At 66.1% G+C, this 47,553-nt stretch carries 39 protein-coding genes and 1 pseudogene; 14 read left to right on the forward strand and 26 right to left on the reverse strand.

Going from position 1 to position 47,553, the window contains the following annotated elements; translation table 11 throughout:
- From ATB1_RS18385 to ATB1_RS18400, 4 genes and pseudogenes are all read right to left on the reverse strand, one after another.
- Positions 1-855, reverse strand: an 855-nt coding sequence (locus tag ATB1_RS18385) for a MoxR family ATPase (RefSeq protein ID WP_042666335.1), incomplete at its 3' end; no start/stop codon positions are given.
- 73 nt (positions 856-928) lie between these two features.
- Positions 929-1,833 (reverse strand): annotated as a pseudogene (locus tag ATB1_RS18390) (DUF4350 domain-containing protein).
- Positions 1,834-2,109 (reverse strand): hypothetical protein, encoded by a 276-nt coding sequence (locus tag ATB1_RS18395; RefSeq protein WP_004042058.1) that lies wholly within the window; start codon positions 2,107-2,109, stop codon positions 1,834-1,836.
- A 114-nt stretch (positions 2,110-2,223) separates the two neighbouring features.
- The gene (locus ATB1_RS18400) at positions 2,224-3,063 is read right to left on the reverse strand and encodes a hypothetical protein (RefSeq protein WP_042666337.1); all 840 of its coding nucleotides are present in this window, start codon (positions 3,061-3,063) and stop codon (positions 2,224-2,226) included.
- 241 nt (positions 3,064-3,304) lie between these two features.
- Between ATB1_RS18400 and ATB1_RS23600 the strand changes: the two genes are divergently transcribed.
- Positions 3,305-4,390, forward strand: coding sequence for a S8 family serine peptidase (locus ATB1_RS23600; RefSeq protein WP_241768349.1), 1,086 nt, complete (start codon positions 3,305-3,307; stop codon positions 4,388-4,390).
- The gene (locus ATB1_RS23605; RefSeq protein ID WP_277813247.1) at positions 4,299-5,552 is read left to right on the forward strand and encodes a S8 family serine peptidase; all 1,254 of its coding nucleotides are present in this window, start codon (positions 4,299-4,301) and stop codon (positions 5,550-5,552) included. The genes ATB1_RS23600 and ATB1_RS23605 overlap by 92 nt, the downstream gene beginning before the upstream one ends.
- Positions 5,553-5,562: 10 nt before the next feature.
- Here the strand turns inward: ATB1_RS23605 and ATB1_RS18410 are convergent, their stop codons facing one another.
- Entirely contained in the window at positions 5,563-6,597 is a 1,035-nt protein-coding gene (locus ATB1_RS18410; protein WP_042666312.1) for a DUF1616 domain-containing protein, read from the reverse strand.
- A gap of 104 nt (positions 6,598-6,701) precedes the next feature.
- Complete coding sequence (locus ATB1_RS18415) at positions 6,702-7,226, reverse strand: hypothetical protein (protein ID WP_241768350.1); 525 nt, start codon at positions 7,224-7,226, stop codon at positions 6,702-6,704.
- Positions 7,227-7,362: 136 nt separating this feature from the next.
- On the opposite strand from ATB1_RS18415, the gene ATB1_RS23610 reads away from it, so the two are divergent.
- The 6 genes from ATB1_RS23610 (at position 7,363) to ATB1_RS18430 (ending at position 15,395) form a co-directional block, all read left to right on the forward strand.
- Positions 7,363-8,085: a hypothetical protein gene (locus ATB1_RS23610; protein WP_241768351.1), complete on the forward strand. Its 723-nt coding sequence runs from the start codon at positions 7,363-7,365 to the stop codon at positions 8,083-8,085.
- A gap of 1,078 nt (positions 8,086-9,163) precedes the next feature.
- Entirely contained in the window at positions 9,164-10,687 is a 1,524-nt protein-coding gene (locus ATB1_RS23615) for a CARDB domain-containing protein (RefSeq protein WP_241768363.1), read from the forward strand.
- Positions 10,684-12,084, forward strand: coding sequence for a hypothetical protein (locus ATB1_RS23620; protein ID WP_241768352.1), 1,401 nt, complete (start codon positions 10,684-10,686; stop codon positions 12,082-12,084). Before ATB1_RS23615 ends, ATB1_RS23620 begins: the two co-directional genes overlap by 4 nt.
- Positions 12,060-12,968: a prenyltransferase/squalene oxidase repeat-containing protein gene (locus ATB1_RS23625; protein ID WP_241768353.1), complete on the forward strand. Its 909-nt coding sequence runs from the start codon at positions 12,060-12,062 to the stop codon at positions 12,966-12,968. Before ATB1_RS23620 ends, ATB1_RS23625 begins: the two co-directional genes overlap by 25 nt.
- A gap of 51 nt (positions 12,969-13,019) precedes the next feature.
- Positions 13,020-14,177 (forward strand): dockerin type I domain-containing protein, encoded by a 1,158-nt coding sequence (locus tag ATB1_RS18425; RefSeq protein WP_241768354.1) that lies wholly within the window; start codon positions 13,020-13,022, stop codon positions 14,175-14,177.
- 3 nt (positions 14,178-14,180) lie between these two features.
- Positions 14,181-15,395 carry a PGF-pre-PGF domain-containing protein gene (locus ATB1_RS18430; protein ID WP_277813248.1) on the forward strand — a complete coding sequence of 405 codons (1,215 nt, stop codon included), beginning with the start codon at positions 14,181-14,183 and terminating at the stop codon, positions 15,393-15,395.
- A gap of 367 nt (positions 15,396-15,762) precedes the next feature.
- Here the strand turns inward: ATB1_RS18430 and ATB1_RS18435 are convergent, their stop codons facing one another.
- The 16 genes from ATB1_RS18435 to ATB1_RS18500 form a co-directional block, all read right to left on the reverse strand.
- Positions 15,763-16,872 carry a hypothetical protein gene (locus ATB1_RS18435; protein WP_042666315.1) on the reverse strand — a complete coding sequence of 370 codons (1,110 nt, stop codon included), beginning with the start codon at positions 16,870-16,872 and terminating at the stop codon, positions 15,763-15,765.
- 55 nt (positions 16,873-16,927) lie between these two features.
- Positions 16,928-19,921 (reverse strand): FtsX-like permease family protein, encoded by a 2,994-nt coding sequence (locus ATB1_RS18440; protein ID WP_042666317.1) that lies wholly within the window; start codon positions 19,919-19,921, stop codon positions 16,928-16,930.
- A gap of 15 nt (positions 19,922-19,936) precedes the next feature.
- A complete protein-coding gene (locus tag ATB1_RS18445) occupies positions 19,937-20,617 on the reverse strand; it encodes an ABC transporter ATP-binding protein (protein ID WP_042666319.1) in 681 nt (226 codons plus the stop codon).
- Positions 20,618-20,666: 49 nt separating this feature from the next.
- The gene (locus tag ATB1_RS18450; RefSeq protein ID WP_241768355.1) at positions 20,667-22,016 is read right to left on the reverse strand and encodes a hypothetical protein; all 1,350 of its coding nucleotides are present in this window, start codon (positions 22,014-22,016) and stop codon (positions 20,667-20,669) included.
- Entirely contained in the window at positions 21,962-22,330 is a 369-nt protein-coding gene (locus ATB1_RS23635; RefSeq protein ID WP_241768356.1) for a hypothetical protein, read from the reverse strand. Before ATB1_RS23635 ends, ATB1_RS18450 begins: the two co-directional genes overlap by 55 nt.
- Entirely contained in the window at positions 22,323-25,295 is a 2,973-nt protein-coding gene (locus tag ATB1_RS18455) for an FtsX-like permease family protein (RefSeq protein WP_042666320.1), read from the reverse strand. Before ATB1_RS18455 ends, ATB1_RS23635 begins: the two co-directional genes overlap by 8 nt.
- A gap of 192 nt (positions 25,296-25,487) precedes the next feature.
- On the reverse strand, positions 25,488-26,468 hold the full coding sequence (locus tag ATB1_RS18460; protein WP_042666343.1) for a CARDB domain-containing protein: 981 nt from the start codon (positions 26,466-26,468) through the stop codon (positions 25,488-25,490).
- Positions 26,469-26,798: 330 nt separating this feature from the next.
- Positions 26,799-27,176, reverse strand: coding sequence for a hypothetical protein (locus ATB1_RS18465; protein WP_241768357.1), 378 nt, complete (start codon positions 27,174-27,176; stop codon positions 26,799-26,801).
- A gap of 124 nt (positions 27,177-27,300) precedes the next feature.
- Positions 27,301-30,201 (reverse strand): right-handed parallel beta-helix repeat-containing protein, encoded by a 2,901-nt coding sequence (locus tag ATB1_RS18470; protein ID WP_042666322.1) that lies wholly within the window; start codon positions 30,199-30,201, stop codon positions 27,301-27,303.
- Positions 30,202-30,375: 174 nt separating this feature from the next.
- Positions 30,376-31,179, reverse strand: a complete 804-nt coding sequence (locus ATB1_RS18475; protein WP_042666346.1) for a DUF502 domain-containing protein — start codon at positions 31,177-31,179, stop codon at positions 30,376-30,378.
- Positions 31,180-31,437: 258 nt separating this feature from the next.
- Positions 31,438-31,638: a hypothetical protein gene (locus tag ATB1_RS18480; RefSeq protein ID WP_004041906.1), complete on the reverse strand. Its 201-nt coding sequence runs from the start codon at positions 31,636-31,638 to the stop codon at positions 31,438-31,440.
- A gap of 276 nt (positions 31,639-31,914) precedes the next feature.
- Positions 31,915-32,520 carry a hypothetical protein gene (locus ATB1_RS18485; protein ID WP_042666324.1) on the reverse strand — a complete coding sequence of 202 codons (606 nt, stop codon included), beginning with the start codon at positions 32,518-32,520 and terminating at the stop codon, positions 31,915-31,917.
- A 64-nt stretch (positions 32,521-32,584) separates the two neighbouring features.
- Positions 32,585-33,508, reverse strand: coding sequence for a hypothetical protein (locus ATB1_RS18490; protein ID WP_042666326.1), 924 nt, complete (start codon positions 33,506-33,508; stop codon positions 32,585-32,587).
- Positions 33,501-35,285, reverse strand: coding sequence for a 5'-nucleotidase C-terminal domain-containing protein (locus ATB1_RS23640; protein ID WP_241768358.1), 1,785 nt, complete (start codon positions 35,283-35,285; stop codon positions 33,501-33,503). The genes ATB1_RS18490 and ATB1_RS23640 overlap by 8 nt, the downstream gene beginning before the upstream one ends.
- A complete protein-coding gene (locus ATB1_RS23645; protein ID WP_241768359.1) occupies positions 35,282-36,766 on the reverse strand; it encodes a hypothetical protein in 1,485 nt (494 codons plus the stop codon). The genes ATB1_RS23640 and ATB1_RS23645 overlap by 4 nt, the downstream gene beginning before the upstream one ends.
- A 587-nt stretch (positions 36,767-37,353) precedes the next feature.
- A complete protein-coding gene (locus tag ATB1_RS18500) occupies positions 37,354-38,316 on the reverse strand; it encodes an MSCRAMM family adhesin SdrC (protein ID WP_241768360.1) in 963 nt (320 codons plus the stop codon).
- Positions 38,317-38,951: 635 nt separating this feature from the next.
- On the opposite strand from ATB1_RS18500, the gene ATB1_RS18505 reads away from it, so the two are divergent.
- The 3 genes from ATB1_RS18505 (at position 38,952) to ATB1_RS18510 (ending at position 40,770) form a co-directional block, all read left to right on the forward strand.
- On the forward strand, positions 38,952-40,154 hold the full coding sequence (locus ATB1_RS18505) for a PAS domain-containing protein (protein WP_042666327.1): 1,203 nt from the start codon (positions 38,952-38,954) through the stop codon (positions 40,152-40,154).
- Between the two features lie 97 nt (positions 40,155-40,251).
- Positions 40,252-40,428, forward strand: coding sequence for a hypothetical protein (locus ATB1_RS22630; RefSeq protein ID WP_198526154.1), 177 nt, complete (start codon positions 40,252-40,254; stop codon positions 40,426-40,428).
- A gap of 162 nt (positions 40,429-40,590) precedes the next feature.
- A complete protein-coding gene (locus tag ATB1_RS18510; RefSeq protein WP_042666349.1) occupies positions 40,591-40,770 on the forward strand; it encodes a hypothetical protein in 180 nt (59 codons plus the stop codon).
- Positions 40,771-40,806: 36 nt separating this feature from the next.
- Here the strand turns inward: ATB1_RS18510 and ATB1_RS18515 are convergent, their stop codons facing one another.
- Complete coding sequence (locus tag ATB1_RS18515) at positions 40,807-41,199, reverse strand: DoxX family membrane protein (protein WP_042666328.1); 393 nt, start codon at positions 41,197-41,199, stop codon at positions 40,807-40,809.
- A gap of 351 nt (positions 41,200-41,550) precedes the next feature.
- Between ATB1_RS18515 and ATB1_RS18520 the strand changes: the two genes are divergently transcribed.
- Together ATB1_RS18520 and ATB1_RS18525 are read left to right on the forward strand one after the other, a co-directional pair.
- On the forward strand, positions 41,551-42,252 hold the full coding sequence (locus ATB1_RS18520; protein ID WP_082256489.1) for a hypothetical protein: 702 nt from the start codon (positions 41,551-41,553) through the stop codon (positions 42,250-42,252).
- A gap of 75 nt (positions 42,253-42,327) precedes the next feature.
- Positions 42,328-44,481 (forward strand): PAS domain S-box protein, encoded by a 2,154-nt coding sequence (locus tag ATB1_RS18525; protein ID WP_042666331.1) that lies wholly within the window; start codon positions 42,328-42,330, stop codon positions 44,479-44,481.
- Positions 44,482-44,484: 3 nt separating this feature from the next.
- Here ATB1_RS18525 and lrp read toward each other — a convergent pair whose 3' ends face one another.
- Positions 44,485-44,946: an HTH-type transcriptional regulator Lrp gene (lrp, locus tag ATB1_RS18530; protein ID WP_008095972.1), complete on the reverse strand. Its 462-nt coding sequence runs from the start codon at positions 44,944-44,946 to the stop codon at positions 44,485-44,487.
- Between the two features lie 206 nt (positions 44,947-45,152).
- On the reverse strand, positions 45,153-45,563 hold the full coding sequence (locus tag ATB1_RS18535) for a hypothetical protein (protein WP_241768361.1): 411 nt from the start codon (positions 45,561-45,563) through the stop codon (positions 45,153-45,155).
- A gap of 313 nt (positions 45,564-45,876) precedes the next feature.
- On the opposite strand from ATB1_RS18535, the gene ATB1_RS18540 reads away from it, so the two are divergent.
- Complete coding sequence (locus tag ATB1_RS18540; protein ID WP_042666333.1) at positions 45,877-46,200, forward strand: hypothetical protein; 324 nt, start codon at positions 45,877-45,879, stop codon at positions 46,198-46,200.
- A 39-nt stretch (positions 46,201-46,239) separates the two neighbouring features.
- Here the strand turns inward: ATB1_RS18540 and ATB1_RS18545 are convergent.
- Positions 46,240-47,553: NAD(P)/FAD-dependent oxidoreductase (locus ATB1_RS18545; protein ID WP_042666354.1), on the reverse strand; the 1,314-nt coding region annotated here is incomplete at its 5' end.

The following is a 47,553-nucleotide window of genomic DNA, read 5'->3' on the forward strand; positions in this document are numbered from 1 at the left end:
CAGTCGCTTCACGTCGTCCGGAATCACGTAGTCGCGGCCGCGAATCGCCGCGGCGGCCTTGCCGGCCCGCAGGAAGGCCAGCGAGGCGCGGGGCGACGCGCCGAAATCGACCGCGCGGGGCGACGCGCCGAAGTCGACCGCGGCGTGCGTCCGGGTCGCGCCGACGAGGTCGAGGATGTAATCGAACACCTTGTCGTCGACGTGTACGTCCGTGACGACCTGTCGGGCCTTCCCGATGTCGGCGTCGTTGATGACGTTCGAGATGTCCGAGGGCTTGAGCGACGGCGAGCGGTCGAAGCGTTCGAGAATCTCCCGCTCGTCGGCCCGCTCCGGGATTTCGACGACGACCTTGAACTGGAAGCGGTCGCGCTGGGCCTCCGGGAGGTTGAACGTCCCCTCGTACTCGATGGGGTTCTGGGTGGCGACGACCATGAACGGGTAGGGGAGTTTGAGCGTCTCGCCCTCGATGGTCACCTGTCCTTCTTCCATCGCTTCGAGGAGCGCGGACTGCGTCTTCGGCGTCGCCCGGTTGATCTCGTCGGCGAGGACGACGTTCGAGAAGATCGGCCCCCGCTGGAGTTCGAACTCGCCGAGGTTCTCGCGGTAGATGTGGGTGCCCGTGATGTCCGCCGGCAGCACGTCGGGCGTCATCTGAATCCGTTGGTAGTCAAGATTCGCGGCGTGGGCGAACAGGTTGGCGATCGTCGTCTTGGCCACACCAGGAACCCCTTCGAGGAGGACGTGCCCGTTCGTCAGCAACGCGATGGTGAGCGCCTCTATCGCGTCTTCGTTCCCGACGAGGAGTTGCGACGTCTCGTCAAGGATGGCCTCGTAGACCTCTTCGGGAGCACTCATATACGAGACACTCGGGACGGCGACCACATATAACTGCGGTCTTAGCGTCCCGACGAGACGACCGTTCGACCGGCTACGAGAACCGCCCGCGCCGGGCGACGAGCGCGACCGCGCCGACGACGACCCCGCCGAACAGGAGTTGGAGCCCGCCGGAGCCCCGGAGCGCCCGGAGCGCGACTTGAAGCGGCGGGCGCTCTTCGGCGTGCGAGAAGTCCAACACGACGGTCGCCCGGTCGGCGACGAGCGCCTCGGCGAACGCCCGGTTGTCCGGCCGTTCGAGCATCGCGTTGATGAACACGCTCGGGTCGCTCACGACGACCACGTCGCCCGCGCCGAGGCGCTCTGTGGTCGCGACCGGGTGCGATTGGAGCGTCTCGCTCTCGTCGAGTTCGCCGTCGTCGTCGCGGTCGAGATACGAGAAGTTCGACGAGCGGACGAGAACGGTGCTTTCGTTTTCGGTCACCGTCGCCGGGTGGTTCAGCGTGAGTTGGCTCACGTCGCGGGTCAGCGGGTCCGCGGCGACGCGCGTCGCCACCGGGAGCGCGCCGGACTTGTACTGGTGGCGGTCGTCGCGGAGCGGCGTCTGGTTGATGCGCGCCGACGCGCCCAGTCGGGCGAGCAAGTCGTTGCCGTGCGGCCTGAAGTCGTCGGCGACGACGACGGTGCCGCCGGCCCGAACGAACGCTTCGATGCGGTCGGCCTCGGCGTCGGTGTAGCCCCGCTCGGGCGAGATGACGAACGCGACCGTGCCCGCCGGGTCGACCTCGCTGTACTCGGTGGTGTTGTAGACGACCTCGGTTTCGGCACCCGCGTCCGATGCGACCCCGCGGATTCCGGAGCCGCCGTCCCACGCGGCGTTGAACGCGCCGTAAGTAGACGAGGAGGTGCCCGCGCCGACGCCGACGCGAGGAGCATCGTGGCGAGGAGCGCCGCGGCCAAGAGGTGCGGATAGCCGACCTCGCGGGAGCCGACGCGCACTCAGAACACCCCCGGCGGGAGGATGTCGAGGATGCGTCTGACCACGATGTAGCCGAAGGCGACGAGGCCGCCGCCGATGAGCCACAGGAGCCGTCGCCGCCACGCGGGCGTCACCGCGACCGGCGCGGTGAGTTCGACGACGACGAGGAACCCGATGAGGGACACGACGAAGACCAGCTCGTACGAAAGCGAGTCGAGGAGGACTAAGACGAGCGTCGCGCCGAGCATCCAAGCGAGCTGGGCGCGGATGAATCGCTCGCGTCGTGCCGTTGCCATGCACGGTGGTGGACGGTGCGGGATAACTAAACTATCGCTTGCGGGAACGGTCGCGGGCGGTGTCGGGTCCGACGCGTCGGCGGCGTGGTGCGTCGTGACGAGGAGCGCCGCAGTTCAGCGGGACGCGACCAGAACGTACGCGACGACGGCGAGGAGGGAACAGACGGTGAGGAGTACCGACAGACCGGGGGCGCTCGTCTCCGTCCGCGACGGTGAGGACCGGGTCGCGGTCTCGCTCGCGGTTGCGGTTCCCGCGGTACCGACCTGTCCGTCCGTCGCGTTCTCCGCCGACGAGGATGTCGAGGAAGGAGAACTCGCGGTAACCCCGCCCGTCCCGTTTTCGCCCATAGCGGAGACGGTCAACTCGCCGGCGGTCTCTTCAGAGGCGGACCCCGAGTCGTCGTCCTGCGACGACGACCCGTCCTCGGAGGCGCGTTCGGTGGTGTTCGAACCCGCCTCGCCGACGGCGAGACTCCCGTTCTCGACGGCGTCGATTCGATAGCTGACGCCACCTTCGCTCCCGACATCGGCGACGTTCACGACGAGTGGTGACGTTCCGTTCGCGGTCCCCTCGACCGTGACCGTCGCGATAGTGACGGAGCCGGACTGCGACGTATCGATGAGTGCCGCGTAGAGGCGAACTCTCGACCGGCCGTCGCCGTACGTGACCTCGCTCAGCCCGGGGTCGGGGACGAACGACGCGTTCGAGACGGTCGCGACGGAACCGTCAACACTGAGAGTCACGTCGACGGCCCCGACGCCACCGCCACTGACGCCTTCGACGACGAGGTCGTACGTCGTCGTGGAGCCGACGTCCGTCTCTTGCGAGGCGGGCGACACGACGACCGAGACGCCGTCTTGTGCTGCGTTCGCCTCGGCGGGAACCGCGACGAGACCACAGCTGACGAGAACGAACAGCCCGAGGGAGACGACCAGAGCCTGTCGAATTGACATGCGAGTCGATACCGACGTGTTGAGAGTCGGACTACTTTTCTGTTCCGGGAGCGGCGGCGAGCGGAACGCGGCGGGGCACCCGTCGGCATATGGTGTGATGTTCATATGCGTGTTTTACCACGGCGTCGACGAGTCGGCACGACCGATGGGTGTTTTAGTCCTGTAGTCGTGACTGTCACTACCGACCGAGTAAGATGCTCGCCGCCACAGCCGTGTTCCCGTCCAGACGAGTCTCGAAGAGATGATTCGAACGCAACGAGGGACACGGGTCGTCGTCGGCATCGTGTGTTGTCTCCTCTTGAGCGCGACGCTCGCACCGGTTTCGGAAGCGGCGCGCCCTCCAGACGCCGAAGGAATGGCGTCCGAGCGTAGTGCGGTCGCGGCGACCGTCTCCGACCCCGCGAACAACACGACCGCACTCGACAACAACACGACTGCGCCCGACAACAGCACGACCGCATTCGATAACGACACGACTGGGAGCGACGTTCTCTCGGGCGCGGCCGCGTATCAACTGTCGCGTGCGGCGTCCGACGAACTGGTTCCGGTACTCCTCGTCTTCGACGGCCCGGCGCGCGAGTCACGCGACGGGGACGGTCGAAGCGACGCGGCGGCGCGCGCGCAACTCAGAGCAACGACCAACCGGACGCAGTCCGACGTGCGCGACTTCCTCGACGCCCGGCGGGCGAACGGGACCGCGGCCGACGTGAAACCGTTCTGGACTCGCAACGCGCTCGCCGTCGAGGCGACGCCCGCGGTCGTGCGAACCCTCGGCGGGATGCCGAACGTCTCCGCGATTCACTACGACCGGCCGATTTACGCGACGGGGTCGATGTCGCCGAGCGTCGCGGCGTACCTCGACGCGCTGTCTGCGTACGGTGACACGGTCCGAGCGGACCGCGTCCAGCGCGCGACGAGCGGCACGAGCGGGACGGGGTCGTGGAACCTCGAATCGATTGGTGCCGACGACGTACAGGACCGTGGAATCACCGGCGCGGGCGTGAACGTCAGCGTCATCGACAGCGGCATCGACGACAGCCACCCGGCGCTCCGCGGGCAGGTCGTCCGGTGGAAGGACTTCGTGGGCGACACCTCCCAGCCGTTCGACCCGTGGGGTCACGGCACGCACGTCGCGGGGACGGTCGCCGGGCGGGCAGACGCGAACAAATCGGTCGGCGTCGCGCCCGAAGCCCAGCTATTCGGCGCACGCGCTCGACGACGAGGGAGAAGGGAGCATGTCGGACGTGATGGCGGCGATGAAATGGAGCGCCGAGAACCGCGCGGACGTCGTCTCCGCGAGCCTCGGTGCCAGCCCGTTCCCGCTTGAATACCGCGGGGAACGGGGCGTCCGACCGAACGGGACCGGAGCGACCGACATCGAACTCTACGCGAACGGGTCGGGCGTGTACGGAAACGGGGCGCGGTACGACGGGTTCAAACCGGCGTACGTCTACGTGCTCGTCGAACCGACGCAGGTCGGCGGCGAGCAGATTCAGAGCGACGAGCGACAGGCCGCCGTCATGCGGAACCTCTCGGTGACGCTTCGAGACCCGGCGGGCGACACCCCGCTCAGGGGCGTCGACGCGGGCTGGTGGTTCGAGGACGGCCGCGTGCCGGAAGCAATCGCGTACCAGCGGTTCACCCCTCGGAACGAGACGGCAATCGAAACCCCCGGGAACTGGTCGCTCGCCGTCGAGAGCGACCACCCCGAGTCGGTGTCGTATCGGTACCGGGCGACGGCGTACTACCCGTCGAACGGGAGCGACCAGTTCTCCCGGTACGTCGACTCACTCGTGACGACGACGGACACGGTCGCGGTCATCTCGGCCGGCAACGCCGGGTTGCTTGGGAACCGCTCGGTGGCGAGTCCCGGCGCGTCGGAGGGCGCGATTACGGTCGGTGCAGCGCGGCAGACGGCGGCCAACGCGACCTCGTTTTCGAGCCGGGGACCGGTCGGCTTCGGAAGCGACCAGCGGCCGGGAATCGACCTCATCGCCCCCGGCGAGAACATCACGTCCGCGTACTCGACGTCACAGCGCGACGGGGACGAGCCGTACGTCACGCTCGATGGGACGTCGATGGCGGCCCCACACGTCAGCGGTACGATTGCGCTCCTGCTCGACGCGAACCCGAACGCGACTCCCACCGAACTGAGGCGGACTCTCCGGTCGACGGCGCAGCCGCTTCCGCAAGCGGAGTCGACCGTCGGCGCGGGGATGCTCGACACGTGGGGCGCGGTCAACGCGACGACCGAGCTGCCGCGCCCCGTGACGACCGACGCAGCGCCGCCGACCGACCCCGACGGTGACGGCCGCTACGAGGACGTCAACGGAGACGGCAACGTAACGCTCGCTGACGTGCAGGCGCTGTTCGCCCACCGCCACGCCGCGTCGGTCGAGGACACTCCGGAGGCGTTCGACTTCTCCGGGGACGGTCGCGTTAACGTCGTTGACGTGCAGGCGCTGTTCGCGGCGGCCAAAGAAAACTAGGCGGAGCCGGTCAGGTCGCCTCGGAGTCCGGGTCCGTCACGTTCACCCAGAGGTGAACCTCCTGGGCGGCGTTTTGGACCGTCGGTTCCGCGGGTGCCGACTCCGTGTACAGGAGGTAGGTGAGTCGGAGTCGGTCGCCGGTCATTGTCGGCGTGACCGCGTGTTCGGCCCGCCACGTCGAATCGGCGTCGACCGACGGTCGATACCGCGTGAGCGGTTCGCGTTCGAGAACCGTCGTGGTGTTGTTGGCGACCCGAACGCGCTGGAGTTGCGAGACGACGACGTAGTCGGTGGTCGTCCCCTCGTGGTTGTCGACGGCGACGGTGAGCGGCGTCGACTCCCCCGCGGTGAACTCCGTCGGGTAGTCCTCCGCGGCGAGTTGCCCGGACTGATTCTCCGTCAGCAGGTACACCTCGGAGAAGGACTCGCCGGAGCCGGGGGCGGCGACCACGTATCCGCCCACTCCGACAGCGACAACGACACAGAGCACCACCGCGACGCTGAGCGCCGCGTCGGTTCCCGAGTCGGGCGAGAACAGGTTCGATTTCACGCCCGCGACCCTGCTGCGAGACGGTACGCGGAACCGCTCGCTTTCGGGAAGGGCGCTCCGACGGCGCGACCCGACAACCGCGGCAGCGACCGTGAACAGGCCGACGGAGCCGACGATCGGAACGAGTCGTACCCCCCACGGCGTGAAGTTGAGGCCGAGCCCGAACAGCGAGACGAGCGCGATACTCGTCCCGAACGAGAGGGCGACGCGCTCGATGCCGTCGATTCCCGTCCGGTCGCCCGCGCCCGCGCCCGCGTCCCCGGCCGCGGTGACCGACCGCCCCGCTTCCGGAAACAGCGCGGAGACGAATGCGTACCCCGGGACGAAAAGGACGAACGGGAGGCCGAGCACGATTCGAAGCGGGGTGTCGCGAACGCCGGGGACGGCGACCGCGCCGCAGGTGAGAACGACCGCCACCACGACCGCGAGCAGGTCCGCCGGAGCGGCGCGAACCGAGCGCGGGACGAGAGACAGCCAGTCCGTATCGGAGGGCATCGACTATGGGTGCGCCAACGATTCACTAAAAGCGGTCGGTCTCACCGACCGACGCATTGACGGATCGGGTCGCGGGCGAGCGAGCGGGGCGCGCCGCGACCGGGTTACGCACTCTCGGCACGCGAGAGCGTGTCCAACACTTTGAGCGAGAGTTCGTTCGAAGAGATCTCCCCGTCTCGGTAGGCGTCGAACCACGACGACTTCGCGTACCACGTACCGAAACGAGACTCGGGGCTGTCCATGACGACCGCGTTCAGGCGCTCTGCTTCCCAGCCGTTCGCGACTCGATTGAAGAAGCCGCCGGCTATCGTCCCGATTTCCCCGCCGACTTGCTCGTACTGCTCTTCGTTCGAGACGTACGTGAGTTCGACCGTGTTCGACGGCGGCTGGGGGAGGAGTTCGACGACGGATATGCCTTCTTGTTGGAGGAATGACCGGAAGTCGTCCGCCTGCTCGGCGTACGGTGACGGTGTTTTCGTCGGGAGCGTCGTCGACGGCTGGGGCGAGTCCTCGGTCTCGGACTCCTGTGTACAGCCGGCTATCCCGACGACCGCCGCAGAGAACGCAGTAAGAAACCGGCGTCTTCGCATGTCGTAACGAGACTCCCCGACCACCTTTAATGTGACCATGCTCACGAAACGACCGCATAGTTGTCGGTTTGAGCGAGTGTCAATACAGCCGGACGGTATTATTCAGGTATATGAGCGTGAATAAATCCATGGGTGATACAGAAGTATTTTATCGCTCGTATCAGATGAACATACCATGAGGCCTACAACCAGCAACAGGACTAAATTATTGAGTTTAGTTCTGACGGGGGTTGTGGTTCTATCGATGGTGGTAGGGCCCGTTAGCGCGAGCACCCTCGCCTCAGAAGACGCATCGGCCTCACTCAGCGGAGGGGGTTCAGCTCCGATTGATGGAGCGACGACACCCGCGGTGAGTGACGAGCTGAAGATAGATGCCGGAGAGAACATCTCCGTGTGGCAGTATTCGCTGCTAACACTCCGGCCGAATAATCCAGCAGCGTCGAGTGAGTTTGTCACACTCGACGACGTCCCGTACATCAGCCACGAGATACGGAACACGAATATCTTCGTCGGGACGAGCGACCTGGAAACCAGTTTGGACAAAAACCGAATCTACGTCTTCAACAAGACGGAGATTACCGCGACGTTCAATCCGGGCAAAGCCGGAAAGAGCAGCGTGGTCGACGGGGAGAAAGTCCAACTGGTCGCTGTCCGCCTGAAGGAGGGCGCGAAGCAACCGGGTGGCATCAGCGATATCGGCAAACTGCTCACCACGAGCGAAGACACGAACGCCGAAATCGTCGACGAGTTCACGGGGAGAGCGGAGAGCAGAACTTCAAATTCACCCCCGACAAGTCCGGGCAGTACATCTTCGCGACGGTTCTCGTCGAAAACAGCACCGACCCGGGTCTGGTACAGGGCTCCTCGGCCGGTAACCTCACCGCCGAAGGGAACGTGACGGTCGTCGGCTTCGACCACTTCCTCGTGCAGGACGGTCGGTCGACGGTGACGCCGCCGGACGTCGCCGCAGTCGGCAACGACGTGAACGTCGACGTCGACGCGTCGAACCTGGGCACGGACGACGTTTCGCACACGACGATTCTCCTGAACGAGTCCGTCCTCGGCGACCAACAGCAGACGATTCAGCTCAACGGGAGCGAAATCGAGGAGATTCAGTCGTCCATCGACCGAATCGAAGGGGCGACCGACGTGAAGCCCGGAACGAACTTCGCCGGGAGCACGCTGCCCGCGAGCCGATACAACGGGAACACGAACATCGTCTCGCTGCTCTCGCGGTTAGCCGGTGAAGACAGCGTGACGCAGACCGACGACACGGTCATCTACACGAGCATCAACGGAACCGTCGGCGGACCACAGGAAACTGTCACGCTCCGCACGACGGAGAACTTCACGCCCGGCGAATACTCGGTCATTCACTTCGCGACCGCACAGAACGGGACGGCGACGCTGAGCAACAAAGCGAGCGTCGACCTCGTCAACGGCGTCCAGCTCAACATCGAGCCGAGCGCTGTCGAAATCCAGCAGGGCGACAGCGTCACGCTCAACGTCACCCGGGCAGACACCGGTGACCGCGTCGCCGGCGCGAACGTGACCTACAACGGCAAGACGTTCACGACCGATTCGAACGGTCAGGTGACGTTCACGCCCGTCGAGTCCGGAACCGCGACGGCCACGAAAGCGCCGTCTAACGGAACCGCGTACGTCTCGGCGAGCGTCGACCTGTCCGTCGAGACGCCGAACATCGAACTCACCGACTACAACGTCTCGTCGACGTCGGTGACGACGGACGAGACGGTGACGGTCAACGCGACCGTCGAGAACGCCGACGACTTCGGCGGGAACTTCACGGTCGACCTCAAGCGCGACGGCCAGACCGTCGAGTCGAAGACGGTGTTCGTCGGTGCAGGCCAGACCGTCGTCGAGCAGTTCGAACTGAGCTTCGACACGCCGGCACGTACGATGTCACGGTCAACGACGCGACGCCGACGGCCATCGAGGTCAGCGGTGTCCCGGACATCGTCTACTCGAACCTCACGGTTCCGAGCCAGGTCTCGCCCGGTGACACGACCGTCGTCAGCGCCGACATCCGTAACAACGGGACCGGCACCGGCGAGTACAACGCGTCGCTCGTCATCGACGGGACGGCCGTCGAGTGGATGAACGGGACACTCGCGCCCGACGCGTCCACGACGGTCACCTTCGAGAAGGAACTCGGACCCGGCACGTACCAGATCGCGGTCGACGGGCTTCCCGCCCAGACCGTGACGGTCGACACGCCGCCGAACCTCGAGTACTCGAACCAGCAGGTCAACACGACCGAAATCGGACTCGAAGACGCGGTCAACGTGAGCGCGACGGTCACGAACACCGGCGACGTGTCGGACACGTTCACCGCGACGCTCTCGGTTGACGACGAAATCACGCAGACGAAGTCCGTGACGCTCGGAGCGGGCGAATCGAAGACCGTTTCGTTCGTCGTCTCCGGTCTTTCGCTCGGTGAGCACACGGTCCGTATCGGCGACCTCTCACCGGAGACCGTAACCGTGAAAGCGCCGGACATCGCGCCGACGCTCTCGGTCGAAACCGACGTCACGAAAGGCGTCGTGCCGGTCAACGCGACGGTCGAAAACCTCGGTAACGTCGATGCGACGGGCGTCGACGCCATCGTCGAGGCGAAAGCCGACAACGGCGGGTCCTGGGAAGAACTCGCCAGTCGGACGGTCGACCTCGACGCCGGCGAGTCGGTCGCGATCAACACGTCGCTCGCACGCGTGGACGCGCGGAACTACTCCGTTCGCGTCGTCGCGGACCCGGCTGACGAGATTGCCGAGGCGAGCGAGACGAACAACGAAGTCGAAACGCGCGTCACCGGCGGCCCGCTCGCGAAGGGCTACGTCAAGCTGCCCGACGGGAGCCCCGCCGTGGACGACCTCGTCTACACGAGCCGCACGAACCCCGGCGACGAGCCGTGGTCCGTCGGACGAACGTTCACCGACGAGAACGGTCGGTTCCTCGTGCCGGTCGTCAACGGAACCGAACAGACGATCGCGTACGTGCAGGACGGAACGAGCGGCTGGAGCGGCGACCACCCGCGCGACGGGTCGCCCGACATCTACTCGCTTCACACGACGCGCGGAACCGAGCGGGTTCTGAACGTCGGGAACACGACGCTTCCCGACGCCGGCCTGCTCAACGTCACCGTCGTCGACCAGGACGGTGACCCGGTGGAGAACGCGACGATTGCGGTCCACCACAACAACGACGGCACGCGTTCGGGTGTCGCGTACAAGTCCAACGCCGAGGGACTCTTCCCGGCCGGTGAAGGCGACAAGACCGGCATCGAGGTCCGCGGCGACATGGAAGTCCGCGTCACGCCGCCGGAGAACGACCGGTTTGTCAACCGGACGTACTGGCAGAACCTCACGGTCGACACGAGCGGCGCGAACCTCACCTTCCGTCTCGCGGAGGGTGCTGACCTCTCGCCCGAACTCGATGTCAAACAGCGACAGCGGTTCAACGACGGCGTGAACGCTCCGTGACCGTCTCGAACGACGGTCTCGTCAACGTCTCGAACGCGACGGTCAACCTGACGGTCGAGGCCGCAAACGGTGCGACGGAGACGTACACGAAGTACACCGGTAACCTCTCCGACAGTGCCGACGCGCCGAACAACGAGACGACGCTCACCTACGACCTGACCGAGTTCGCCGCGGAAGAGCTCCTCGGTGATCTCGCACAGGGCAACGCGAAGGTGACCGCGACGGTCGACCCGGCGAACGATATCCCTGAGACGGACGAGACGAACAACCAGGTCGTCAACTCCACGCGCGTGGTCTACGCCGACCCGGCGGTCCGCATCCAGGGACAGAGCACGGCGCTCCAGAGCCAGAAGGCGACGTTCGTCGTGTTCACGAAGAACAACGGTACCGCGAAGACCGGTGAGTTCAACGTGACCGTCGACTACGACGACGGGACGACGGAGAACATCACCATCGCGAACCTCGGCGTCAACCAGCCCAACACGACGCGCGTCACCCACCGCTTCCTGACCGGTGGTGACAAAGTCGTGAGTGCGACCGTCTCCGACGGCGTCCCGTTCGACAACAACGAGTCGACGAAGGACGTCACGGTGAAGCCGTACACGCTGAGCATCGAAAACGACGACGTCTCGGTGCCCTCGACGGTCGTGAACAACTCGACCGTCACCGTTCTCGCGGAGTTCAACGCGAACCACCCGTCCGACGTCAACGCGACGGTCTCGCTCCCCGCGGGGCTCGAACTCGCCGCCGGACAGAGCGCTGAGAAACAGGTCCGGTCGTCGGCAAAGGGCGGCTCGGTCGCCTGGAAGGTCCGCGGCAACACGACCGCGGACATCGAAGACGCGCAGGTAGACGTCACCGTCGAAGCGTTCGGTGAGAGCGACACGGCGTCCGCGACGACGAACGTCACGGTGCCGAAGGTTCGCTACACCACGACGAACGCGACGACGCTCAAGAGCGCGGGCGAGACGCAGTCGCTCGCACTCAACGTCTCCAACGCGACGACCTACGAACACACGCTCAACGTGACCGTGCAGTCCGGGACGGACGGGCGGACGCTACAGGGTCTCGAATACCTGTTCTCCTACCCCTACTGGTGTGTTGAACAGACGACGACCCAGATGATGTCCGCGCTCCGGACCGACCAGTACTACCGTAACGGCGACATCCCGAGCAACTACAACCGCGACCGTGCGAACAGCACGATCAGCGCGGGTATCAGCAAGCTCGCCGACGAGCCCACGCCCGGTGCGTACTTCAACATCTCTCAGCACGACAACGGCGCGTGGAGCATGTACGGCAACAACCCGCGCGGTGACCTGTTCTACACCATCTACGCCCTGCAGGCGCGAGCGCCGTCTCCGACGACACGGTGCAGAGCAACCGCACGGACGTGAACAAGAGTCTGCAGAACATCAACCAGAGCGGTGCGGTGCTCTGGCTGGCAGACAAACAGCGCAACGACGGAAGTGTCCGCCCGAGCGGCTACTTCCTCCGCGACGACGCCTCCGCGACCGCCTACACGACGGTCGCAATCGACCGCGCTGGCGACGACCTCAACGCGACCGCACAGACGGCCGCCAACGAGTTCAGCGTCGACGCCGCGGTCTACCTCATCGAACAGCAGAACAGCGACGGAAGCTGGGAAGCCGGTACGAAAGAAGCGCAGGCGACCGCCTACGCGGTGCAGGCGCTCGCAGCGGTCAACGACAGCGACACCCTCCGGAATCAGGTCAACAACGAGCTGAGTTCCGGTAACGTGTCGATGGCCCTCGACAGCGGTGTCGAGTGGCTCGTGGCCAACCAGCAAGCGGACGGGTCGTGGGCCGGTTACACGAACTCTCCGTACTGGAGCAACGTCGGCGAGAAGGCCCGCGCGACGGGTAACGCGATCATCGCGTTGAACGACGCGGCAGGGTACACGGCGACGAGCAACGGAACCGTGTCCGACGGCGTCGGCTACCTCGTTGGCATCTACCAGCAGGGCGGCTCCTTCGGGAACACGCGTGCGACCGGCGTCGCCATCGACGCCCTCACCACGGCGGACCAGCGGAACGCCGGTTCGCAGACGGTGACGATCGAGATCAACTCGAGCGTCACGAAGGAAGTCAGCGTCGACGGTAACACGCCGAGTGCGACGGTGACGTTCACCACTGACGAACTCGACACGCTTCGTGAGACCGGTAACATCACGCTCACCGTCGAGAACGAGACTCGCGTTGTCGTTGGTGCCGAATCCGAGCAACTCGTCAACGAACAAGAGTACGAGGACACCAACTAAGGAGAAACGATGACACGAAAACTTTCAACGACACTGGCTGCCCTCCTGGTCGTGGCATCGATATCGTTCGGTGTCGGCCCGGGCGTTGTCTCTGCTGCGGACCCGTTTAGCGTCGCCATCGACGCGCCGGACGACCTCAGCACGGACGGGAACCAGACGATTGCAGTAACGGTTACGAACAACGACGACACCGCGCTCCTCAACCCGCTCGTGGAGGTTCCGATCAGCAGCCCGGTCGCGCTCCCGAACGGTGCCGAAGACGCGGTCTACGTGAATAACACGGCGGATCTCCGGGACGCGGTCGTCCAGGAGAGTACGATTTCGACCGGCGACTCTCTGCTCATCACGGGCGAGGTAGTGCCGGCCGGCGAGTCACGGACCTACCACTTCAACGTGACCGTCTCGTCGGCGGGGACGACGTCGCTGACCGCTGACGTGCGCCCGATGTACAACGAGCCGAACAACGTCCGCACGAGCGAACAACTCGACGTGAGCGGTGTCGGGACGGTCAACGCGAGCGTCGTGGACAACGGCGGAAACGCCGTCAGTGGCGCGTCCGTCGTCCTCGACGGTCAGACCCAAGCCGACGCGGTCAGCGAGATCGTGCTCGAAGGCGACCACACCGTCGGCTCGAGCCTGACGGACGCCCCCGAGTTCACCGTCGGAGTCGGTATCTCCGAGACGGCGTCTGTCACCTTCGTCGACGGCGACGACAGCATCCAGCCGGTTGCCTACGTCGGTTCGGAACCGACGCTCGTCGGCGACACGACCTCGGAGACGGACGGCAACGCCGAGACGCCCGTCAACACGACGGTGTCCGTGACCATCTCGAAGACCGACGGCACGGTCGTCTACGACATCGCGCCGCCGAGCGACAAGCCGCTCCGCGGCGACGGCACGGCGACGACGGACGCGAACCTCGTCGAACAGACGACGGTCGACGGCGAGACGCGGGTCCGCCTCAACGAGACTGACGTCGGAACGCAGGTCACCGTCGAGTTCGAAGGCTACGAACTCGGGAACGCGGACCTCGACGACAACGTCGACGCGGACGACGCGTCCGCAATCGCACAGGCCGCCTCGAGCGGCTCTGACGCCGCCTACGGTGACGTCAACGGCGACGGTCAGGTGAACGCGATTGACGCGATGCTCGTCCAGCAGTACAGCGAGAACAACCGTGATGCCGACTACACCATCGGGGGTGCATAACTCATGAACACGAAACAGCTACTCGCGGTAGCGATGTGCACCGCCATGCTCGTCAGCGCAGTCGGCGTCGGCGGCGTCGGTGCCGCGACCGCCAAGACGGTCTCCGTCGACACGGTCGCGTCTCTCGACGAAAGCTCCGCGGACTCGGCGGCGACGCTCACCGCGTACAACGTCGAAGACGCGGACGGTATCGGGTCGTACGAACTGAACATCAGCTACGACGACAGCCTGGTCGACGTCTCGGTCGCCGGGAACTCCCGGTTCAACGTGGAGACGACCGACCACGGCAACGGAAAGCTCACCGTCGTCGGGTACACGGGTGAGACCTCCGGGTCGACCGGGAACGTCTCGCTGGCCGACCTGACGGTGACCGCCCAGTCCGTCGGGAGCGACACCACCGCGTCCATCGACGTCACCGTCGAATCGATCACGGACACGAGAGGGAACCTCCTCTCGCACAGCGGCGACGCGACGAGCGTCGACGTGAAGGACCTCGACGGCAGCACACCGACGCCGTCCACGCCGACCACCGAAGCCCCGTCGAGCGGCGGTGGCGGTGGTGGCGGCGGCGGAACCGTTCCGAACAGCGGGACCTACGACAGCGTCCGGCTGTTCTACGGTTCGCAGGTCAGCGCGTCGCTTCCGGACGGCGCGACGGTGACGAACGTCGACGTGGCGTTCGGGAGCCAGGGAACCGGTGAGGTTATCGTCCGCGAACGGTCGAGCCTCCCGGGAACCGTCGGTCAACCGGCGAATCCCGCAGTCGGGTTCGTCCAGATCGACGTCCCAAGCTCACTCGAGGATTCACCGTCGACGGTGACGATGACCGTTCGGCAGAGTCGACTGGACGACCTGGGCATCACCGCACAGGACCTCCAAGTCGAACGCTACAACGACGAGACCGGTGAGTGGGAAGTGCTCGACACGCGCGTCGCGAGTCAGGGCAACGGGCAGGTCGTGCTCGAAGCCGACACGCCCGGCTTCTCGTACTTCGCCGTGACGTCGAAGCAGGCCGTGACGACAACGACGACCACGGCCGACGACGGCGAAACGACGACCGCTGACGACGGCGAAACGACGACCGGAACGTCCGGCTTCGACGACGAGACGACGACCGAAGAGCCGACGACGACCGACTCGGTCATCCCCGGCTTCGGCGTCACCGCCGCGCTGATTGCGCTCGTCGCAATCGCGCTCATCGCGGTGCGACGCGAATAACTCGCGTCACTCGTCACCGCTGTCGGAGTTCTTTTTTGTAATCGGCTACGCAGACGACGAGCTTAGAGTCGAACAGTCGTACACGGCGTCGGCCACGCCACGAGTGACAGTCTCCGGTGCGGCACGCCACGCGAGTCTGCCACCGTGCTGTGGAACGCACACTCGGTGGAAAGGCTACCGTAGCGCGGCGTGATCCGCTGACATCAGAGAGCTGTCGCCTCGCCTGGACGCCCACTCAGTCATCGAGCCGTAGCTGGGGCAGTTCGGACGAGGTGGCGTGAGACGACACAAGAGAGACACGGCCTATCGGGGTGCCGAACGAGCGATGCGGAGCAGGAAGACGAGAACGGAGAAGCGCGTCGGCCGCTCAGGAGCGACGGCGGAGCAGACCGATGCCGGCGAGGCCGACTACGCCGGCCAGCGAGATGCCGAACGGCCCCCAGAGGGGAGCGGCCGTTTCGGTCGTGGTCGCCGTCGTCGACTGCATCGTCGAAGTCTCGGTGGACGTCGTCTCCGTTCCGTTCGAGTCAGTAGCCGCGGTCTCCGTCGTCGCCGTCGAAGGCGACTGTTCGTCTTCGTTCGCGTCGTCCCCGTCGTCCCCGTCGTCCGTGGGCGTCGGCGAGTCAGTCGTCGTCGCCGTCGCCGTCGCGTTCTCTCTCGCGGCCGCCGTGGCCGTCGTCGATGCGGTGGATTCGGTCGTCTCCGTGGTCGTCTCGTCGGGTTCGTCCGTCGAGTCTGCGTCTTGGAGCGACCCCGCTTCGACGACGCTCACGGACTGCGTGCCGCTCACCGCGACGAGTTCGGGCTCACCGAACACTTCGTCGTCGGTCTGCGCGGCCGAATAGAGGCGGTAGTCGCCCGGCGAGAGCGACGCCACGTCGACGGTCGCCGTGTAGTTCAGCCCCGTCTGTTGGGTCGCGGTCGCGCGGACAGACGTCGATTCGTTCCCGAGAACGACCTCGACGCCGGCCGGCGGCGATTCGACGTCGGAACTGGCGTCCGAGAGGTTCACTTCCACGAGGAGTTCGTCGTCCGCCTCGACGCGGTCTGCCGCGGTCTGCTCGACGTCGAACCCGTTGATGATGAACGGCTCGACCGCGTAGACGGTTTCAGTTCCGTTCGTGAGCGCGATTGCGTACGTGCCGGGGTCGTAGCGGTCGAGCGAGAACGACGCCGAGGCGGAGCCGCCGCCGTCGACGTAGTGGTTGTCGCGGAGTCGCTGTTGACTGTCGACGACGCGGATGGAGTACGAGGGGCCGGACGGTCCGTCGGCCGAAACGGAGACCGTTCCATCCTCGGACGCGCTGCCGATGGCTTCGATGGTCTGGTCTCCCCACTGGGTCGAAATCGTCCGGTCGGGGATATCGAGGTCGTCGTCGATATCGACGTCGTAGTCGGCGCTTTGTGCCGCGGTCAACGGAGCGACCGTCGAACACACCAACACGAGCGCCAAGAGGAGGGCACGAGACGAGTGCATGTGCCAGCCTCTACACCCGTCTGGGGTAAGTGCATTGTCATGGCGAGTCGAACAGTCAGCGGTGGAGTAACCGCCCGACGTCGAAGCGAACGAAGGGCGTCGCCGCGATGACGGCGCTACAGACCGCGAGGCAGACCGCCCCGAGAGCGGACGCGGCGACCAGCCCCGGGGTGAACGGGACGGCGAGTCGAATCCCGAAGACCACGAGCACGTCCGCCTGTTCGAGCAGCCACAAGAGCGCCGCCGCAAACCCGAACGAGAGCGCCGCCGCGGGAATCGCGAGGCGGACGGCGTCGGCCGCGAGCAGGGCGAGAATCCGCCGTCTACTCGCGCCAGTCGCGCGGTAGATGCCGATGACGCGACGGTTCGCGTGGACCGCCTGCGCGAACGTCGCGGTCGTGCCGCCGATGGTGCTCAGCCCGGCGAGCGAGACGAGCACGACGAACAGCAACTGCACGTTGCCGAAGACGTTCTCGATGGCCCGGCCGATGCCGGTGCCCTCGGTGTACTCGCCGCGGCTGCTGAGCGTCGCCGCGACGCGTTCGTCGCCGGTGACGCGGTAGGTCGCCGTCGAGATGACCGACCCGTCGACGACCAGTCGGAGGTCGTAGGTGCCCGGCGGCGGGTCGTCACCGAGTCCGACCTCGGACGCCGCCAGTTCGATTTCCGAGACGTTCCCGCCGGTCAGTTCGACGGTCCGGGTCTGCGTGCCGCCCGGCGAGACGAGGGTGAGGTTGCGGACGAGGAAGCGACCCCACGGGTTGGCGACGCGTGCGGTCACCGTCGGATTCGTGAGTCGCGACCCGGTCGACGGCGAGACCGTCAGCCGCCCGCCGAGTCGCTGCGGCGCGTCGCGTTCCACGGTGAGCGTGTGTTCCTCCGCGACGTAGCCGTCTTTCGAGAGCCGCAGCGTGTACGTGCCCGGCTCGTCGGGAACCCGCATCGGGACGCCGCCCCGGGCGTCCGTCGTCGCACTCCGGCCGTCGAGCGTGACGGTCACGCCGGAGACCACGGACTCGTTCGGCGTCGTCGCCGGTACGACGAGCGTGGAGCCCGGCGGCGCGCGGGTCGGGTACTCGGACGGAAGCTGGAGCGTGTTCGGCCGGTACACCGTTACCGAGCGAGTGACGCCGTCGGTGGCGAGTTCGTACGTCCCAGCGGTCCGAAAGCTCGTCTCGAACGACAGCCGTGTCGATTCGTCGCTCCCGAGCGTCACGTCTCGTTCGAGCGTTCGGTTCCCCACGCGGACCGCGACCGTCTCTGTCGCCGCGGCGGACCCGAGGTTCCGAACCGTCGCGCTGAATCGATACGTCGCGTTCGTCTGGACCTCGGACGGGCCGGAGAGGCTCGTCACGAGCAGTCCCGACGAGCGGTTCTGCAGGGACGCGAGCCTCGAAGACGCGTTTTTCGTCCGAATCAAGTGCACCGTTCCGGGACCTGTCGCCAGCGGCTGCGTCGTTTCGAGCGGAACGACGAGCTGGTCGTTCGTCACGCCGCTTCCGGTGAACGTCCCGACGATTGTGACGCGTCTGACCCCGGGCGTGACGCTCCCGCCGAGCGTCACCGTCTCGCCGACTTCGAGCCCGAGCGTCCGCGCGAGGTCGGTTCCGACGACGGCTTCGTCGGCACGCTGCGGGGCCGTGCCCGCGACTAACGACGCGTCGGTGACCGAGCTGAACGCGGTGTAGTTCGCCCCGCGGACGAGGTACGGCGTCCGGCCTCGGGTCTGGGCGTAGATAACCTCCGGGCTGGCCGTGATACCGTACGACCGGAGGACGGTCGCGTAGTTCTCGTCGATGCGGCTGTTGAGGGGGTGTGCGGCACCGCTCTCGACGACCGTCCCGCTCGACGTGGTCGCGAGGGGGGCGAGCGCGCCGCCGATAGAGCCCGTCAAGAGGATGATGAGCATGAAGACGGCGAGCGTCGCCGCCGTGGGGGTAAACGCCCGCCAATCGACGAGCGTCGGCGAGGCGGCCGCTTGGAAGCGGCGAATCGGCTGTGGCCATCGGCCGGCGGCCCGGTGCGGTTGGTCGAAGCTCGGGTCACCGCGGACGACCGGAAGCGCCGCGAGAACCCCGGCGAAGAGGCCCATCACGAGGAGGAACCCGGCGATGGCGAGGAGCGAAACCGCGATGTCGGCGGTCACGGTCGTCTGAAGCGACACCGGGAGGCCCGCGTACGTCGCGGCGTTGACGGCGCCGTTGGTCACGACCACGCCGAGCGCGTAGCCCAACGCGACGCCGACGAACGTGAGCGACAGCACGCGGCCGAGGAGAATCGCGAGGATACGCCACGGCGACGCCCCGGTCGCGCGAGCGACGCCGATGAGACGGGTTCGGTCCCGAATCGACATCTTCGTCACGTTGTACACGACGACGAGAATCAGGAGCCCACCGGCGAACGCGGCGACCGACAGCGTCCGGACGACCTGCGTGATGCCGCCCGCCAGAAACGGGAGCGCCGCGATGAGCGGGACGCTCGTCGCCGACGCCGGGCGTCCGGACTCGCCGGTGTCGAACACGAGCGCGCCGCTCGTTCCCAGCCGCTGGACGGTGTCGGTGTCCGCGACGTACCACGAGTCGGGGAACAGCGTCTCGTCGACGCGGTGCGGCGAGACGGTCGTCGAAATCGTGTTATCAGGCCCGGCTAGCTCCGCCGCCTGTACCGTCGATACCGGCCCCGAGACGCCGTCTGTCGGTGGTCTCGGGAGTGCCGCCGATTGCCACGCGACCGACGCGCCGGAAATCGTCTGCGGCGCGTCGGGGGGTATCCCGACGACGCGGCGAGTCTCGCCGTCGGGGAGCGTGACGGTGGTGACCGCGACGACAACCTCACCGTCGTCGGCGGCGGCGACCGCGTCCTCGTAGGACCCCTCGTAGGTGACCGTCGCCGAACTCGACAGGTCGGAACTGAGCGTTCCGGTGTAGGTGGCCGCGGTGAGCAACAGCAACGCGGAGCCGAGGAGGAACGCCGTCGTGACGGCGACGACCGCGATGCTCAGCCACTCGCGGCGCGACCACCTCGAGAGGAGCGCTGTCGCATAGCGCATGTTATCCGAGGCGACTCATTGACGGATGCGCTCGTCCGGTTTCCGGCGGAGCGAGCCGTCTATCAGCACATGCGTCTCTTCGAACTGGTCGGACAGCGTGGGGTCGTGGCTGATGACGACGAGCGCGGTGTCCGTCTGGTCCTTCACACGGAACAGGAGGTCGAGAACGCGCTCTGCGGTTTCGGGGTCAAGTTGCCCCGTCGGCTCGTCGGCGAAGACGACGTCCGGCCGGTTCGCGAGGGCGCGGGCGATGGCGACGCGCTGTTTCTCCCCGCCGCTGAGCGTCGCCGGATACTGGTCTTTGAGGTCTAAAATGTCGAGGGCGTCGAACAGCGTGTCCAGCCACGCCTCGTCTCGGCTCCGGGTGTGGTCCTGCGGGAGCGCGGCGTTGTCCCACGCGGTCAGGTCCGGGATGAGCTGGAAGTCCTGAAACACGAACCCGATTGCGTCCCGTCGGAGGACGGCGCGCTTCCGCTCGGGGAGCGCGCTCGTGTCGTCGCCGTGGACGTACAGCGAGCCGCTGGTCGGAGTGCTAAGCAGTCCGAGGACGTTGAACAGCGTCGTCTTCCCGGCACCGCTCGGGCCTTGAATGAGGAGGGACGTGTCAGGCTCGACGGTGATGGAGACGTCCGCGAGAATGGTGGAGTCACCGCGTTCGACGGTGAGCGAATCGCCGCGCAGTACGGGGCCCGTCATCGATATGCTCCCTTCATGCTTCACCTATGTATAGTGTACGGCTACTCGGTCAGACCGTCCGGTTCGTCGCGGCCGTGCACGTCGCATTCCCGACCGGCCGGGACACCGAGACGGGGTCGTTCCCGGTGTTGGCGTAGACGACGTTCCGCGTCGCGGTCCAGTTGGCGTACACGGCCGGGGAGACGGTCTCCGGCGCGTTCGGGAAGAGGTGCGCGCCCGACGTCGTCCACGAGCGCTGCGAGATGACGAGACAGTCGGGGCTCGGCCCGCCGGAGAGCCAGTTCGCGACGGCGCTGTAGCCGACCTGCGCGTTGAAGTAATGCGTCCCGACCCGCGTCAGCGAGTGGTCGCTCAGCCACGGCGAGTCGGTGTGCGTGGAGGCGAACCGGACGCCTTCGAACTCGGACTCGTAGGTCGTAGAGGGAACGGTCGCGGTGTCCATCGTGAGGTACGCGAGCGGTGCGGTCGCGAGCGTCGACACGAGCACGACCGCGACGAGCGCGAGACGGAGCGCGCGTCCCGACGTCGAACGCGAGACGCCCTGCAGGAGGCGAACGAGGACGAGTCCCACGAGCATCGCCGCCGGAACGTGCAGGAACGTCTGCGCGCGCATGACCGTATCGTAGTACTCGGGAGTGAGCGACGCGGTGAGGCCGAACCCGATGATGGTGACCGGCGCGAGGAACATCGCCGTCGGTATCGCGCCGCCGCGGTACGACTCGAACAGGTCGAGCCCGAAGGCGGCGGTGACCGCGAACACGCCGAGAATCGCGACGAGCCCCAAGATGAGCGGCGGCGTCGCGGTCGTGCCCGGGAATATCGGCGAGACGGCGTTGAGCCCGACGATACCGAAAAACGACCCGACGACGGCGAGATACGAGACCTGTTTGACCCGGCGACCGGTCCGTTGCACCCACACGATGCCGATGGCGAGGAGGATAAGCCACGCGAGAAAGAGCCCGGGGTAGGCGGTGACGCGGCCCACGTACGGAACGCTGAGCGTCGTCGACGACTCGGCGAAGCGGTAGTACGAGAACATGTACGCCCAGAAGGCGACCGCGAGCGCGCCCGGACCGAGCACCGACCGCAGCGACAGGCGAACGGAGATGTGGCGCACGACGAGCGCGGTCACCACGAGCGCGGCGATGAACGTCGAGAACGTGTGCGTCATCGGGAACACGGCGAGGAGAAGCCCGACGACGAGCCACCAGCGAAGGCGCTGACTGCGGAGCGCGAGATGCAGGCAGAACGCGAGCGTAATCACGAGGAGGATGCCGAGAATCTCCTCGTCGGGAACGGCGGTCCGACGGAGGAACAGCCCCTGAATGGCGAGGAGTGTCGCCGTCACCGCCCCAACCGCCGTGGCGGTCTCGTCGCGCGACCCGGTGTCGTGGAGCACGCGGCGAGCGACGACGCCACCGACAAAACAGATAACCCCGCCGACGACCGTCGCGAGCGGTTGAATCGCTCGGAGGGAACGGCGTCGGTGACGAGCGACACGACGCTCAGATAGGTGCTAAACACGAGGGTGTCCGCTCGTTGGGTGAGCGGGAGCGCACCCGTCTCGGTGGCCGTCTTCGCTAACCACGCGTAGTCGAACCCGTCGAGCGTGGAGGGATAGCTGCTCCAATAAAGGGGGAGGGCGCGGAGGGCGAACGCGAGGGCGACAGCCGCGATGAGAATCGCGAACCCGCGGCGGCGTCCGTTACTCATTGGTGATACTATCCTTTCCCTCGGGCTCCGGTATATGTCTATCCACTAAGAGTGCGGCGGGGTCCTGAACTAACAGATAGCCCGTCGCGAGACAGGCGCTCGTGACCGCGAGTCCGAGGCCTGCGAGAACCATCCCGGCGACGACGCCCGGGGAGAACACCGGCGTGAGCGCGACGCCGAACACGCGGAGTTCGCCGAGCGACAAGAGCGCCGTCACGGCCGCGGTCGCGATGGCGAACGCGGCGACCGACGCGAGGAGTCCGATTTTGAGCGTGTCGAAGAGGACGAGCCGGAGGATGTCGGTCCGGCGCGCCCCGGTCGCGCGGTACACGCCGATGGTCTTCCGAACGCCGTAGGTGCTCCGCGTGAACGCCGCGGTCGTGCTCCCGACGGTCATGAGGCTCACGAGCGCGACGACCGCGGCGAGGAGCACTTCGAGGTTCCCGAAGACGAGCTGAATCGCCTGCGCGATGCCGCCGCCGCTGGTGTAGCGACCGCTCCCCGCGAGCGCGGTCGCCAACCGCTCGTCGCCGCGGACGCGATACGTGAGCGTGGCCGGTTCGCTCGCGCCGACCTGCGACGAGACGGTGTACTCTCCGGCCGGCCGCTGCGGGAGGGTCACAGCGACGCGACTGCTCCCGCCGGGTGCGAGCGAGACGGCGCGTTCGACGTCCGTCCCCGGTCCGCGGACGGCCACCGTCGCGTTCAGTGGCCGCGTCCACGGGTTGGCGAGGCGCGTCGTCACCGTCGGCGACGTGAACAGCGTCGGCGTCTGCGGCGAGAGCGAGAGCGTCTGGACCGGCTGTCGAGTCGCGTCCGCGGAGACGGTGACCGTGGTGTTGCGCTGTTGCGAGTCGGCGCGAGCCGAGACGACGTACGTCCCCGTGTCGTTGAACTGGATTCGGGTCGTCCCGTCGGCGTCCGTCGTTCGGGTCTGACCCCGGCCGTCGACCGAGACCGTCGCGTTCGCGACCGGCTCGCCGCCGCGTGTGACGCCGATTCGCGGCGCACCGCCGACGGGTATTAACGTCGGGACGGTCACGCTGAGCGGGTCGACGACGCGGCCTCGCTCGTCGACCGTCACCGACTTGGTCACGTCGGCCACCGAGAGGGAGACAGTGCCTGCCCCCGGCGGCTCGAACGCGACGAAGGTCGTCGTCGACCGGCGACTGGGCACCGACAGCGTGGTCTCCGCTGTCGCGTCGCCGAGCGTGACCGAGACGGGCCGCGAGGCATCGCTCAGCCCGAGATTCGTGGCCTCGACGGCGACGCCGAAGTTCCCGTCGCGACGGGTGACCGTCGCGTCGGTGACCACGATCGTCGAAGCGCTCGCGTCGTCGCCCGCGAGCCCGCGGGTTCTGATGAACTGAACTCCGTTTCGACCCGTCGTCGTGAGGTGACGCGCCGTGTCGAGTGAGACGAGAAGCTGGTCGTCTTGGATTCCCGTTCCGGCAAACTGTCCGACGATTTCGACGCGCGTGATGCCGGGCGTCGTACTCCCGCCGAGAACCAGCGTCTCGCCGACCGCGAGGCCGGTCGCCTCCGAGAGGCTCGCGCCGACGAGCGCCTCGTTGTCTGCCTCGGGCGCTCGGCCCTCGGTCAGCCGCGTCTGGCTGAACGACCCGTACGCGGAGTAGTTCACCCCCCGCGCGACGAACGGCGTACTGCGATGCACCTCGAAGAGGAGAATCTCCGGACTGACCGCGACGCCCTGACTGCGGAGCGCAGACGCGTACGACTCAGGGACGGTACTGGCGATGGGATGCGGTGCGTCCGGCTCTGTAATCGTCTGCTGGCCGACGCCCGACAGCGGACCGACCGCGCCGATGACGGCCGACAGCAACAGCACGACGCCCATGAACACGCTCAGCGTCGCCACGGTTGGGACGGCCGCTTCCCACCCGAGCAACCGCGTCTCGAAGAGCCGTCTGAATGGCGACCGGGACCCGTCTGCGGTTGGCTGTCCCGGCGACGTCAGCCGGTCGAGCGGCTTCGTCGCTTCGGGGTACGACGCGGTCAGGCCGGCGACGACGCCCGCGACGAGGAGCACCGCCGACGCCAGTCCGAGCAGGCCGACGACCGTCGGCGTGAGCGCGAGCGCGAGCGAGGTCGGGAGGCCGGCGTAAATCGCCGCGTTCAGGACCGCACGAACGAGGATGATGCCGATGCTGTACCCGAGCGCCAGTCCGACGGTCGCCAGCACGACCGCACGGAGCGTGTAGACGCCGACGATTTGCCGCGGCGTCGCCCCGGTCGAGCGGAGCACGGCGATGTCCGGCCGCCGCTCTTTGACCGTGAGTCGGATGACGCTGTAGGTCGTCACGCCGACGAGGATGCCGCTCGCCAGCGTCGCGAGTTGGAGCAACCGAACCAGTTGGCCGGTCCCGAGGACGAAAAACTGCAGTGCCGACAACAGCGGCGTCGCTGGTCCGCCGTCCGCCCGTTCGATACGGACTACGTCGGTCGCCTCGAGCCCCGAGAGCGTCTCGGTGCGACTGAGATACCAGCCGTCTTGGAGCACCCGGTGGCCCGAGCGGTCCGTGAGCGTGACCGTCGTTTCCGTCTCGTCGGTCGTCAGCGAGACGGTCTCGCCGGCCGGTGGTCCGCCGACGACGGCGAGCGTCCCGGGGTCCGGGCGGGGAAAGCTAATCGTCTGTCCTCGAACGGAAAGCTCCGGGGCGTCCGCCGGGATGCCGACGACCGTCGCAGGCGCCCCGTCGACGGTCGCACGGACGAAGACGAGTCGGACTCCGGACTCGTCAGCGCCCGCGGCGCTCGCCGGAGACTCCACGTGCTCGACGTGATAGTTGGACCCGAACTCGTCTGAGATGGTCGTCGTCTGCTGTCCGAGCGAGACGCCGAGGACCGCGGCGCCGACGAGAAACGAGACGGTGAGGGCGATGACGAGCACGGCGAGTGTGTCGCGCGTCTCCCAACCGAACGAAAGTGCTCGACGGTAGCCCATTAGTGTTCTCTATCGCGAGTCTCACGAGCGCTCACATTAAGTGTATGTGGTTCCGCCGACCCCTACCCGAAGACGGCGCGACCGCGGGAACTCGGTGAGTCGAGCGACCGCTGGTGCAGTCAAAAAATCGGGTGCGCGTCGATGCCTCGACTTCCGACCGCCCACTCGGGGAGCCAGCGAGTCGAAAGCGAGTTAGTGGGCCCGCAGACGCGCCGCACCGAGGAGCGCGACCAGCGAGACGAGCGCCGGCAGCACGCCGAATCCGGGCGCTTGGCTCTCCGTCTCCGTCGGCGTCTCGGTCGTCACCGGGTCGGAGGTCGTCGTGGTGGGCTCGGTGACCGTCACCGTCGCCGATTTGCCGCCGACGGAGAGGTTGTACGTCCCCGCCTGCTGGAACGCCGGGAGGAACACGACCGTCGATTCGTTACCGGGTTCGAGGTCGGAGACGGTCTTCATCGTTCGAACGGACCCGTCGACCGTGAGATTGACCGTGGCGTTCGTCGTCACGTCGCCGTCGTTCAGCACGGTCGCCGCGACTTCGACGTCCTCGCCGGTTTCGACGCTCGTCGTCGCGAGCGAGAGGTTCGTGACCGTCGTGGACACCGTGTCGCCGCTCCCGCCGTCGTCGGAGCCACCGCCACCGTCACTATCGTCTCCGCCGTCATCGCCGCCGCCGCCCGACGACGAAGTCGTCACCTCGAGCCGTGCGGACCGCTCCTCACCGACCGTGTAGTCGTTGCCGTCCTCGTCGCCGAGGGCGTTGACGTGGGGCGTGACCGTGGTTTCGGCCGCGCTCGTCGCGTTCCCCGCGACCGTGACGGTGGCGACGACGACCGAACCGGTCTGGTTCGTGTCGAGTCCGTAGCCGGTGAGCGTCGCGGAGCTGTTGTCACTCGCGTACGTCGTCGTGACCTCCGCCGCGTTGTGGCTGAACGTGACCTGCGTGATATCCGCGGTCTCGTTGGCGAGCGAGAACGTGATGTTGGCCGCGCCGACGCCGCCGGAGGCGTTCGTCACGACCACGTCAAACGTCGTCGTCTCCCCATTCGCAACGGTCTGGTCGGTCGGGTCGAGCGCGACGTCCGTCGACCCGGCAGCGGCACCGATTCCCGGCGCGACCGCGAGCGCGAGGACCGAAAACACCACCAGACAGTGGCGCGCGTTCGGTGTCATTCGGCATCCCCCACGGGGTCGGACGCCATCCGGACGACTCGCGTTGAACTGGGCGTGTACGAAGAACTCATAGTTGGTGTCGGTTTTGATTCGTCGACCCATCACGAGTCACGCACGGCGTTGGCTGAGCGAAACCGCATCGCTGGTGGCGGTCGGCAGCAGCCCCTCACAGTTCGTACTGCCGCGAATCGCCGCACGAGCGCGTGATTACTACGACGTGTCTGCTTCGACAAGAAGCATCAAGCATGCTAATTGTTACGGTCAGATGGAAGGTTGCCGCCGGCTCGCCGGTTCGCACTCGTGGAAGGCGAGACTCGCCGCGGCGATGAGTTAGGCGTGGGCGGCGAGGCCGGCACCGACTTTGTCGACGACGTCGAACAACGCCTCCGGAAGCGGTTCGTCGTCCGGGAGACCGACGGTTTTCACGAGGTCCGAATCGACCGTCGCGAGCGCGGGCGAACGAGACGTTTCCCAGCCGGTGACGACGAGCGGTTGGCTATCGTCTACGTTCCGCGTGACGCGCGCGGCGACTCCCCCACGATAGGACGGCGGCGCGTGGAGGCAGACGACGACCGTCGGGTCCTTCGATGAGACGAGTCGGCGAAGGGGCGCGGTCTCGGTCACGTAGCGGACTTCGACGTCACCTTGCGGATGCCAGGCTCGCTCTGGGGGCGGTCCGTAGACGAGAACTCGTGGTAGCGACTCCATGGCCCTTGAGAACATACTTCGTGGAGCAGGCATATAAGTGTTAGTTCCACTGACAATTCAGGGAGCGTGAACGGCCGAAACGAACGTCGAAGGGAGCGACCGCGCTCAGAGACGAGCCGGGGGGTCAGCCCAGTTCGCTGTAGAACAGGCGCTGGATGTCGACGATGTTGAACTGCCCGTTGTCGTTGAAGTCGAACAGCGTTGCCTGTTCGCGGACGCTGGCGTGGTCCCGGTTCGCGAAGAGCGCCTGCACGTCCGAGACCGTGACGTTCCCATCGCCGTTGACGTCTTCGTAGCGACCGTCGCCGTCCGGGTCCGTCGGTGGCTCCTCACTCGGACCGACCGCCGACAACGTCACGACGTGCAGCGTTCCGTTCTCCGTCGACGCAACGCGCAGTTCAGTTCCGTTCTTATCGGAGACGTTCGCGTTGGAGACCGTGACCGGAATCTGTTGTTCGGCCGCTCCGTCCGTCCCGTTCACGGTCACGGTGAGTTCGGCGAGGTCCGGCGAGGGCCCGTCTGCGGTCTCCATGCCCACGGCGCTCAAGCGGACCGTCGTGTTGTTCTCGCTGTACTCCACGTCCGAGAAGGCGGGCGACCCGCCGATACTCGTCGACGTGAAGCGAACGCCCGAATCGGCGGGGACCGACATGGTCGCCTCGTACGCGCCGACGAAGGAGTCGACGTCGCCGGCGACGAGTTCGACAGTCGTAGTGTCGGGAGCGCCGACGGCCTCGGTCGGCGTTTCGACGAAGAGCTGTATCGTCGAGTCGGGATCCGACTGGGTGCCGATGACGAACGTCTCCGTCTCCGTCGCCTCGTTACCGGCGGTGTCAGTCGCGGTCGCGGTGAACTCGTACTCGCCGTCGCCGGCCCCGCTGTACACGGTCTCGTACACGTACGTCCCGTTCACGACCGACTCGTCGAACGCGCTCAGCGTGATCTGCTCGCGGTACACGCTGTCGCTATCGGTGAGCACGCCCGTGAGCGACGCGAGCGACTCGTTCGAAGAGACGGTCACGGCGATGTCGTCGTCCTGCCGTGCGGCCACGCTATCGAGCGCCGGCGGTGCCGTGTCGGTCGTCCCGCTCCCCCCGGACGCGACGGTGACCGACCCGTTCGCGACGGGGAAGTCGACGTAATTCGCGCCGGTCGTGTAGACCGTCCGGTCGCTGACGTTCACCGAGGTCGTCGCCCCGCCGGCCCCGACGACGTCGAACGTCACGTTCACCGTCGGATCTGCGAGGTAGGCGGCGCTTTCGATGCCGAACTCGGCGATGCCGTTCTGGTTGTCGGCCTCCGACCAGACGAACGCGTCTTCGTCGTCCATCGTGACGTTCTCGACGTGCACGACAGACGGGTCGAAAGAGACGGTTCCGGCGTAGTAGACACCGCCGCGGACCGGCTCGGTCTCGACGGGGATCGTGACCGTCTCGGTGGGTTCTGCGGTCGCGGTGCCGACGGTCATCGAGAGGTCGTCGGTCGCCGCCACGGTGACCGGATAGCTGAGCGACCGGGTCGTCTCGCCGGCGGTCATCGTCGCCGAGACGGTCCGCTCGTCCGGGAGCGACGTTGCGGTGGTGTCCGCGCTCACGTCGAGACGCAACGAAGCGGTCGTGTCCGCCTGCAGTGGGCTTATCTCCCACTCGTTGGTTTCGTTACTCCACGTCCCGACGTTGGTATCGACCTCTTGGACGGTCACGCCCGCGAGGTCGTCAAAGGCGACGGTGACCGAGACGTCGGTGTCGCCGGTGTTGGTAACCTCCGTCCGAAGCGTGCCCGATTCCGCCGGCGAAATCATCGTCGACGACGTCTCGACGTCGACGGGTCCCGACGACGCGTTCGAGAGCGTCGTCAGCGCCGAATCGGTGTAGTACGGCGTGACCGAGAGGTTTCCGGTCGCGGCGTCACCGGAGCCGTTTGCCGCACCAGACGGGCCGTCCGTCGCGCCCCACCAGTTCCGCTCGACAGCACCGCGTTCGGTCGCGCCGGTGGCGTCGACACCGACGCCGTTATCGACCACCCGAGAGTCGTGAATCCGCCACGGCCCAGTCACGTCTTCGGCGTTGACGCCCGCATTCCCGTTTGCCTCGATGTCCGAGCCGATAATCGACCAGTTCGCGCCGGTCGTGGTCGCCGTCGCCGGGCCGCCGACGTTGACGCCGAACTGTCCGTTTCCGACGATGGTGCTGTTCGTAATCCGCCACGAACCGGCCGTGTTCGTCGCTTCGATTCCGTCGCGGGAGTTGTTGACGACCGTCGTCTCGGTAATCGTCCAATCGCCGGTCGTCTCGAAGACGGCGATACCGGTCGTGTCGTCTCGCGTGTCGGAAACGGTCGCGTTCCGAATCGTCCAGTCCCGCGTCGATTCGTCGGCGCGAATGCCGGTTCCGAACACGGTGTCGGTCACGGTGACGTTTTCGAGCAGCCACGAGCCGCCCGACTGCCGAGCGTTGACCCCGTTTCGGTAGCTGTCCCGAACGACCGCGTTCGAGACGACCCAGTCCCCGCTCGAACCTTCGGCGTTGACGCCGGTCCCCATGAAGCCGTCAGTCTCGGTGATTTCGAGGTCGGTCGCTTCCCACGCGCCGGTGGTGTCCTGTGCGTCGATGCCCGCGGTACCGTAGCGACTGATGGTGAAGCCCGAAATCAGCGGTTCGGCAGCTCCGACGATTTCGATTGCGCTCGCCTCGGAGCCGAGCGTCGACCCGTTCAGCACCGCGCCGTCCGGGGCGGCCAGCGTGAGGTTCTTGTCGACCGTCACCGCCTCGCGGTACGTTCCCGGGCGCACTTCGACCGTGGAGCCGGCAGAGACGTTATCCACCGCCGCTTGAATCCGCCGGTAGTCCTCCCCTCCGGAGTCGTCGACGGTTACCGTCGCGTTGCTCAGTTGTGCGGGACTCGGTCCGCCGTCTCCGACGGACGTGCCCACGCTGACCGCGCCAACTGGCGCGGTCACGAGTAACCCGCACACGAAGATGCTCAGAGCGACCCACCCAACAGAACGCGTTGTGTTCCGTGCCATAGTTAGTCAGGCCCGCGCCACAGAGCGTGTGCTCGAGGAGCCCCTGCGTCGTTGCCCCTGGCTACTGTCCCTCGCACAGCGCGTGGAACGCGGACGTGTCTGTCACTCTACAAACATCGAGTAAAAAGTTTGTTCCGCTGGCCAGTCTCGCCGGCGGCCGCGCGAGACGACAGACTAGTCCTGCGTTCTCTCTCGTTCCCTCGTAATCATCGACTCGCGGATGTCCTGTAACCGCTCCGTGCCGCGGAGTTCGGACATGTTCACGCCGAGCGCGTCAGCGTCCTCGTCGGTGGCGACGCCGCTCGTGAGGATGCTCCGGACGCCCTCCTCGACGGTCATGTCGATGTCGTACACGTCGTCGGCGGGGATGTAGGTGAGCAGGCCGCCGGTGACCGGGTTAGGTGCGAGCGGAAGGAACATCGAGACCATCTCGCTGTGGCCGGTGGACTGTTCGATGGTCGCTGGGGAACCGCCCGTCTGGAAGCCGAGCACGTACACGTCGTCGTCGAAACATTGGACGAGTTTCACGTCCTGGAACTCGTCGGCCCCCTCGTCGAGGACCACGTCGCCCATGCGGCGAAAGCTCTTGTACACCGTGCCGACGCCCGGAATCGACGAGATGACGAGGTCGAACACGCCGATGATTTTCTCGCCGTACTGGTTGCGACCGATGGTCCCCACGACCGCGACGATGGCGAAGAGGACGAGCAGGGCGACCAGTTCGGTGAAGAAATCGACGACGAACGAGTAGATACCGAGGTCGATGAGGAGGCTGATGAATTCGACGCTCTCGAAGCGGCCGATGATACCTGCCCAGCGCAGGAGTTCGATGAACGGTTCGAGGGCGTTTCTGACGAAGTCGATGCCGACGCGCAGGACGTACAGCGTGACGACGATGGGGATCATGATCGCCACGCCCGTCAGCAGGGTGTTGTACGCCCGTTCGTACAGCGATTGACCGGTCTCTTTGGCGCTCACGGCGAGCGTGCCCGGCGAGCGCGGAGGGTCTGCGGAGGACACGGCCGGAGATTCATGTGGGTCGTGAAAATAGTGTCGGCAGTCGAACCGTCTAGATTTTCGAGACGTGCTGCGGCGGGGACGCTCGCGGGCGTCCGGTGGCGAACGAGTCAGTCGAGAGCGGGGAAAACGGGAACCAAGGCGGGCCGGATGGATTCGCGGGAGCCGTGAGCGACGACGGAAGCCGAGACGGTGGCCCGTGCCGTCCCGAAGGCGGGGTCAGGAGACGACTTCGAACCGACCGACCGAAAGGTCGACCGCGAGCTGCTCGCGTGGGTAGACGAACTCCTCGTCGTCGTACATCGTCCGGACGGTCTCGTCTTCGATTTCCACCACCGTCTGTTCCGTACACAGCGTCGAATGCCGGATGGTCGAACCCTCCGTAATTACGTGCGGGGCGACCTCGAGTGTTTGCGTCATCATTTCACTAACGGACGGTATCAGGTATAATTCTTTCGCAGTTTTTGGAGATTGGTGTCCAAATGTAGCTATATAGTGATATTGTCGGATGGATTGTGAACTTTCTGTTGCGGTTCCCTTTACACCGATAGGAGTCACTCTGACGGACCCGTACGTCGAGTAACGATGGCAGTCAGGGCGTCGGGTGCGCTGCTATCGGGAGCGTCACCACTCTCGGTTGGTACTCGCGTAATTCGATTCGACGCGGCCCGCGAGTCGGCGGTTCGCCTCGGCGCGTCAGTCGCGCTCGAACGGGTCGCGCTCGGGGAGTTCGTCGTCAAGGACGGCCGCCACGGCGTCGACGAACGCGTCGTGCGCCGACAGCGCCTCACGGAGCGCCTCGTAGTAGGCGACGGTGTCGCCCGCGAGGAAGTGGGAGTCGACCCGCCAGAGCGTCCGCCCGGTGCCGAACTCGCCCGCCGGGAGGTCGTCGTGTTCGTCGCGCGCCTCGTCAAACGCCGCGACGAGTCGCTCGCGAAGCGCCGCGTACGGCGAGTCGCCCGAGAAGTCGGCGTCGCCGTGGATACCGTCTTCGAGGTGGAGTTCGAGACGGAACTGTCCGCGCTGGAGGGCGCGCGGCGTCGGGTAGTGTTCGAAGTGGAGGTCGAAGCCGCGGTCGCGGCCGCGCTCCCACGCTGTGGGGGTGACGCGGCCCCACGGCTTCCCCGAGTCGAGGGCGTGCCACGTGTGGGGACCCTCCGGCGGCGACGCGCGGAGGTAGTCGGCCCACTCGTACTGGAGGACCTCACGAGCGAGCTTCGCTACGGCGTCGCGGGTCGCGTCGACCTGTAGCTCGTAGTCGAGATAGAAGCTCGTTTCGTCCGCGGTGTCCGGGCCGTTCATACCTCCCTGCTAGACGCCCACACGGATAAAGATTCGACACAGGTCCGCTAGGACCCGTGTTCGCTCAGTCCTCGTGTCGTGCCCGTCGTCCGAACCCGAACAGGAACGCCGCGATGGCGACGACCGCGGGAGCGACACCGAAACCGGGAACGCCGGTCGCCGTTGTCCGGCGCTCGGTCGTCTCGGTCGCGGACTGCGTGTCTGTCGCACTGGCGGCCGTCGCACCGTCGTCAGTCGTCGTCGGGCTCGCGGGCGACGCGGTTGCCGTTGGCGACTCCGCCGCCGACTCGGTTGTCGAAGGCTGGTCGGTCGAATCGTCCGGCTCGTCGTCCGCGTCGGAATTGCCGTCCGACCCGGAGTCCGAACCGTCGTCGGTGTCGTCGCCAGCGTCGCCATCGTTGGTCGAATCATCGGTGTCGTCGCCGGTGTCCCCGTCACCGCCACTGTCGCCACCGCCGGAACCCCCGCCGCCGGCCGACTCCGAGACGGAGAGGTCGAGCCCCGACGTATCGGTGACGGTGTAGGAGTTGCCGTCCTCGTCGCCGAGGGCGGATACGGACACGTCGAGCGCGCCGTCGACGGTGGCGTCGGCGGTTTCGACGGTGATGGTCGCGACGGCCACCGAACCAGTGTCGTCGGTGTCGAGGCCGACGACGCGAACCGAGGCGACCGTGCGCTCGGTGTCGTACGACACGTCCCGCAGTCGCGGGTCGGTGCCGTCAGGGGTGGCGACCTCGGCGATGCGACCAACCGACGGGTCGTCGAGTTCGACCGTCAGGTTGTACGCGCCGACGCCGGCGTCGACGCTGTCGACGACGATGTCGAACGTCCGCGTCGAGTCGGGTTCGACGGTCGCCGCGTCAGTGTCGAAGCCGACGGTCGTGTCGGTCGCGGCGAGCGCGGGCGGCGCGACGGCGCTCAGACAGACGAGCGCTGCGAACGCCGCGAGTGCGGTCCGGCCGGTCCAATTCGAGTTCGGCTTACGCATTCGTCGAGGCGAACAGCCGCTGCACGTCGCCCACGTCGACGCGACCATCGTCGTTGAGGTCGAACGCGGGGCTGCTCGACTGGACCGGCTCGGCGTCGCGGTTCACGAACAGCGCCTGCGCGTCTACGACGTCCACGCTGCCGTCGCCGTTCACGTCCTCGAAGGTGCCGTCGCCGTCGTGGTCGGCCATCGCGCGGCCGTTGCCGGTGAGGTCGCCGGGTTCGACACTGACGGGTCGGTTGTCGATGTTCGACACCGCGTAGGCCGTGCCGTCGGGGTCGTAGGTCGCCGTCGGGGTCAGTTCGAGCGCCGTCGAACCGCCGAGCGCGACGCCCTCGACCGTCACGGTCGCCAGAACCTGCGAGTCGTTCGCGTCGTCGGCGGCGTCGATGCCGGCGGCCTCGATGTGGACCGTCCTCCCGTCGTCGCTGACGTTGACCGCCGAGAAGCCGGGCTCGTCGGGGAACTGGACGCCTGTGATGCGGGCCACGCTCGAATCGCCGACCGTGAGCGTCAGTTCGTACGCGCCGACGCCGCTGGCGGCGTCACTCGCGGTGATGTCGAACGCCCGGGTGTCGCCGAGGGGGACGGACTGGCCGTTCGAGCCGACCGCGAGCGCGACGCCGTCGGTCGGTTCGGGCGTCGGGTCGGGCGTCGTCGCCTCGCCGTCGAGGTCGACGTTCAGCACCGCGGAATCGAAGTTCTCGTACCGGCTCGAATACGCGCTGTCGGTGTAGTCGACGTAGAGGTCGACGCCCGAGTCCGGCGCGGTCACCGGCGTCCCGAAGGCGTCGAGGTCGCTCGTCGGCACCGAGACGGTGACGGTGCCGCTCGCGTCGTCGTAGGCGACGTTCGTCGTCTCGACGTAGCCGCCGTTGCGGTCGGCGAAGGCGGCGGTCCCACTCACGCCGGTCACGCGCGAGGGTGCGTCGATAGTGACCGTCGTCTGGCTGTCGCCGCTCGTCACGTCGACCGCGTCGGCGTCGACCGCCGTGTCGACCCGGCGCATCCGGTCGTCGGACTCGGTGTCGACTTCGGCGGCCGCGATAGTCGAGCGGTTCTGCAGGGAGCCGATGACGCCGTCGGCCATCGTCGTCTCGTTCAGGACCGCCACGCGCAGCTTGTCGGCGAGCGGGTAGCCGCTGCCGCCGTCGGCGATGTAGGAGTTGGTCGCCAGCGTGTACGTCGCCGAGTCGTTGACGGGTTCGCCGTTCACCGTGAGGTCGCGAATCGTCGCGTCGCCCTCGCCGGGCGACGAGCTATCGCTGTGGGGCACCCACTCGAAGGTGACGCCGCTGACCTGCTGTTGGGTCTGGGTGCCGTACTGGTTGTCCATCTCCAGCGGCGTGATTTGGCTCTTGACGACCTCGCGGAGCTCCGCGCCGGTCACCTCGACCACGACGATGTGGTTGCCGAACGAGAGCGTCGACGTGACCATCCCGCGGGTGATGTTGAACTCCTCGCCCGCGGCGTAGTCGCTCGGGTAGAGCGTGTCGCGGATGCCGCCGGCGTTCGTCACGGCCACGTCGGCACCGGTGTAGCCGCGGACGCCGTCGGTGATGAGGTGACCCGTCGCCGAGTCGTCGGTGTAGTTGGAGCCGACGCCCGTGTGCTCGGGCATGACCGCCGTCGCGAGTTCCGTGTTGAGATAGTCCTCGCGCAGCGGGTTGATGTACGTCTGCCACGAGTCGTTGCGCGGGATGTCGGTCGTCACGTCGACGAGTTCGCCGGAGGCGTCGGTGACGCTCCCGTTATCGACGGTCAGTTCCATCGTCATGATGGCGTTTGCCTTCCGGTGGTCTCGCCGATGAGGACGCCGTTGGTGGTCTGCGGCGGGTAGCGCTGTTGGTCGTCGCCGGAGACGAGCGCGTCGATGCCGTCGACGTTCCGCGCGAGGTCCTTCGAGTCCGGAATGCCGACCGGGGCCAGCGCGACGACCACGTCCACGTCCTCCTCGTTTCGGAGCGTGTCGACGGTCCGCTGGGCGGCGGTCGTCGGGTCGACGACGGTGTAGCCGTTGCGTTCGATGACGCCGTCGGTCTTCGCGTTGATGGCCTCGTCGGTCAGGCCGAAGAAGCCGACTTTCACGCCGCCGCGCTCGACGACGGTGTAGTTCTGCGTCCCGGGGAGGTTCTCGCCCGTCTCCTCGTCGACGACGTTGGAGAGGAGCCACGGGTAGGTCGACTCGTTAGCGATGGCCTCGAAGACGGCGAAGTCGTTCGTCCCCGCGTCCTCGTCGTAGTCGAGTTCGTGGTTCTGGACGACCTCGGCGTCGGGGTCGATGAGGTTCATCGCCGTCACCGGTGGCTCGTAGCCGTGCTCCAAGCCGTCGTAGTTGCGGAGGGCGTGCGGGCTGAGTTCGTCGCCGCCGCCGGCCACGAAGACGGGGCCGGTGGCGTTGGCGCGCTCACGGTTGATGAGCGTAATCATCCGGCCGAGCTTGTCGTCGCCGGAGCCGGCGGCCGCCTTGCCGATGTCGTTGAAGCCGACGAGCGTGATGGTCGTCGCGTTCGCGCCCGCGGTGTCGTTGCCGGCGTCGCCATTGTCACCGCCCGCGGGGGCGGTCAGGTTCGTCACCGACGCGGGCTGCATCTTGTACTCCTCGAAGCTGTAGAACACCGGCCCCTCGATGGCGTCGGCGGTGCTGCCGACCTCCGAGGGCGTGGTGTCGTCGCCGGTCGTCACGTCGTCGATGGCGACCGGGCCGGAGCCGTCGGTGACGGCCCACTCGCCGTACTGACCGGGCGTCGCCGTGACCTCGACATCGTGCACGCTGACGAGCACACTCTCGTAGGCCTCTTGGGAGACGTTTTCCGTCGCGAGGGCGGTCGCCTCGGGGACCGACCCGCTTCCGGTCGTCGACAGCGAGGCGCTGTCGTTCGTCAGGTCGAGTTGGGTCAAGCCGTAGTACTCGGTGACGGGCGCGTCGACGCGCACCTCGTCGCCGTGGGTCGCGTCTGACGACCCGCCTGCGTAGACGTAGACGGCGCTGTGCCGCACGTCGGCCGCGGAGGCGTTCTGCAGGAAGAAGCCGTCGGCGTTCGTCGCGGTCACCGTCCCGGTGACGCTGACGAACTGCCCCGCGTAGGCCGAGGCGTCGCCGTCGGTCGTGTTCGACTGGAGTTCGGTGATGGTCACGGCCGCCGGCGCGGACGCGTTCATCGCCAACTGGACGTTCGAATCGGGTGCGCTCGCGTCCTCCCCCGCCGCGACGCCCGCCGCACCGGCGGGGAACGTCGCGGTCGTGAGTACTAACACCAGTATCACCGTTACAGTACGACTGAGAGTTGTCTGTGGTGGTGTGTGCGGAGGCACATCAGTCCGCACCGAGGCGGGTGTGATAACCGCTGGTAAGAGTGTTATATAGGTGACATAACTGCGATAGAGAGGTTCGTACGCAGTGGTGCGGTCCATCTTCGGTCCGGTGGGCACATCCGGCGTTGCCGCGCGACAACCCCGACACGAGTCGCTGGGCACTCATGATGAGGGTGGTACGTACTTCCGGTAGCCTCGATAGGTATATTTAAATCCACTGGCCGATTGCGTACCAGTTGAGAACGGTTTCCGCCTTCTCGATTCGGAGGTCGTTCCATCGCAAAATCGTTCTCCATTCCCCCTTCAGCAAAGATATACCGTCAGTATCATCGAACAGTATCTACTATCCAAATCTATATCACTCTCGACTAACACAACGAGTACGAGGGCGAGAGAGTCACCACCTGTGACTGGTTACTTGATTCTCGTTCTCGTTCCATCCTCCCCCCATCTGGGGGGCCCCACCACCTCTTGACGATGCGCCGACACGACGACGCGAACGAGGTAGCGCCGGCGCTCGCCTAGCAAGTTCACTTAGTCCCTTCGACGAGCGCGGCGTGTACTCGCGTTCGGACGTCGTCGGGGCTCGCCGCCGAGGCGTCGCGCCGCGCCATCCGTCCGGTGACGAGGTCGAGGAGGTCGAGCGCAGTCAGCACCTCGCGAACGTCGGCGCGGTCGAGACCGAGACGGCGTTCGACTTCGTACAGCGTCTTCGCGCCCGTGACGGCCGCGCACACGTCTTCGGTCGAGCAGTCGAGCGAGGACACCGACGCGGGAAGCGGCGGGAGGGCGGTCGCGGTGGACGCGTCCTCGGTCGTCGTTCTCGGCTCGTCGGTGTCGACCGCGACTGGCTCGGCGTCCGAGGCCGAATCCGTCTCAGCGTCAGACTGCGACGCCGACTTCTGGTCCGACACCGACTTCGGGTCTGGCTTCGGTTCGGACGCCGATGCTGACTCGGCGCTCACGTCGGATTCGGCGTCGACTTGCGTGTCGCGTTCCGCCGCGTTGGCGGTGTCGTCACCTCCCGACTCGGGAGACAGTTCCGTCTCGCTCGCGCTATCCTCGTCGGAGTTGCTCGGGCCGGTGTGCTGTGGTTCGTCCTCCGACTCGGTCGACTCGGTCGACTCGCTCGAAGACGCCGATTCGGTCGGCGCGCCGTACGACTCCGGTTCGTGAATCCCGTGTTGAATCATCTGGTTGCGGACGGTCTGGGGAGTCACGTCGACGCCGAGCGCGTCGGTCATTTCCTTGAACGTCTCGCAAGCCTCGTAGGCCTCGCGAAGCCGAACGGGGTCGTGATGCGCCGGCACCGAGTCGGCGTCTGCCTTGGCGTCCGCGTCTGGCTCCGTGTTCGTGCTGGTGTCCGGGGCCATGTCCGTATTCGTGTCCGGACTCGTCTCTGTATCCGCCTCAACGGAGCCGTCCGCCGATGCCGGTGTGGGCTGGTCCTCCCCCGTCGTTCCGTCTCTCGCCGTCGGGGCCGCGAACTCCATCGTCGGTGGCGACACGACCGATGCGACGGGGGCGCTGCCCCTTGAGCCACGCGCCCCTGAACCGTCGGCTCGGGCGACCGGCGCGTCCGCCGGCTCGGGGCGACCGGCGCGTCCGCCGGCTCGGGGTCGTCGTCGGTGGCGGCGTGCTCAGCCGACAGTGACTCTTTGCCGGCACCCGGGGCCGCCGGGGGCGCAAGCGCCACGTCGAGTTCGAGTCGAAGTCGGCCGTCGGTTATCGACGCCGACGGGGATGACACGGAGAGTCGGTCCGGGTCGACCGCGCACTCCGACGCGAAGTCGTACTCGACGGTGATCGAAGCCGCTGTGCCGTCTTCACTCGGGTCGGCCTCGCTGGTCAGTTCCAGCCCGTGAATCTCTCCTGTCGTCTCCGAAAACTGTTCGAGAACCGCCGTGAGTTCTCGGACGCTTCTAACCACTTCCATATGAGGATGTCAACTGCGTCACATCGCATATAATTTATTGCCACCGACATCATCTAGTAATATATATTCTATACAGATTTTTGTTCTCTTGGTTCCCGGGGTTGAGCGACCGGGACGGTCCGCATCGCACGGCCGCCGAGCACGACTGTCGGCGTAGCTGTTTTTATGGCCCTGAGGCAACAGTATCACTGTATGGACGTGTCTCCGCTCCGCGATGTCACCCCATTCAGCACCGAGCGGCGTGCCATGCGAATTCTGTTGGTCGATGATAACGAGTCGATGGTGGAGCTGTCCGCGACCTTTCTCGAACGCGAACTCGACGACGCCGAGACGGAGACGTACACCGAACCGGTGTCGGCGCTCGACGAACTCACTGACGGCGCGTACGACTGCGTTGTGAGCGACTACGACATGCCGGTGATGGATGGACTCGAACTCCTCACGGCGGCGCGCGAGCGGGGCATCGAGATTCCCTTCGTCCTCTTTACCGGGAAGGGAAGCGAAGAGATAGCGAGCCGCGCTATCTCCGCCGGCGTCGACGAGTACCTCCAGAAGGGCGGTCCCGAAGAGTACCCCGTGTTGGCGAACAAGGTCTCGAACCTCGTCAAGAAACACCGGGCCGAGCGGTACATGCGACGCGGCTTTCTCGCCATCGAATCCGCCGAAGAGGGTATCGGCATCATCGACGGCGACGGCGTCTACCAGTACATGAACGAGGCGTACGCCGCGCTCTACGACCGCGACCGGACCGAACTCATCGGCGAGCACTGGGACGTCCTCTACCCCGACGAGGAGGCACAGCGCTTCTACGACGAAATCCTCCCGCAACTCGAAGCCGAGGGGTCGTGGCGGGGCTTTTCGACCGGCGTCACCAAAGACGGCGAAGCGGTTCCCGAGCGGCTCGTGTTGACGCAGATAGACGACGGCGGACACGTCTGTATCGTCCAAGAACTCACCGAGGTCGACGCGTTGCGCGCGGAGGTCGAACTGAAAAACCGGGTGCTCGACGCCCTCGACGTCGGCATCGTCGTCATCGACCCCTCACAGGCCGACACCCCAATCGTCTCTCACAACGAGGCGTTCGAGACGCTCACGGGCTACGATGCCGAGTCGGTGACGGGGCGTAACTACCGGTTCCTCTCCGGCCCCGAGACGGACCCTGAAACGGTCGCCGAGATTCAGGCGGCCGTCGACGCCGGCGAGCCGATTTCGACCGAGGTTCGCAGCTACGACGCCGACGGCGAACCGTTCTGGAACCACCTCGACATCCGCCCGATTCGGGACGACGACGGCGCACTCGAGTTCCTCGTCGGCTTCCACCGTGCAGCCGACCGCGACGGCGACGCCGACGACACCGCCGGTGACGACGACGGCGACGATGTGCGCTCGGCCTGACGCGGTGGCCGGTGGCCGTCGCCGATAATACTGGAAACGGTGGAGGTGTCCGCGGCGTGAGCAAGAACTACGACCACAGCACGCGTCAGGTGGGACCGTGTCCCGCCGCATCCGACTCCAACAGTTCCTCGTTCTCGCCGCGTTCCTCTTCGCAGTATACTGGTTCGTCGATGGCTCAGCGCTCATCGCGGCCGGATGGGTCATCGTCGGATTACTCAACGTATACACGCTCAGACGCGAGGCTGAAGCGGAGGACGACGCACTCAACGTGTGACCGCAAACCAACGAGAGGTTGCGCGTCGGTCCGTCGGTAGTCGTTCGACCGCGACGGCGCGGACTCGTCCTGACGCGGTGGTCGGCCGCCGCCGATAATACTGGAAACGGTGGGGTATGCGCCGGAGAAGAACTACAATCGCGGCGGTCGCTACTCGAAGCCGTGTCCGCTCACTATCGACTGTACCAGGTCCTCGCCCTCTCCGCGTTCGGCTTTGCGGTGCATTGGTGGTTCGATGGCTCTCCGCTCGTCGCGGTTGGGTGGACCGTCGTCGGACTGTGGTATCTGTACACGCTCTGGCGAGGCGTCGACCAGATTGACGAGTATGCCGTCGATACGTGACCGCAGAAAACGAGGGGGTTGTGTGTCGGTCTGTCGTTACTCGGCCGACGCGCGCTTGAAGAACGCGACCGCCGCGCCGAACAGCGTCAGGTTCTGCAGGAACGAGGTGAGTTCCTCGTCGCGGGCGTCGTCGTCGACGGCCCAGAAGTCGTGCATCGTCGGCGTGACGCCGGCGAAGAACGCCGCGACGCTCGCGGCGGCGAGCTTGGGCAGTTTCCAGAGGCCGATACCGATACTCCCGCCGAGGAGCAGACCGCTCGCCGCGGGGACGAGTCGGTCCGCTTCGGGGACGCCTTTCGCCTCGGCGTAGGCGATGCGGCCGTCGAGGTCGGTCAGGTTGCGAATCGCGAGGACGGCGAGACCGCTCGCGAAGAGGGCGCGGGCGAGCCGCGATGGCGTGCTGCGTTCGGATTCGTCGGGGGCTGTCATCACCTTTCGAAAATAGTGTTCTAATTATAAGCGCTGTGTTTACAAACCGGCCAGTACGTTTTAGTACGAGAGGTGGCCCTACCCCAGCACCAGAACCCCGAACCCGAGGCGTACAGCCGCCAACTAAGCCGTTCGCTCCCTCTGTCTGAGTTGAGAGGTCCGTACTGCGTTCCCTTTTCTATCGACTGCTGTCCGCCGGAGACGCTGTGGTCACCGTCCCACAGACTCTCCGACTGCGCTCCGATTCGGGCCGAAGCACGTCGCGTTCCAAACTCGACAATCGTGTGAACTGTTTGAACATTCATAACAATTAACCAGTCGCGAGTTGATATCAGTTTGTGGTGCGTTGACATGGCAAACCCGAAGCACTACGTCGTGCTGGAAGGCCTCGGTGCCGGAAAGTCCGACTACACGATTCAGGCGACTGGCGACATCGAAAAAGTAGGTGGCAGGCTCGGCGGACTGCCCGTCACCACGGGCCCGGGAGACCAGGTGTCCGGGAGTACGGCGAACGGAACCGTCTGGGGGAAGTCAGACGGCTTCCGAATCTACGGCGGAATCAAGTCCATCAGCCTCGAAAAACCCGACCACGTTCAGGTCCACACAGGAGCCATCGCCGGCGGTCCGGACGACGACCACGGCGACCTGTGTGAGGTTGTCGTCCGCGCGGAGAAAGTCGAGTTCATCAGCGGGCAAGGTCCGGGTGAAGGCGCGCTCGAACTGGAGATCGAACACGACATCCGCGGCGGGCAGTCCGAACACACGTCGCTCAGGCTCCCAACGGGGGCGACGCGAAACATCGGCGTGGCGATTGACAACTTCAAGGTCCCCCGAAGTGGGTCGGAACCGAAGACAATCGTGACGAAAATCACGGAGCGAGAGCCGCCAAGGGACTGGTTCACCGGGGCACCGGACGAGGGGAGCGAGCCGGTCGATATCACGCTCGCGTGCGATAACCCACAGCAGGTGACCAACACGGTCCCCATCGACTCCGACCGCGGGAACCCCGGCAAGGTGAAGGTGTACTACACCATCGACGACCTCGACGACTGAGGGGACCCGTCCCCCATCCGGTCGTCCCGCGAGCAGCAACCATTATGATGCGGTGCGGTCACGTTCCCCTCACGAATGGACTCGCTTCGCGACACGCCGCGTTCGCTCTCGGAGTCGTCGCCTATCGACGTCTTGCACGTCGACGACGACCCCGAGTTCTCGGCGCTCGTCGCGGCGGCGCTGGAACGCGAGCGCGAGCAGATCACCGTCCATACCGAGACGGACCCACGGGTCGCGGTCGACCGGGTTCGGCGCGACGACCCGACGTTCGACTGCGTCGTCTGCGACTACGATATGCCCGACCTCGACGGCCTCGACGTGCTGGCGAGCGTCCGCGACGAGTATCCGGAGCTCCCAGTTATCCTCTTTTCCGGAATCGCTCGCGAGGAGATTGTGGACGAGGCGCTCGACGCGGGCGTGACGGATTATCTTCAGAAGGGCGACGACACCACCCAGTACCGACTGCTCGCCAACCGCATCGAGAACGCTGTCGAGCGCGTTCGGGCCTCACGGGACAGCGACCGCGGACTGGCGGCCATCGAGAACGCGACCGACGCCGTCTGTATCCTCGGCGACAACGGTGTTATCGAGTACGCCAACGCGGCCTGTACTGAGCTGTTCGGCTACGAGCGCGCGGAACTCCTCGGTCGTCACTGGGAGGCGTTCTATCCCGACGACGACGGACAGGCGGTCTCCGATTCGGTACTCCCCGAAGCGCGCGAGGGGCAGTCGTCGGGGCAGTCGTCGCTCGTGCGGAAGGACGGCGACCTCGTCGACGTGGAGCACACACTCACGGACGCAGCCGACGGGTCTCTCGTCTGGACGCTGTCGCGAGTGTCGCGGAGCGACGAGTTCGAAACGCAACTGTCGCGTCGGGAGCGAGCGATTGACGAGGCACCGATCGGCGTCGTCCTCACCGACCCCTCCCAAGCCGACAACCCCATCGTCTACGCCAACGACGAGTTCACCGACCTCACCGGATACAGTCGTGACGAAGCCATCGGGCGAAACTGTCGATTCCTGCAGGGCGAAGCGACGGACGAGGCGGCCGTCGCCGAACTCCGGGCGGCAATCAACGAACGCGAACCCGTAACGACCGAGCTCCTGAACTACCGCAAGGACGGCACCGAATTCTGGAATCGCGTTCGCGTCGCCCCCATCTTCGACGACGACGGAGCTGTCGACCTCTTCGTTGGCTTCCAAGACGACGTGACGACGCGGAAATGCTACGAGAACCTCCTGCGGTCGAGCACAGCCCGTCTCGAAGCGCTGTTCGAGAATTCCCCGGACCTCATCGCGATTCACGACGTCAACGGGAACATCCAAGAGGTCAACCAGCGGATGTGCGAGGAGTTGGGCTACAGCGAGACTGAACTCATCGGAAAGACGGTTTGGGACCTCGACCCCACGTCCGACCCGGACCGCGCGAGGTCGTTCTGGGCGGACCTGCCGAGAAACGAGCCACACCGCTTCGAGGGCGAACTCAAACGACGCGACGGGACGACGTTCCCCATCGAGGTGCACCTCATCCGGCTCAACGTCGACGGCGAGGATTTGTTCGTCGCGATGGACCGTGACATCAGCGAACAAAAGGAGCGCGAGACTGAGCTCGTCACCCAGAACGAACGGCTCGACCGCTTTGCGAGCGTCGTGAGCCACGACCTCCGCAACCCACTTCAGGTTGCCATGGGCCGCCTCGAGTTGCTCCAAGACGACTGTGACAGCGACCACATCGACGATATCGACCGGGCGCTGGACCGCATGGACGACCTCATCAGCGACCTGCTCGTGCTCGCCCACCACGGCGACGACGCCATGGAGGTCGAACCGGTCGGGCTGGCCGATCTCGCGCGGGCGTGCTGGCAGAACGTCGTCACCGACGGTGCGACGCTGACCGTCGAGACCGACGCCGTCGTTGACGCCGACCGCGACCAACTCCAGCAACTCCTCGAAAACCTGTTTCGGAATTCGGTCGAACACGGCTCCGGCGACGGCGACGTGACCGTCACCATCCGCGAGACCCCCGACGGCTTTTCGGTCGAAGACGACGGGCCGGGCATCCCCGAGGACGACCGCGACACCGTGTTCGAAGCTGGCTACACCACGTCTCCCGAGGGCACCGGCTTCGGCCTGAACATCGTTTCGCAGGTCGCGGCCGCACACGGCTGGGAAGTGCGGGTCTCGGAGGGCACCGACGGCGGGGCGCGGTTCGAGTTACGCGTCGACTGAGTTTTAGGCGTCGCCGGCGTCGAGGTCGAACTGCTCGTTTTCGGAGACCGCGTTGAGGACGACACTCGTGTTCGACTCGCGAATCGGTGCTTCGTTCAGAAGCGCCTTGATCTGGCGGTTCATGTCGTCTGTGTTCTTGAACTTGCCAACCGCGAGGACGTCGTAATCGCCGGTGACCTCGTACACAGAGACCATCTGCGGCTCGTTTGCGAGTAGGTCGGTGACATCCGTGAGCGCGCTCCCCTCGACTTTGAGGTGCATGACCGCGGTCACGTCATAGCCGAGCGCGTCGTAATCGAGACGCGGCGTGTAGCCCTCGATGATACCCTCGTCTTCGAGGTCTCGCAGGTGGTTCGAGACGGTCGTCACCGAGACGTCGAGTTCTTCGGCGAGGCTCCGGAGACTGCGCCGCCCGTCCTCCAAGAGCGCATTGATGAGGTCTGAATCCAGGTTTTCGTAGGTCATACTCGGGTAGTTTGCAGTTGATTGTGATTAACCTCCCGATCGAAGTTGACAATCCGGTGAATAGTTGCCGCTTTCATGCTGAAAACCGTTCGAACGCTCGTCGGGCCGGACACGCACGCGCGCTGCCCCGTCTTCACACCCGCACCCTCCGACAACGGTGCGTTTTCGAGATGAACATGCGGTCGCTGGAGACCAGTACGAACGCCTCAGTTTGACACACCCGATGCGACCTCTCGGTCGCTGTTCGAGTGAATCGTGGTTGCGATAACTCTCACGTCGCGGACGCGACGCGGCAGTTCACGCGGGTCGAAAGAAACCGACGGCTCAGTCGGAAGTCGACGACTCCGTTTGTAGTTCCAGGAGCCACTCGCACTTCCCGCAGGCGTCTTGCCCGTTCGCTTGGCCTCGGCGCGGGTGACCTCGACGAACCGACCGTCGCTGTGGCCGCCACAGACCAGTTCGCCGTCTTCGTCGAGTTCGTGATACGCGTAGCCGCCGGTGTACGCGCCGTTTGGGGTCGTTGCGACGCGGTCGTCGTCGTCGCGGGTGTCCTGCGCAGCGAGTTCGCTTCGCTGCTCGCTCGTGGGCTTCTGGTCGATGTGCTCTCGCGTCGGCATCCGTGCTGGTACACTCGCCCGGCCGCATATGTTTATTTCGGCCCCGACAGGGCGTGAGGAATCATCATGAATGTCGGCGGCGGCGCGCGATGGCTACTTGCCACTCGAGTGCGTCGAACTCGTGCGGATTTCGTTCGATGGTTGACAAGTGTCCGGCTTAACGAGACGCCTACGTCTCGTTCGCTCACGCGGGTACCGCGCTCGTGAACGCTGTCTCTCTCCCTTCGGTCGCTCCGGTCGCAGCTTAAGCAAGTTCCCTCGCACCTCAAGTCAAGTGAAGGTCTTTACCGGAGTGGGGAGATGTCCCTGAGAGATGAGCCGGACGCTCGAACTCTCTGGGACGTGGCTCAGCTATCTGCTGTCTGCGTTCCAGTTGACCGCGCTCGCGTTGGCCCTCGTGTTCGTCGTACCCAGACTCGAGTACCCCGTCAACATCTTCTTGGGGGGACTGTTCGCCGTGGTCGTCCTCGCGTCGGTGGTCGCGCTGTGGCGACGCGCGGCCGGTCAGGACGGGAGTCGTCAGCTCGGAACCGCAGAAGGCATCACCTACGACCCGTTTGCCGACCCCGGACAGGCCGCCCGCGATAGCTGGGAGAAAGCCGTTCGGCGGCTTCCCGGGTCTGACGACGACGAGTGAGCCACAGTCCTCGGTGCCGCTGTAGCCGTGTTCATGGGGTCACGCCATCTCGGGAACGGGGAAATCGAACAGTTCCGCTCGAAGCTGTTCGGGGGAGTCGGTCTTCCCCCACTGAATGAGTTTCCCCACTAGTTCGGGGTCCGAGAAGTCGACGTGCCGCGCCCGCTCGTCGCCCCAGTCGTAGACGTGCTTCGGGAGCCAGTCCGCCCGCCGCAGTTCCGCGAACAGTAAGCCGGCCGCCTCGTCAACGCTCGCATCGCCCGCCCGGTAGGCGTCCAGTATTTCGCCCATCCGTCGGTGTATCTCGGCTTTCTGCGGGACGAACGGCGCGCCGTCGCCCGGTGTCGGTTCTTCGAGAAGCGAGTCGAACTCGGCGGGCTGTCCCGACGCGAGGTAGGTAAAGCAGTGTCGCTGGATGTACAGGTCGTGGAACAGGACCTGCCCCAGCCACATCTGGGTCCACGCGTTCCAGAGCCGGAAGTCGCCCATCGACTTGTACGCGTTGCTGATGACTCGGTCGTTGGTCGCGAGCTGACGGCGGTGCATCTCGTCGATGGGCGCGAAGCGCGCCGCCGAGAACTCGCCGTCTTCGAACGCGTCCAGCAGCAGGTTGGTCGACACGAAGACGGATTCGAGGGTGTTCACGAGCCCGACCGCGTAGAGCGGGTCGACGAAGCCGTACGTGTTGTTGGTCAGGTAGTGTCGGTGCCCCGCGGACTGACTGGCGGTCCGTTGCAGCCTGCCGGTTCGAGTCCACGGTCGCACCGTCGTCGCCGACGCGAGGTGGCGTTCGATATCGGGGAAGTCGGCGATGATTCGTCGAGCCTCTCGCTCGGCGCTGACCGACTCGTCGACGGGGTACTGCGTTCGGTCGAGTACCAACCCGACGCTCGCCTTGTTCGCCTCGGAGCGCTCGAAGTTGTCGAAGGGAATAATCCACATCCACCCCCCATCGAACACATGGTGGAGCGTCCCGTCGTGGAGGCGGTTTGACTGCTCGGGCCGGGCAGCCTCGTCGAGTAGCTCGTCGAACGGAGCGAGCCCTTCGACGTGCGTGAAGATGGCGCGCGAATCCGTCTCCAACTCCGGGGCGTCCTCGCGATACCCCATCTCGTCGGCGAGGACGGAGTTCCCGCCGGTGCCGTCGACGTAGAACGCCGCCTCGATACGACCGCGGTCGGTCGTCACGGCCACCTCGTCGTGCCCGATGTCCACGCCGGTGATTTCGGTCTCGTCGAGGTATTCCACGCCGTACCGCTCGGCGGCCGCGACCAGATACTGGTCGACCTCCGAACGCAGGAGGTGACTTTCGCTGTAGAACGGCAGGCTCGGCGGTATCAACTGGTGGCTGTG

It is taken from the genome of Haloferax sp. ATB1 (assembly GCF_000730175.1).

Bases quoted from the DNA above. Each gene is read 5' to 3' on its own strand.
- ATB1_RS18525 (WP_042666331.1), top strand. From the start codon at position 42,328: ATGGACTCGCTTCGCGACACGCCGCGTTCGCTCTCGGAGTCGTCGCCT.
- ATB1_RS18415 (WP_241768350.1), bottom strand. From the start codon at position 7,226: ATGGTCACATTAAAGGTGGTCGGGGAGTCTCGTTACGACATGCGAAGA.
- ATB1_RS18445 (WP_042666319.1), bottom strand. From the start codon at position 20,617: ATGACGGGCCCCGTACTGCGCGGCGATTCGCTCACCGTCGAACGCGGT.
- ATB1_RS18400 (WP_042666337.1), bottom strand. From the start codon at position 3,063: ATGTCAATTCGACAGGCTCTGGTCGTCTCCCTCGGGCTGTTCGTTCTC.
- ATB1_RS18465 (WP_241768357.1), bottom strand. From the start codon at position 27,176: ATGGAGTCGCTACCACGAGTTCTCGTCTACGGACCGCCCCCAGAGCGA.
- ATB1_RS18490 (WP_042666326.1), bottom strand. From the start codon at position 33,508: ATGCGTAAGCCGAACTCGAATTGGACCGGCCGGACCGCACTCGCGGCG.
- ATB1_RS23605 (WP_277813247.1), top strand. From the start codon at position 4,299: ATGTCGGACGTGATGGCGGCGATGAAATGGAGCGCCGAGAACCGCGCG.
- ATB1_RS18520 (WP_082256489.1), top strand. From the start codon at position 41,551: ATGGCAAACCCGAAGCACTACGTCGTGCTGGAAGGCCTCGGTGCCGGA.
- ATB1_RS18430 (WP_277813248.1), top strand. From the start codon at position 14,181: ATGAACACGAAACAGCTACTCGCGGTAGCGATGTGCACCGCCATGCTC.
- lrp (WP_008095972.1), bottom strand. From the start codon at position 44,946: ATGACCTACGAAAACCTGGATTCAGACCTCATCAATGCGCTCTTGGAG.
- ATB1_RS18395 (WP_004042058.1), bottom strand. From the start codon at position 2,109: ATGGCAACGGCACGACGCGAGCGATTCATCCGCGCCCAGCTCGCTTGG.
- ATB1_RS18540 (WP_042666333.1), top strand. From the start codon at position 45,877: ATGAGCCGGACGCTCGAACTCTCTGGGACGTGGCTCAGCTATCTGCTG.
- ATB1_RS18410 (WP_042666312.1), bottom strand. From the start codon at position 6,597: ATGCCCTCCGATACGGACTGGCTGTCTCTCGTCCCGCGCTCGGTTCGC.
- ATB1_RS18455 (WP_042666320.1), bottom strand. From the start codon at position 25,295: ATGGGCTACCGTCGAGCACTTTCGTTCGGTTGGGAGACGCGCGACACA.
- ATB1_RS18485 (WP_042666324.1), bottom strand. From the start codon at position 32,520: ATGAACGGCCCGGACACCGCGGACGAAACGAGCTTCTATCTCGACTAC.
- ATB1_RS18480 (WP_004041906.1), bottom strand. From the start codon at position 31,638: ATGACGCAAACACTCGAGGTCGCCCCGCACGTAATTACGGAGGGTTCG.
- ATB1_RS18435 (WP_042666315.1), bottom strand. From the start codon at position 16,872: ATGCACTCGTCTCGTGCCCTCCTCTTGGCGCTCGTGTTGGTGTGTTCG.
- ATB1_RS23640 (WP_241768358.1), bottom strand. From the start codon at position 35,285: ATGACGATGGAACTGACCGTCGATAACGGGAGCGTCACCGACGCCTCC.
- ATB1_RS18505 (WP_042666327.1), top strand. From the start codon at position 38,952: ATGGACGTGTCTCCGCTCCGCGATGTCACCCCATTCAGCACCGAGCGG.
- ATB1_RS18535 (WP_241768361.1), bottom strand. From the start codon at position 45,563: ATGCCGACGCGAGAGCACATCGACCAGAAGCCCACGAGCGAGCAGCGA.
- ATB1_RS23610 (WP_241768351.1), top strand. From the start codon at position 7,363: ATGAGGCCTACAACCAGCAACAGGACTAAATTATTGAGTTTAGTTCTG.
- ATB1_RS18515 (WP_042666328.1), bottom strand. From the start codon at position 41,199: ATGACAGCCCCCGACGAATCCGAACGCAGCACGCCATCGCGGCTCGCC.
- ATB1_RS18440 (WP_042666317.1), bottom strand. From the start codon at position 19,921: ATGCGCTATGCGACAGCGCTCCTCTCGAGGTGGTCGCGCCGCGAGTGG.
- ATB1_RS23600 (WP_241768349.1), top strand. From the start codon at position 3,305: ATGATTCGAACGCAACGAGGGACACGGGTCGTCGTCGGCATCGTGTGT.
- ATB1_RS18500 (WP_241768360.1), bottom strand. From the start codon at position 38,316: ATGGAGTTCGCGGCCCCGACGGCGAGAGACGGAACGACGGGGGAGGAC.
- ATB1_RS23635 (WP_241768356.1), bottom strand. From the start codon at position 22,330: ATGAGTAACGGACGCCGCCGCGGGTTCGCGATTCTCATCGCGGCTGTC.
- ATB1_RS18470 (WP_042666322.1), bottom strand. From the start codon at position 30,201: ATGGCACGGAACACAACGCGTTCTGTTGGGTGGGTCGCTCTGAGCATC.
- ATB1_RS18460 (WP_042666343.1), bottom strand. From the start codon at position 26,468: ATGACACCGAACGCGCGCCACTGTCTGGTGGTGTTTTCGGTCCTCGCG.